The following is a 40929-nucleotide window of genomic DNA, read 5'->3' as shown; positions in this document are numbered from 1 at the left end:
GACCGCAAACCTACAAATGCACGGCGTTCAGATCATTGCTGCACCCTCGCCACGGGGCGCCAGTGCCGCGCGAGCGGCTTCGTCCAGGGGTCAAAGCAGCCCCCGCCTCAGCTTCCCCCTATCTCTCCTCCACAATCCGCAAATAGGCCGCCGTCACAAACAGCACGATTAACCCAAACAATATCCACCACGCCCCTTCCGGCATCTGCAAAATCGTCAGCAGCGTCGTCAGCGCGGTAGGGATCAGCGCCGTTGATTGTGCCGGTGCAGCCGCCGCGGCCGCCGAAGATCGAGGTGCCGCCGACGACGGCGGCGGCCACCCAAGGCAGCACCAGCGGGTCGGCGAGCGACGGCCTTGATCAGGCCGATGTAGTGCAGTGCCGACGAGCACGCTCGAGATAACGTAGAGCGCGGTGATCACCTGCCAGCAGCGTACGCCGGACAGGCGCGTTGCCCGTTCGTTGTCGCCGACCGCCCCAGCACCACCGCCGCGACGCTGGCCGTCGCGTCCAATTCCTCAGGCGGCGCCTGGACGCCGGCTTTGTTTCCGTGAATCTCGCGATGCCGCATTGCACAATCGTCTCGCCTGCGCAAAATGCGGCATGATCCGCAAATCCCTCACTGTCCTGGTGATCGATGAGAACCACATCCGCGCTTCGATAATCGAAGCGGGATTGCGGGAGGCCGGGCATCAGCAGGTCACGGTCATCCATGACGTCGCCGGCATAGCGCGGCGGATAGCCGAGATCGAACCCGACGTGATCGTCATCGATCTCGAAAATCCCAATCGCGACATGCTCGAAAACATGTTCCAGCTGTCGCGCTTGGTGAAGCGGCCGATCGCCATGTTCGTCGACCGCTCGGATCAGGCTTCGATCGAAGCAGCGGTGGAAGCCGGAGTGTCGGCCTATGTCGTCGACGGCCTGCGTCAGGAGCGGGTCAAGCCGATCCTCGACATGGCAATCAGCCGCTTCAATGCGTTTTCGCGCATGGCGCGCGAACTGGAAGAAGCCCGCAGCGAATTGGAAAGCCGCAAGGTGATCGATCGCGCAAAGGGCATCCTGATGAAGTCGCGCGGCCTGTCGGAGGACGCGGCGTATACGCTGCTGCGCAAGACCGCCATGAACCAGAACCGCAAGATCGCCGAGATCGCCCAGAGCCTGGTAACGGCGGCAGGCCTGCTGGATCCCGAGGAGAGTTGAGAATGGCGGCCGAGCACCGGATCAATGCTGGCTTCATGCCGCTCTTCGACAGCGCTGTCCTTGTCGCGGCGAAGGAAATCGGCTTCGCCCTGCGTGAAGGCATCGACCTGACGCTCAACCGGGAAACATCCTGGGCCAACATCCGCGACCGCATCGCCATCGGCCATTTCGATCTGGCGCACATGCTGGGGCCGATGCCGATCGCCTGCAATCTGGGGCTGACGCCGCTCGCCTCCGATACCGTCGTGCCGTTTTCGCTCGGCCTCGGCGGCAATTGCGTGACGGTTTCGAACGCGGTCTGGGCCGGCATGGCCGCGCACGGCGCCCAACCCGATCTCGATCCGGCGCGGGCCGGCAAGGCGTTGGGAGCGCTGATTCGTGAGCGGGCGAATGGCGGCGGCGATCCGCTTCGCTTCGCCGTCGTCCATCCGCACTCCGGGCACAATTACGAATTGCGCTACTGGCTCGCCGCCTGTGGCATCGACCCGTCGCGTGAAATCGAGATCGTCATCGTGCCGCCCCCCTTCATGGCCGACGCACTCGCCGCCGGCAGGATCGACGGCTACTGCGTCGGCGAACCCTGGAACAGCGCCTCGGTCGTCGCGGGCACCGGCCATATCGCCACGGTCAAGGCGGCCATCTGGAAGACCAGCCCCGAGAAAGTCGTCGGCGTGCGCAAGGCATGGGCGGAAAGAGAGCCGGACGCGCTTTCAGCCCTGCTGCGTGCGCTTCATCACGCGGCGCGCTGGTGCCAGGATCCGGCAAACCGTGACGAACTCGCGGCCCTTATGGCGCAGCCGGCCTTCCTCGGGCTTGCGCCGGCGCTGCAGATGCCGATCCTCAGCGGGCATCTGGCGCTCGGCGGCGGCGCCGAACTGAGTGTCGGCGACTTCTTTCTGCCCTTCAACAAGGCGGCGAACTTCCCGTGGAAGAGCCATGCGCTGTGGTTCTACACGCAGATGGTGCGCTGGGGGCATGTCGCGCACACGCCGGAAAACCTCGCTATTGCCCGCGACTGCTACCGCCCCGATCTCTACCGCTCGGCGTTGAAGCCGCTTGGCGTAGCGCTTCCCGGTGCCAATGCCAAGGTCGAGGGCGCGCTGAAGGCCGCGACTCCGGTCGGTTCGGCGGGGGCAAGCCTGGTGCTCGGTCCCGATGGTTTCTTCGATGGCCAGATCTTCGATCCCGACGAGATCGACGCCTACATTGCCGGCCAGAAATTGGCGCGCGCCGAAGTCTGATCATTTCGGCGGCATTCTTGTGCGCTGCACAAAAAATGTGCGTGCAACTGCGCTAATGAACAATCTTTGGCTTGCTCGCCCAGCGGGCCGGCGCGCCGACGATTTTGGCATGTCGTTGATCTCGTTGATGTTTGTCATCCATTCCGAAACTGGCACGGTTCCTGCGTTGCAATAGGCAGACTCTTCTCGGGTCACGGAATAGGCGTCCAATGGCGGGCGCTACAGGCAACGCTGCCGCTCAGGTCAACACGCGATCCCGGATGGACGGACGCGCGCGGCCTGGCCGGCGGCTTTTTTGTTTTGGTCGAACACGCAATCGACGGCGCCGATCCCAAGCCGCGCCCAACCGGAGATGACGATGACGAAAAGCACCAATAGCCATTCCGCCCAAACGGCGATCAGCCGCCGCGATTTCCTGAGGATCAGCGCGGCCACCGCGGCAACGCTGGCCGCGGCGCGTGCGCTGCTGCCCTCCGGCGCCTATGCGGCGCCCGCCGCGCCGGAAGTCACCGGCGCCAAGCTCGGCTTCATAGCGCTGACCGATGCGGCGCCGCTGATGATTGCCAAGGAGAAAGGCCTGTTCGAGAAATTCGGCATGCCCGACGTCGAGGTGCTCAAGCAGGCCTCCTGGGGGGCGACGCGCGATAATCTGGTGCTCGGCGGCGAAGCCAACGGCATTGACGGCGCCCATATCCTGACGCCGATGCCTTATCTGATGCACACCGGCAAGGTGACTCAAAACAAGCAGCCGCTGCGGATGGCGATCGTGGCCCGGCTCAACTACGACTGCCAGGGCATTTCTGTCGCCCAGGAATATGCCGGCACCGGTGTCGGCCTCGACGCCTCCAAGCTGAAGGACGCCTTCGCTGCGAAAAAGGCCGCAGGCAAGGAGGTGAAGGCCGCCATGACCTTCCCGGGCGGCACGCACGATCTTTGGCTGCGCTACTGGCTGGCTGCCGGCGGCATCGATCCCGACAAGGACGTCTCGACCATCGTCGTGCCGCCGCCGCAGATGGTCGCCAACATGAAGGTCGGCAACATGGACGTGTTCTGTGTCGGCGAGCCGTGGAACGAGCAGCTCGTCCACCAGGGCGTCGGCTTCACCGCCGCCACCACCGGCGAACTGTGGAAGGGCCATCCGGAAAAGGCGCTCGGCCTGCGCGCCGCCTTCATCGACAAGTACCCGAACTCCACCAAGGCGATCCTGATGGCCGTCATGGAAGCCCAGCAATGGTGCGAAGCCAAGGAAAACAAGGACGAGATGGCCGCCATCATCGGCAAGCGGCAATGGATGAACGTGCCGACTGCCGACATCATCGGCCGCCTCAAGGGCGACATCAATTACGGCAATGGCCGCGTCGCCAACGGCACCGATCTCTACATGAAGTTCTGGCAGGGCGGCGTGTCCTATCCCTTCAAGAGCCACGACAGCTGGTTCCTCGCCGAAAACATCCGCTGGGGCAAGTTCGCGCCGACCACCGACATCAAGGCGCTGGTCGCCCAGGTCAATCGCGAGGATCTGTGGCGAGAAGCGGCCAAGGATCTTGGTGTCGCCGCGGCCGATATCCCGGCGTCTTCATCGCGCGGCGTCGAGACCTTCTTCGACGGCAAGGTCTTCGATCCGGAGAACCCGTCCGCCTATCTCGACAGCCTGAAGATCAAGGCATCGGCCTGAACGGTGCAAACGGCGCTCGCGCCGTTTGTCGCCACAAGCGCAACGGCGCCGCTTGTCGCCAAATGCCAAAGGAACGTTCGAGAAATGTCTATCCAAGCCATCGAGGACCGCAAGGTGAAGCCGTTCCCCGCGCCTGCCAAGCCCGCCGAAATCATCGCCTTCACCGCCAGGGCGCGGCGCCGCTTCGACCCGGCCGCGATCGCAGGCAAGCTGGCCAGCACGCTGGTGCCGCCGGTCATCGTCATCACCATTATGCTCGTCGTCTGGCAGGTCGCCTGTTCGTCGCCCACAGCCAGCCTGCCACCGCCAAGCCAAGTTTGGAACGAGGCCTATGACCTGATCGCCCATCCGTTCTTCAACAATGGCCCGCAGGACATTGGACTCGCCTGGCGGGTGCTGATCTCGCTGCAGCGCGTCGCCATCGGCTTTGGCCTTGCGGCTGTCGTCGGCGTCGCGCTCGGCGCGCTGGTTGGCCAGTCGATCTGGGCGATGCGCGGTCTCGATCCGGTGTTCCAGATCCTGCGCACGGTACCGCCGCTCGCCTGGCTGCCGCTGTCGCTGGCGGCGTTCCGCGATTCCAGCCCGTCGGCGATCTTCGTCATCTTCATCACCTCGATCTGGCCGGTGATCATCAACACCGCCGTCGGCGTCCGTAACATTCCAGAGGACTATCGCAACGTCTCCCGCATCCTCAGGCTCAACCAGCTCGAATTCTTCGTGAAGATCATGGTGCCGGCCGCGGCACCTTACATCTTCACCGGCCTGCGCATCGGCATCGGCCTGTCGTGGCTGGCCATCGTCGCCGCCGAAATGCTGACCGGCGGCGTCGGCATCGGCTTCTTCATCTGGGATGCCTGGAACTCGTCGCGGCTGCCCGACATCATTGTCGCGCTCGCCTATATCGGCGTCACCGGTTTCTGCCTCGACCGCCTGGTCGCGGCGGTCGGCGCCTTCGTCACCCGCGGCACAACGGCAAAGTGAGGAGAGGGACGATGACGGCCTATCTGAAACTCGACCATATCGACAAATCCTTCGCCCGCGGCAGCCAGGTCAGCGACGTGCTGAAGGACATCCGGCTGACCATCGACAAAGGCGAATTCGTCTCGATCATCGGCCATTCCGGCTGCGGCAAGTCGACCTTGCTCAACCTGATCGCCGGCCTGACCAAGGTCTCGGCCGGCGCGGTTCTGTTGGATGACAAGGAGGTCGATAGTCCCGGCCCGGAACGCGCCGTGGTGTTCCAGAACCACAGCCTGCTGCCATGGCTCACCGTCTACGAAAACATCAATTTGGCAGTCACGAAGGTCTTTGGCCGGAGCAAGAGCCGGGCCGAGCGGCATGAATGGATCATCCGCAATCTCGATCTCGTTCAGATGGCGCATGCCAAGGACAAACGTCCGGCCGAGATTTCGGGCGGCATGAAGCAGCGCGTCGGCATCGCCCGGGCGCTGGCCATGGAGCCGAAGATCCTGCTGCTCGACGAGCCGTTCGGGGCGCTCGACGCGCTGACGCGCGCGCATCTGCAGGACGCGGTGATGGATATCCATTCGAGGCTCGGCTCGACGACGATCATGATCACCCATGATGTCGACGAGGCGGTGCTGTTGTCCGACCGCATCGTCATGATGACCAACGGCCCGGCGGCCACCATCGGCGAGGTTCTTGCCGTGCCGCTGGCCCGGCCGCGCCGGCGCATCGAGCTTTCCTCCGACCGCACCTTCCTGCGCTGCCGCGAGGCGGTGCTGAAATTCCTCTACGAACGCCACCGCTTCGTCGAAGCCGCGGAGTAAGGCCATAACGGGAAAACTCGTCATCATCATTGGCAATCTGCATCGGCAATGGGCAATCTACCGCATTGCACAAATATTATGCTGCTGTGCAAGGCATTTTGACTAATCTTTGATCCGCTGCCGAGCTTGGTCAAAAGTCGCGCGGCTGCGGTTCATATTGATTTCATTCGATAATTAAGAGCGCTGTCGAATTGGCACGCTTCCTGCTTTCCAAAATGTAGGGTCCGCAAGGGCCAAGTGAAACGGCGTCCAATGGCGGGCGCCACAGGCAAAGCTGCCGCTCAGGTCCACACGCGCTCCCGGAACCCCGGACGCGAAGACCTGGCCGGCGGCTTTTTTGTTTTGACGCAATCGACGGCGCTGGTCCCAAGCGGCGCCCAACCGGAGACGACGATGACGAAACGGATTGGAACTGGCGCTTCCCTCGCGGACTTCACGCGCCGCGATTTTCTGGCCGTCAGCGCGCTGACGGCGGCGCTGTTCACCGCCGCGCTCCTCCTCTTTCCCGCCGGCGCCAAGACTGACGGCAAGGGTCTCGAAGTGACCGCGCAAAGGTCGGTTTCAACCAGTTCGCCGATGCTGCGCCGCTGACAGTCGCGAACGAACAGACAAGGGCGGTGCCTCCCACGCCGCAAACCGGAGCCAGAAAATGACCGCAAATCTCCCAGCCGCGCCCAGCCAGGACAGCGCTCCCCGGCAGGCGCTTGCCATGTCCACCATCGCCTTCACCGTCTGCTTCGCGGTGTGGACGATCTTTTCAATCATCGGCGTGCGCATAAAGCAGGAGCTGGGGCTGAACGAGACGGAGTTCGGCCTGCTCGTCGGCACGCCGATCCTCACCGGCTCGCTCGTCCGTATGGTGCTCGGTGTCTGGACCGACCGTTTTGGCGGACGGCTGGTATACACCGCGACCATGCTTGCGGCGGCGGTCGCGACCTTTCTGCTCGCTTTTGCGCACACCTACGGGCAGATGCTGGTCGCCGCACTAGGCGTTGGGCTCGCCGGCGGTTCCTTCGCCGTCGGTGTCGCCTATGTCTCGCGCTTCTTCCCGGCCGGCAAGCAGGGTACGGCGCTTGGCATTTTCGGTGTCGGCAATGTCGGCGCCGCGGTCACCAAGTTCCTGGCACCGTTCGTGCTTCTCTCCTGGGGCTGGCAGTCGGTCGCGCTGATCTGGGCGGCAGCACTCGTCGTCATGGCCGCCGTCTTCTGGTTCACGACCGGCGACGATCCAGTCATCCGCGAGCGCCGCGCCGGCAAGGCAGCGCCCGCGAGAAGCTTCTTGCAGGAATTCGCGCCGCTCAAGAACCTGCAGGTCTGGCGCTTCGCCTTCTATTATTTCTTCGCCTTCGGTGCATTCGTGGCGCTCTCGCTGTGGCTGCCCCGCTACCTGATCGGCGTCTACGGCTTCGGGCTTGCGACCGCCGGCATGATCGGGGCGGCCTATTCAATTCCGGCAAGTATTTTCCGCGCCTATGGCGGCGTGCTTTCCGACCGGATCGGCGCCCGGACCGTGCTCTACTGCACCTTCGCTGTCAGTGCCGTCGCGACTCTCGTTCTGTCTCTCCCCTCGGCAGACTACGTCGTGCGCGGTATCAGCGGGCCGATCGCCTTCCATTTCGAGATCGGCCCGCTGGCCTTCATAGCCGTTGCCTGTGTGCTCGGCTTCTTCATGAGCCTCGGCAAGGCCGCCGTCTACAAGCACATCCCGGCTTACTATCCGCAGAGTGTCGGCGCGGTCGGCGGCGTTGTCGGCATGATTGGCGGGCTCGGCGGCTTTATCCTGCCAATCGCCTTCGGCGTGCTCAACGACCTCACCGGCGTCTGGTCGAGCTGCTTCATGCTGCTCTTCGTCATCGTCGCCACCTGCTTTGCCTGGATGCATTCTTCCATCCGGCGGATGGAGCGCACGGCGTCTGACGAAGCTTCAGGCCTTTCCTACGCGGCTGAGTGAGACCGGAGTGGATCAGGACATGACCGAGAAACTCGTTATCATTGGCAACGGCATGGCCCCCGGGCGCATGCTGGAGCACCTCCTGGAAAAGGCGCCTGGGCGCTACCAGGTCACCATCTTCAACGCCGAGCCGCGCGTGAACTACGACCGCATCATGCTCTCGCCGGTTCTGTCGGGCGAAAAGGCCTATGAGGAGATCATCATCCATGGCGACGGCTGGTACATCAAGCACGGCATCACCCTCTACAAGGGCCACAAGATCGTCGCCATCGACCGGCAGGCAAAGACCGTCACCTCCGATCATGGCGTGACCGAGCCCTACGACAAGCTCGTCATCGCCACCGGCTCGGTGCCGTTTATCATTCCGGTGCCAGGCCATGATCTGCCCGGCGTGCTCACGTATCGCGATCTCGATGACGTCCGGGCGATGATGCTTGCCGCCCAGTCGCGGGCCAAGGCGGTGGTCATCGGCGGCGGCCTGCTCGGCCTGGAAGCGGCTGCGGGTCTGAACGCGCAAAGGATGGACGTCACCGTGCTGCACGTCATGCCGACGCTGATGGAGCGTCAGCTCGATCCGGCCGCCGGATATCTCCTGCAGCGCGCCGTCGAGCAGCGCGGCATCAAGGTCATCACCAAGGCCAACACCCAGGCGATCACCGGCAACGGCAAGGTGGAGCGGGTGGAGCTTGCCGACGGCACAGTCATTCCCGCAACGCTCGTCGTCATGGCGGTGGGCATCAGGCCGAATGCGGCGCTGGCGAAGGAAGCCGGCATTGCGGTCAATCGCGGCATCGTCGTCGACGCCGGCATGCGCAGCAACGATCCCGATATCTACGCAATCGGCGAATGCGCCGAGGTCAACGGCCAGGTCTACGGGCTGGTCGCGCCGCTTTACGAGATGGCGCGCGTCGCCGCCAGCCATCTGGCCGGCAATGAGGCGGCGGCTTTCGTCCACATGGACACGCCGACCAAGCTCAAGGTCACCGGCATCGAGCTGTTCTCGCTCGGCGACTTCGCCGAGGGCGATGACCGCCAGGAGATCGTGCTGCGCGATGCCGCGGCCGGCGTCTACAAGCGCCTGGTACTCAAGGACGACCGCATCATCGGCACCGTGCTCTATGGCGAGACGGCGGACGGCGCCTGGTTCAACGACCTCAAGAAGAAGCAGACCGACATATCCGAGATGCGCGATACGCTCATCTTCGGCCAGTCCTACCAGGGAGGCGCCCCACTGGACCCTATGGCGGCCGTTGCAGCCTTGCCGGATGATGCGGAAATCTGCGGTTGCAACGGCGTATGCAAGGGAAAGATCACCGGCGCGATCACGGCCAGGGGCTTGACCTCGCTCGACGACGTGCGCGCCCACACCAAGGCGTCGGCGTCCTGCGGCTCCTGCACCGGGCTGGTCGAAAAGCTGATGGTGCTGACCATCGGCGACAAATACAACCCCGCGGCGGTCCAGCCGATGTGCAGCTGCACCGCGCTTGGCCATGACGAGGTCCGTCGGCTGATCAAGGCCAAGGGCTTGAAGACCATTCCCGCCGTCATGCAGGAACTGGAGTGGAAGACCTCCTGCGGCTGCGCCAAATGCCGGCCGGCGCTCAACTATTATCTCGTCTGCGACTGGCCCGACGAATACGCCGACGATTACCAGTCGCGCTTCATCAACGAGCGCGTCCACGCCAACATCCAAAAGGACGGCACCTATTCGGTAGTGCCGCGCATGTGGGGTGGCGTCACCAACGCCGCCGAATTGCGCGCGATCGCCGACGTCGTCGACAAGTTCGAGATCCCGATGGTCAAGGTCACCGGCGGCCAGCGCATCGACATGCTCGGCATCCGCAAGGAAGACCTGCCGGCGGTATGGGCCGATCTCGGCCAGGCTGGCTTCGTCTCCGGCCACGCCTACGCCAAGGGACTGCGCACGGTGAAGACCTGCGTCGGCTCGGACTGGTGCCGCTTCGGCACGCAGGATTCGACCGGCTTGGGCATCCGTATCGAAAAATTCATGTGGGGCTCGTGGACCCCGGCCAAGGTCAAGATGGCGGTGTCGGGCTGCCCGCGAAACTGTGCCGAGGCGACCTGCAAGGATGTCGGCGTGATCTGCGTCGATAGCGGCTACGAGATCCATTTCGCCGGCGCCGCCGGTCTCGACATCAAGGGCACCGAAGTGCTCGGCCTGGTCAAGACCGAGGACGAGGCGCTGGAGCATATCGTGGCGTTGACGCAGATGTATCGCGAGCAGGGCCGCTATCTCGAGCGTATCTACAAATGGGCCAAGCGCGTCGGCATAGCTGAGATCAAGCGTCAGATCATGGACGATGGCGAGAAGCGCAAAGCCTATTTCGACCGCTTCGTCTTTTCGCAGAAATTCGCCCAGGTCGACCCATGGTCGGAACGTGCTTCCGGCAAGGACAAGCATGAATTCCGGCCGATGGCTTCGGTCGGCTTTGCCCAGGCGGCGGAGTAGGCGCGTGTTCCCGAAAAGTGGAATGCGTTTTCGGACAAGAACACGCGCAAAAGAGGAATAGCCACATGAACTGGGTATCGATAGGCACGCTCTCGGACATTCCGCGTCGCGGCGCGCGCTGCGTCGCCACGCCCGAAGGCAAGATCGCCGTCTTCCGCACGGCCGACGATCAAGTCTTCGCCATCGACGACCATTGCCCGCACAAAGGTGGGCCGCTCAGCCAGGGCATCGTCCATGGCACGGCGGTGACCTGTCCCTTGCACAATTGGGTGATCTCGCTGGAGACAGGCAAGGCGCTCGGCGCGGACGAGGGCGCGGTGCGCACCATTGCGGTGCGGATCGACGGCGAGCGGCTGTTCATTGCGCTGGAAGCGCTGGCCAGCCGCGCGGCGTGAACCATGCAGATTGATGAAGCGCGCGAGGTGAGGACCACCTGCCCCTATTGCGGGGTGGGTTGCGGCGTGCTGGCGAAGGTCGCCGCGGACGGTGAACTAACCGTTCGTGGCGACCCGGACCACCCGGCGAATTTCGGCCGGCTCTGCTCCAAAGGCTCGGCGCTGGCTGAGACCATCGACCTCGACGGCAGGTTGCTATACCCGGAGATCCGCGGTCGCCGCACCGACTGGGACGAAGCGCTCGACCTTGTCGCTTCGACCTTCTCGCAAACCATTGCCGAACACGGCCCCGGTTCGGTCGCCTTTTATGTTTCCGGCCAGTTGCTGACCGAGGACTATTACGTCGCCAACAAGCTGATGAAAGGCTTTATCGGCTCGGCCAATATCGACACCAATTCGCGCCTGTGCATGGCCTCGTCGGTCGCCGGCCACCGCCGCGCCTTTGGCTCGGACACCGTTCCGGGAAATTACGAGGATCTGGAACTTGCCGACCTGATCGTGCTGGTCGGCTCCAATCTCGCCTGGTGCCATCCGGTACTCTACCAGCGCATTGCCGCTGCCCGGGAAAAGCGGCCCGAGATGAAGGTGGTGCTGATCGACCCTCGCCGCACGATGACCTCAGACATCGCCGACATGCATCTGGCGATCGCGCCCGATGGCGACGTCGCTTTGTTCACCGGGCTGCTCGCCTATCTCGGCCAGCACAACGCGCTGGACCGCACCTATATCACGGCGCACACGACCGGCTTCGGGCAAGCGCTTTTCGCCGCCTCGGCGCTCGATCTTGCCGGCATCGCGGCTGCCACGGGTCTCAGTGAGGACGAACTGGCCCGCTTCTACAGCCTGTTTGCCGCGACGGCGAAGACGGTGACCGTCTACAGCCAGGGCGTGAACCAGTCGTCTTCGGGCACCGACAAGGTCAACGCCATCATCAACTGCCATCTAGCCACCGGCCGCATAGGCAAGCCCGGCGCCGGGCCGTTCTCGGTGACCGGCCAGCCCAACGCCATGGGCGGCCGTGAGGTCGGCGGCATGGCCAACATGCTGGCCGCCCACATGGAGATCGAAAACCCCGAGCACCGCGAACGCGTGCAGCGCTTCTGGAATGCCCCAACCGTCGCCGAAAAACCCGGCCTGAAAGCGGTCGAGATGTTCCAAGCGGTGGCCGACGGACGCATCAAGGCGCTGTGGATCATGGCCACCAACCCGGTCGATTCGATGCCGGACGCCGATGCCGTCGAGGCGGCGATCAGGGCCTGCCCGTTTGTTGTGGTCTCGGACGTGCTGGGCGAGACCGACACGGTCCGCCACGCCCATGTCCGGCTGCCGGCCACCGCATGGGGCGAAAAGGATGGCACCGTCACCAATTCGGAGCGCCGCATCTCGCGCCAGCGGGCTTTTTTGGCCAGGCCCGGCGAGGCAAGGCCAGATTGGTGGATCATCGCTGAAGTCGCCAAGCGGATGGGCTTCGGCGAGGCTTTTTCGCATGTGTCGCCGGCCGACATCTTCGCCGAGCACGCGGCGCTGTCGGGCTTCGAGAATGATGGCGTTCGCGATTTTGATATAGGCGCGTACGCCGGGATTGATGCACGGACGTATGAGGAGTTGGCGCCATTCCAATGGCCAGCGCCGAGCCAAGGCACCCCCCTCTGGCCTGCCGGCCATCTCCCCCTCAAGGGGAGAGATTGGATGTCGCCACCGGTTTCGCCAATCGTTGCCATTGCTGAAAAGGCGGTGCCGGCAAAGCCGCCAATCTCCCCCCTTGAGGGGGAGATGGCCGGCAGGCCAGAGGGGGGTGTTCAGGCTGGACATAGCTCAGCCAGCACCCGCTTCTTCGCCAACGGCAATTTCTACACGCCCGACGGCAAGGCGCGCTTCATTGCCATCCGCCCAGCCGCACAAACCCGCACCAACCCGGACTACCCGCTCGTCCTCAACACCGGGCGCGTCCGCGACCATTGGCACACCATGACGCGGACCGGCAAGAGCCCGCGCCTGTCGCAGCACATGGCCGAACCGTTCGTCGAAATCCACCCGGCGGATGCGCAGCACTATGGTATCGGCGATGCCGACATCGTGCGCGTCTCGACTGGCCATGGCGAGGTGCTGGTCCGCGCGCTGGTGACGGTGCGCCAACGCCAAGGCTCTGTATTCGTTCCGATGCACTGGACCGATCAGATCTCCGCCCGCGCGCGTGTCGATGCACTGGTCCCGCCGACGACCGATGCGATTTCAGGTCAGCCGGCCTCGAAGAACGTTGCCGCCCGCCTCGAACGCTTCGCTGCCGCAGCCTTCGGTTTCGCGGTGCTTGCCGAACGGCCCGCCTCGATCGACGCCGATTATTGGAGCCTCGCCCGCTGCCCCGCCGGCTGGCGCCTCGAAATTGCGCTGCAGGACAGCCGCGACTGGACCGGGTTTGCCGCCTCGCTGTTCGGCCTCGAAGGCGAGACGCTCGCCTATCACGACATCGCCGGCGGGCACCATCGCTTCGCCCGTTTCGCGGGCAGTCGGCTGGTCGGCTCGCTCTATCTGGCGCCTACCCCGGTGGCGGTGTCGCGCGGCTGGGCGGTCGAACAACTTGGTGCTGACCATGCCGATCGGCAGGCGCGGTTGGCGATTGTCGCCGGGCGGCCGGGCGGCAACAGCGTCGACCGCGGTGCCATCGTCTGCGCCTGTTTCGGGGTCGGTGCCAACCAGATCGCGGAAGCGGTACGCGGCGGCTGTACCAGCGTCGCGGCAATCGGCGCCGTCCTTCACGCCGGCACCAATTGCGGCTCTTGCCGCGCCGAGATCAAGACCATTATCGACGGGCGGCGTCTGCAAGCTGCGGAGTGATGCGCGGAGGAACTTTGCCGCGCCGCTGCATGAGCTTACTAGCAATTTACAAACCATGGGCTACCAACGTTCTGACTTCGATTCGCTCGGAACGGGAGCCCCATGAGCAAAGCCCTGACCTCATTCGCGCTTGCCGCCGTGCTGACGGCCTTGCTGATGGCGCTCAGCCTGGCGGTGGCCAGGCATGGCTATCCCTATGGCGCGATCGGCGCCAAGCGCTTGAGCGACGTCGCCGATGCGGGGACGTTCATTCCGCTCGCGGCGATCTATTTTTTCAGCGCACTGCTGATGATGGTTCTGCCGATCAGGCTCGCTGGCATCGTCCTGACACATGCCGCCGATGCGATCTTCTGGACGGTCATCGTGTTGTTTGCGCTCATCGTTGGATGTCTCGCCGCGAGATTTGCTTTCGGTCAGCGCGATGTGCTCTCCGCACTGCTGAACTGGCGCTTCCTGTTTGTCGCAGCCGTCGTCGGGTGCCATCCGTTCATCAACGAGCTGCGCCGCAACATCTTGTTGAGAAGCCTGTTCTTCGTCGTCTTCGCCGCAGCGACACTGGCCTGCCTGTTTTGGTCCTTCACCGTCTGAGCATGTGCGACCGTCGGCAGGCGGCTTAATTCTTGTCGACCGGCTTCGAACGCATTCGCGAAACGGTCTCACGCTCGGCCCGCTTCGAACGCATCGGCGGCAGGCCGCGGTCGATCAGGTCCATGTCTTCCAGCACCATGTCGCCCATCCGCTTGAAGGCGATGTCAAGCGCGCCGGCCCGGTGGGCGGAGCGCAGGAACCCCGGCAATGTACGGACCGGGTGATCCTGGGCCAGAGGCTCCTCAGGAAAAACATCGCTGGCGGCGACGATATGGCCGCTGCGGACGGCGTCCATCAGTGCCGGGAAATCGACCACGCCGGCTCGGCTGAGCAGGATGAAAGCGGCTCCCTTGCGCATCCTGGCAAACGCCTCGGCACCAAGGAAACCCTGGTTTTCGCTGGTCACCGAAGCGACGACGAAGATGAAATCGCTGTTCGACAGAACGTCGTCGAGAGAGGCCGGCTCGACGCCGTTTTCGATAAGGATCGACGGCGGCAGCCACGGGTCGAAGACTTTTGTCCGCGTGCGAAAGCCTGACAGCAGCCGGTTGAGCGCACGGCCAAGATCGCCGAAGCCGATAATGCCGACATCCGCGCCGGAAAGAAGCCGCGCCGTCCGGTTGCCGTCGCCGCCCCACAGCTCCTTGCCGTGACGGAAAGCGAGATCGGCGTCGACGATGCCGCGGGCGAGGTTGAGCGCCATGGCAAGGCCGAGCTCGGCCACCGGCTCGGCAAACACCAGCCCGGTGGTGACGACATGGATGCCGCGCGAAAACAGCGCCTCGTACGGCATGTTGTCGATAAGGTTGCTCTCGACATTGAAGACGCAGCGCAGCGCCTTCATTTTCTCCAGCGTCTCCGGCGTGATCGGCGGCTGGCCGACGATGTAGCGGGTTTCGGCAAGCACATCAGCCGGCAAGGCTGCGACATCTTCGGGCGATGTTTCGACGATGCGGTATTTCGATCGAAATTTCGCCAGCGCAGCCGGCGTGAAGATCAGGTCGAGTGTGCGCGGTTCGGGTGCGCTGATCACCAGCGGCAAGGCGCTGTCGGACATGATACTTTACCTCCCGTGCGATCCGCGTCGCATCACACCAGAATCGTCTTTTCCCGCCCCCGACACCTATCACATGCCTGTCGAGAAGGAGAAGTTTGCCTTCTTCGGCCTTGCGGTGCGTCGGTCGGTGGTCCAGATAGACGGCGATCGAAGGACGACAAGGAAGACAGCAACATGATCCCGTTTCGAAAGAACCTCATCGATGGCGAGTGGGTAGGCGATGCCGGCTCCCGCAACATCAACCCGTCCAATCTCGACGACGTGGTCGGCGAATATGCATCGGGGGGCGCGGAGCACGCCCGGCAGGCCATCGCGGCGGCGAAAGCGGCATTTCCGGCATGGTCCCGATCGGGCCTGCTGGCACGCCATGCGGTGCTGAGGAAGACGTCGGACGAGATCACCGCGCGGAAAGATGAAATCGGCCAGGCGTTGGCGCGCGAGGAAGGCAAGACGCTGGTCGAGGGCATCGGCGAGACTGTGCGGGCCGCCCAGATATTCGACTTCTTCGCCGGCGAGACGCTGCGCCTGTCGGGCGAGCTGGTGCCGAGCGCGCGGCCCGGCGTCGGCGTCGAGATCACCCGCGAAGCGGTCGGTGTCGTCGGCATCATCACGCCATGGAATTTCCCGATCGCCATCCCGGCTTGGAAAATCGCTCCGGCGCTGGCCTACGGCAACACCATCGTCTTCAAGCCGGCGGAACTCGTTCCGGAGAGCGCCTGGACTATTGTCGACATCCTGCACCGCGCCGGCCTGCCCAAGGGCGTGCTCAACCTGGTCATGGGCAAAGGTTCGGTGGTCGGCCAGGCGATGCTCGATAGCCCCGACCTCAACGCCATCACCTTCACCGGCTCGGTCGGCACCGGCAAGCGCGTCGCCGCCGCCAGCGTCGAGCACATGCGCAAGTTCCAGCTCGAAATGGGCGGCAAGAACCCGCTTGTCGTGCTCGACGATGCCGACCTTGCCGTCGCCGTCGAATGCGCAATCAACGGTGCCTACTTCTCGACCGGCCAGCGCTGCACGGCGTCGTCCCGCCTAGTGGTGACGGACGGCATCCACGACCGCTTCGTCGAGGCGCTCAAGGACCGCATGGCCAAGTTGGTCGTCGGCGACGCTCTCGATGCCAAGACGCAGATCGGGCCGGTTGTCGACCAGAGCCAGCTCAAACAGGACGAGGACTATATCGCCATCGGACGTCAGGAAGGTGCCGATCTCGCCTTCGGCGGCGAGCGGCTCGATCGCGAAACCCGCGGCTTCTATTTGCAGCCTGCGCTGTTCACCGAAACCACCAACGCCATGCGCATCTCGCGCGAGGAGATTTTCGGCCCGGTCGCCAACGTCATCCGCGTCAAGGATTATGACGAGGCGCTGGCGGTGGCCAACGACACGCCGTTCGGGCTGACGTCCGGCATCTGCACCTCGAGCCTCAAGCATGCCACGCACTTCAAGCGCAATTCGGAAGCCGGCATGGTCATGGTCAACCTGCCGACGGCCGGCGTCGACTTCCACGTGCCTTTCGGCGGGCGCAAGGGATCGAGCTACGGCCCGCGCGAGCAGGGCCGCTATGCCGCAGAGTTCTACACCATGGTGAAGACCGCTTACACGTTTGCCGGCTAAGAAAAGGCGGCAGACCAGCCAGGCAGGCGAGCAAATCGATGACATCTGAGAATACGGACCTGACCTGGCTCAATCCGCCGCCGCACCACGCCTTCGGCAACAATACGGTGCATGTACGGACCGGCAAGGAGACCGACTTCTGGCGCGAGACGTTCTACGGCTTCTGGCGCGACAATGGCCATTTCCTCTATCGTGAGGTCGAGGGCGATTTCAGCGCCGAAGTCACGGTCAAGGGGCACTATGAGGTGCTTTACGATCAGGCCGGGCTTATGGTCCGCCTGAGCGAGACGCGCTGGATCAAGGCCGGCATCGAATACACCGACGGGCTGATGTATTTTTCCGTCGTCGTCACCAACGATGCCTCCGACTGGTCGCTGGCCAGCATTCCCGCCGACCCCGGCGGGGTCAGGATCCGCCTGACCCGCCATGCCGAGACGATCCGCGTCCAGTATCGCGACGCATCTGGCAAGCACTGGAAACCGGTGCGGCTTGCCTATTTCCCCCCGTCGAAAACGGTCGATGTCGGCATGATGTGCTGTTCGCCGCAGCGCGAGGGCTTCGAAGTGACATTCAGCGACTTTTCGATCGGCCCGCCGATCTCGCGGGAGCTTCACGACTGAGGCGCCGCGATCCGGTCGGGCGGTTTGCGTCCGGCCCCGCCTCAGTAGGTCGCCCGGCCGCCGGAGACGTCGAAGACGGCCGCCGTCGTGAACGAGCATTCCTCGGACGCGATCCAGCAAATCAGCGCCGCCACCTCCTCGACCTCGCCGAACCGCGCCATCGGTATTTTGGACAGCATGAAGTCGATGTGTTGCTGGCTCATCTGCTGGAAGATCGCGGTGCGCACGGCCGCCGGCGTGACGCAGTTCACCGTTACTTTGGTCTTGGCCAGTTCCTTGCCGAGCGATTTGGTCATGCCGATCACCGCCGCCTTCGAGGTGCTGTAGGCCGAGGCGTTCGGGTTACCTTCCTTGCCGGCAATCGAGGCGATGTTGATGATCCTGCCGTAATTGCGTTCGAGCATATGCGGGACCAGCGCCTTGTTGCAGAAGAAGACTCCGTTGATGTTGATGTCGGTGACCCGGCGCCAATCCTCCACCGAATACTCCCAGGTCGTCATGTTCGGCCCGGTGATGGCAGCACTGGTGACAAGGACATCGACCGCGCCAAGCGCTTCGATCGTCTCTCCGGCGGCGGCTTCGACCGCTATGGGGTCGGCGACGTCTAAGGTGACGCTGTGCAGGCCTGGAACAATGGCCTTGGCCTGCTCGATCTGGGCGGCATCGCGATCCCAGACCGAAACACGCCCGCCTTCGTCAGTGATCCTTTGCGCGACGGCCAGGCCGATGCCTGAGGCGCCGCCGGTGATAACAGCAGATCGTCCGGCAAATCGTCCCGCGAAACTCATCGGCATGTGGTCTTCCTCCCAATCGGCGGCGAATGTGAAGTCAACGGAGGACAAGTTCAAGCGCGGACTTGCAACCTCAGAACAGCTTATGATGGGCCAGCACCGGTCAATTGTACGGCACTGCCTTCTGGCCAAATCGTCTCGCCCGGTATGGAGAGAACGGCTGGAACGACGCGCCCGGTTGGCATCCGGGTGACAGGCGGCGCCGGATGGGTTATATTGCACTGCACAATGCGAGCGCCTGCAGGCGAGGCTCCCATCGATCCGACGAATCGGCCCACGAGCGGCCCATGAAATCGGCATTGAGCTGCAAGGACGGAAAACCGCTATCGAGATGAAGATTCCAAAATCTCTGTTGATCGATCCGGACAAGAACACGGTCTATGGCAGCTTTGCCGTTGCCGTCTCGATCTGGGCGTTCTCCTACTCGACCATTTTCGGCCAGGCCATGATCCTGGCTTATTATGCGGTCTGGCTACCGCTCATCCTGGTCGACTACCGCAAGATATTAAGGCACGCTTCCAGCGCCTGGCTTCCGCTGGCCTTTGCAACCTATGTCTGCTTCTCGGTGTTCTGGTCGGCGGCTCCCGGCACCACGGCAAGAACGGCCGTCCAATATTGCTCCCATATCGCCTGCGCCTACATTGCCGCGCGCACCGTCAGCGTCCGGACCTTGACCATAGGCGCCCTGATCGGGATTTTCGTCGTCCTGCTCTACTCGCTCAAGGTCGCAAGTTATTCCTACGACGTTCTCGACGGGACGTATAATTTCGTCGGCGCTTTCAGCTCCAAGAACCAGATCGGCTTTGTCGCATCGCTCGGCATTTATTTCTGCGTTGTCTACCTCGCCTTTCTCAGGCGCGGACGCATAAGCTTTTTGTTGATTGTACCGATCGTCCTTCTGTCGGGCTATCTGCTGGTCGTGTCGCATTCGGCCACTTCGATGGCGTCGACCCCGGCGGTTCTCGCTCTGGTCGCCCTGCTTTCCATCGGCAAGCTGCTTTCGCTCCGCCATCGCCGGGTGATTTTCATAATCGGTGCGGGCGGGCTGGTCGCCTGCACCGTGATTGCGCTGAATCTCGGGCTGATGGACGTTGTCCTTGGCCTTTTCGGCAAGGATTCGACGCTCACCGGACGAACCTACCTCTGGCAACAGGGCTGGAATGCCGCGCAGCAATCGCCCATCCTCGGCGTCGGCTACGCGGCTTATTGGGTGCAGGGCTTCTCCGAGGCCGAGCGGCTGTGGAACGAATTCTATATCGCCGCGCGAAGCGGCTTCCACTTCCACAACACCTACATCGAGACCTTGGTGGAACTCGGCTTCGTCGGCGCGACACTGCTTTCGCTGATCATCCTGCGCACGCTCTGGGGTCACGTCTCGGCGCTGATATTCAGGACATGGCAAGCCGACTCCGTGATTCTTGCCGGCGTCATGGTGCTTCTGTTCATCCGATCCTTCGTCGAGGTCGAGACCCTCAATCCCTACATCATGGGATCGTTCCTGCTGTACTACAGCTACTTCAAGCTGGTGAGGGTGCCGGCCGTCGCTCCTTCCCGGTGGAGCGCCGTGAACCATCTCGAGGAACCGGACGCCGTGCGAGGCTAGAGCGGGCGGATCCAGGCGGTTCGTTGCCCGAAGGCCGCCTTGTTTTCTGACCCATAACATCCCAAACGCAAAAACCCCGCAGACCGCTGCCTGCGGGGTTGGTGCTTTGCTCCGGTGGAAAGAAGCTACTGGATGGCCAGGGGCGCCGGTTTGACCTTGATCACGTCCCCTGGCAGCACCGGCGTGTCTTCATCGGCGGTGATTTCGCTGGTCTTGCTGTCGACCACCCGCACCAGGGAAAATGACAAGGCCGCTGGTTCGTTGTTGCCGTAGAATTGCGGCATGGGGCTGCCCGACAAGGCTTCGGACATCAAGGCCTTTTCCATATTCAGCTTCAGCATCACCTCGTTGAGATCGGCTTCCGTCTGTTGCCGGTCGGTCGCGAGGCTGGAGTTCTGGGTGTTCTCCAGATCGATGGCGTCCTGGGTGGCCTTGCTGATCGACTGCTTGGCCGTGAGAATCGCCGTTTCGTAATCCAGGATCTGGCCCTCAAGGTCGGCGATGGTTTGCTGCGAGTTCAAAACCCGCGTGTTGACGACCAGGCCCTTTTGCGCCAGCGAGCCGATGCCGTTGAGCTGCTCCTTCGCCAGATCGACCTGCTTCTGCTGGTTGACGATCTTTTTCTGCAGCGAATCGATCTCGCTCTGCAGCAGCGCCTTCAAATCGTCGAGCGCCTGCAAGCGCAGCTTGAGTTTCTTCTGGTCGGCCGCCAGGATCGCCGTCTCATCGGCAACGATGCTGGGCAGCTTCGGATCGTCGGCCACCTCTTTCGGCACCACGAATGTCGGCTTGTCCGCTAGTTCCGCTTCGATGCGGGCGCGCTTGACGGTCAGCCTGACCAATTGGTCTTGTAGTACGTCGAAATTGCCCTTGGCACTGATCAGGTCGCGGTCGTAGCGCTGTCCGCTCTCCGGGTTCCGCCGGGCTCCGCCGGCAATGCTCATCGCTTTCAGCACGGACAACCCAGGCACACAAGGATACTGGCCGGGCGATTGCACCTCGCCAGAGATGTAGAATGGCCGGTACTGCGCCATTTCGACGGAAGCCTCCGGCTTGTCGGCCAGAGCGAGCTTGCGCTGCAGCGCCTCACCGAGCGATGCCGCGATCTCCGAAGTCGTCTTGCCGGATGCGGGCATCTCGCCGACGAAGGGAACCGACAAGGTTCCAGCGGGGCCGACCGTGTATTCTCCATTGATGGCCGACCAGTCACGGAACGTGCCTTCGACGGTCTGCCATTCCGCCACGCGGATGGTCAGCTTGTCCTGTGCTCCTAGGCGATAGTCGTCGGCGAAGGCAAACTGTGGCAGGGCTAGCGACAGCGTCAGGCCGGTGGCCATTGTAAGGCAAGTCGTCAAAAGCCGTACTCGCCGCATGCGTCTGGAGAGAATGCCGGTGCAAAAGATATCGATTATATCTGCTTTCAACTGAGCGTTTCCGATCTGGTTTGCCCCGCCCGATGAGCTGCCGATGCCTGAGTTAGGGGCCTGAGTTCTGGGCCCGAATTCTGGACAGTCGCTCCTCGATGCACGGCCAGCAAGCGGCCGTCAGTAGCAGCCTCGCGACATCCAGACCGCAGGTACGGTCTTGATGATGATGCGGATGTCTTCGAACATCGACCAGTTCTCGACATAGTGCCTGTCGAATGCGACGCGGCTGTCATACGAAACATCGTTGCGTCCGCTGACCTGCCAGAGCCCGGTGAGGCCGGGGCGCGATTTCAGGTAATAGACGGCCGAATTGCCATAGATCTCCAGCTCATCGCGCACCACGGGACGAGGCCCGACCAGGCTCATATCCCCCTGCAGGATGTTGATGATCTGCGGCAACTCATCGAGGCTGAGCTTCCTCAGCACCGCTCCGACGCGCGTGATCCGCGGGTCGTTCTTCAACTTGCGGGTCGCTATCCATTCGGCGTTGGCCTCCGGATTCGCGGCGAGATAGGCAGCAAGCACCCGCTCGCCGTCTGGAACCATGGTGCGGAACTTGAGGCACGGAAAAATCCGTCCTCCGCGGCCGATCCGGCTGTGACCATAGAAAATCGGCCCGCCATCGGAAAACCTGACAAGCAGCGCTATCATCACGAACAGCGGGCTGAGAGCGACCAGGCCGATCAGCGAACCGGCAATATCGAAGCTGCGTTTGAGCAGGCCGCCAATCGGTGGCGGAAAATCGACGCCGGCCTGCGAAAAATCCGCGTCGGCCGGCTTGGCTACGTCCCTCATGCGTAAACTCCATACGTTGAACGGATGGTTTACCGCACGATACCAAAAAAATGTTGCAGCGCAACACACAATTTCCCAGACGGCTGTAATAGTCGCGTCATGAACTGACTAAATAATAAACTCGTCCTGCACAAAATTTCGCCTTTATGTCACAAAAGAGACAGATTATGGGCAATTTTGGAAAAGCTAGTCCAATTTTGGGGCTGATTTTAGGCGAATCGCTCTTTATACCCTGCAGTGGAGCTTCGCCGTCATTTAGAATTTCAAAGAAACGACTGATGTTATGACAAATTACTAGTCAATATTGTAAATCTTACTGGAGCTGGTCGATATCCGGCAATCAGTGGTGATGCCAATGTGTGCATTGCACCATGGCAGAGTCGATCCCGAGGATTCGTTCAAAATTATTCCGCAGCTGCCCTTGCCGCCTATTGCGCGGCTCAATAGAGTTGCAAATTGTTTCTGTCGGACTATGGACAGATTGGGCTAGGCCGGAAGCAACCGGCCAGAAGCGGGCAACCTAAATAAGCTCGCAGAGTTTAAGGGAGGTGCTCGGGGTGGGCTTGTCGACATTTTTTCCCGAGCCGGTTGATGGGCTATCGGGTATGTCACTGCCAAAGTTCATTATCGGAATGTGTTTTGCGCTGGCGATCGTGATCGTCTGGTCCTATTTGGGCGGCGCCTCGCTCGGTACGACGCTGTTTCGCGTCATCGGCTGTGCCATAGTCATCCAACTGGGTTATTTTCTGCTGGTCTTTGCCATGGTCGCCAGAAATGCCCCGACCCCGGCCGACAAAATTCGCGACGCTGAACGAAAGCTGAGTTCGAACGAAGCGGCCGAAGGCGAGAAACTCAGCGCCAGGAGAGGCCTTCACTGATTTCGGGCCTGGCCGCGGTCTGCGATGTCCATGTGACCTGTGGTTAAGCTCGCCGGTCCTCTGACGAATTGCTCGCCTCAACAACACCGGCAGTCGGCATTCCTGTTCTTTCAATTCCTTGACACTGCGGGCCTCGACGACACTGCGGGCCTCGACGCGCTCGCTCCGCCCCGCCGCCGTCCGGTCGGCGAGGATCAGCAACTGGTTTCTGCCAGTCGAGCGCTCTGATGGAGCGTGTAGGAACGGCTCTGCCAAGCGGCGCATTTCTGGAGCCATCCCGATTGAGGCTCGCCGCCTGCCCAACCGGGCCATGACACCCAGCAAAATGAAAAACTGGACGGCGCCGATGATTTTGGCGATGCTTGCTTCGCACTTGCAGCATATGCGTTTGGGCCGATGCATTTCAGAATGGGCGGTGGGGCATTGAGCGGACGGGGCGAGGAAATCCGCAACGACTTCTGCAATCGAGAGGCATGTCCATGACATCATTCCAGGTCTGCGTGATCATCGCCGCCCGCAATGCGGCGCGGACAATCCCGGCTGCCATTGCATCGGCATTACGCGAGCCTGAGGTTGCGGAAGTTGTCGTCGTCGACGACGCGTCTACCGACGATACCGCGAAAGTCGCCCACGCGGCCGGCGACGGCACGGGCCGCCTTTCCGTCATCCGCTTCGACGTCAATCGCGGCCCATCCTTTGCACGCAACGCCGCGATAGCCGGTTCCAGGTCGCCGTTCATCAGCATTCTGGACGCTGATGATTTCTTTTTCGAAGGCAGGTTTCACCGACTGTTCGCCAGCACCGATTGGGATTTCGCCGCAGACAACATCATGCTTGTCAGGGATGACGCGGCAACCGACGTTTCGAAAATCGTTGCTCCACCGTTCTCGCCCGAGCCGGAATTCCTCGATTTCGAGGGTTTCATCGACGCCAACATCTCCAGGCGCCGTGTGCAACGCGGGGAACTGGGCTTCCTCAAGCCAGTGATCAGCCGCGCCTTTCTCGATCGGCATGGGCTGCGCTACGACGAGAAGCTGCGCCTGGGTGAAGACTATGAACTCTATGCGCGCGCGGTTGCCCATGGCGCGCGCTTCAAGGTCATCAAATCCTGTGGCTACGGCGCGATCGTGCGCGCCGATTCGCTGAGCGGACGGCACAAGACCCAGGACCTGAAGCATCTGGCCGATGCCGACCTGGCACTGCTTGCGATCGACAGTTTGCCGGAGGCATCGAAGGCTGCGCTGAGAAGGCACGAGCGGCACATCCGCGACAAATACCGGTTGCGGAAGTTTTTAGACGTGAAGGCTGAGCGCGGGCTGGCGCCGGCCGCGGCCTACGCCTTGGCCGGCTCGTCCAACCTCACAGCCGTCGTCCGCGGCGTCGCCTCCGATAAGCTGGATGCGCTGTTTCGCCGCGCCGGCCTCGCCGCGAAGCGTCAGCATGTGCCGCCGCTGCGCTTCCTCATGGCCGGAACCAGCACGGCCAGCGAAAGCTAGGCCCGTCAACGTGCGACGGCGGTAGCTACTCCCTTACCCTTCGGTCGGCTCGGACCGTTTCAACGAGATTCATGAGTTTACGATCTAGGTGGTTGCCTATCCGCGCAGGGAATGGCAATCTATGTTGCGGTGCAGCAATTTTGGACGGCCAACCGAACTGGCCCGAGACATACCCTGTCGGAGGAGCTGGACGATGCAAGAAATGTCTTTTGAATGTGGACGGGCACTAAGGCCGTTCACCAGCTCGACGATGATGGGGCGCTGACTGCATGGCCTCGATCTTTCGCTTCCGATCGAGAGATCCGGCGCGCGACACGCAGACCGACACCTCGCGCCTCGATCGGTTGGCAAAGCTGCTGGACCAGATCTCGGCCGAAGTCGAGGCGGAGAAGAGCGGCCTTGAGAACCGCTACAGGACGACGGCTACCAATGCCGCCTTTCTGGTCGAGGCGATGGAGAACGGAGCGGTCTCCTCTCGCAGGTCTTCCGAAGTCGGCGAACTGACCAGGTCGATCCTGAATTGCGAGCGGCGCATCGCAGCGCTGTCGCGCCAGATGCAGATGATGAAGGATCTCCGTCATTCGCTGGATGAACTCTTCGAGGAGAAGCGGCAGAACGGTCCCGACATAAGGACCGATTTTGTGAAGCCCGCCGATTCCGGCACAGGCTGAGCGAACACTCCGGGTCGGCGCAATGGTTTTAGGCACAACACGGAGCTTGGGAGCGACAGAGGTCAAGATCAGGTTGTTTCGTCACGGTTCGAACGATCGCTTTGGGGGCGCACAGCACAAGGTGAGTTTGATATGAATACAGATCCTAAAAGCACGTCCGCCCCGGCAACCCGCGGCACCCCGTTCACGCGCCCGATCCCAGGCAAGCTGCAGCGGCTCCGTTCAGACGGCGCGTTTCTGCTGGTCGTTCTCGGCAGCATGGTTGCGGGCCTGGTCCCCGTGCGCGCCCAGGATCTCCCAACCGCGCCGTCCTTTGTCGATGATTTCACCAGCCTCAGTCGCGCGCGCTGGTACATTTCCGACGGCTGGACGAACGGCAAGCATCAGAACTGCACCTGGTCCAAAAGCCTGATCGGGCTTTCCGACGGCATGCTGACGCTCGGTTTCGAGAAGCGCAAGCTGAAGGATCGCGAATTCGCCTGCGCCGAGATCCAGACCAAGCAGCGCTTCGGCTACGGCACTTACGAGGCGCGGATGAAGACCGACACGGGCTCCGGCGTCAACGCGGCATTCTTCAGCTTCGTCGGCGATGCCGACAAGCAGCCGCATGATGAAATCGACTTCGAGGTGCTGACCAAGGACACGTCCAAGGTTCAGGTCAACGCCTACATAGCCGGCAAAGGCAAGAACGAGAAACTGGTCGACGTCGCTGGCGGCACCGACAAGGCCTTCAACGACTACGCCTTCGTCTGGGAAAAGGACCGGCTGCGCTGGTACGTCAACGGCAAGCTTGTCCACGAGATCACCGATCCGGCGAAGCTGCCCACCCATTCGCAAAGGATTTATTTCAGCCTGTGGGGCAGCGATACGATGAAGGGCTGGATGGGGCCGTTCTCCGATCCCGGCCGCAAGCTCACCACGCAGGTGGATCGCGTTGCATTCACCGCACTTGGCCAGCCCTGCCAATTCCCCGAATCGCTGGCATGCAACACAAACTAGAAGCGCATCTGAACCGGCCGGGCCGAAGGTGGTCGGAAAACCGAAGCTCGAACAGGCCCGAAGCCTTGAACAGGAATGAAACCGAATGAATTTGACTGTCTTTGGAATCGGCTATGTCGGTCTTGTACAGGCGGCGGTGCTTGCCGAAGTCGGCCATCAGGTGGTCTGTGTCGACATCGATGCAAAAAAGGTCGAACGGCTCAACCAGGGCCATGTCCCGATCTTCGAGCCCGGGCTCGAAAATATGGTCAAGGAGAACCATGCCGCCGGCCGCATCAAGTTCACCACCGACGCCGCCGCGGCGATCAAGCATGGCCAGATTCAGATGATCGCCGTCGGCACGCCGCCGGGCGAGGATGGTTCGGCAGACCTCAAATATGTGCTGGCCGTCGCCGAGGCCATCGGCCGTGAGATGGACGAGCCCAAGATCGTCGTCGGCAAGTCGACCGTGCCCGTCGGCACCTGCGAAAGGATAAAGGCCAGGATCGCCGCAACGCTGAAGGCGCGCGGGCGCGAGGATCTGGCTTTCGACGTCGCCTCCAATCCGGAATTCCTCAAGGAAGGGTCCGCTGTGAGCGACTGCATGAAGCCCGACCGCATCATCGTCGGCACCAGCAACGAGGACACCGAGGCGGTGATGCGCGAGCTCTACGCGCCTTTCAACCGCAACCACGAAAAGATGATCGTGATGGACGTGCGCAGTGCCGAGTTCACCAAATATGCGGCCAATTGCATGCTGGCGACCAAGATCAGCTTCATGAACGAAATGGCCAACCTAGCCGAGCAACTGGGTGCCGACATCGAGGAGGTCCGCAAGGGCATCGGCAGCGACCCGCGGATCGGCTACCACTTCATCTATCCGGGCCTCGGCTATGGCGGCTCATGCTTCCCGAAGGATGTGCGTGCCCTGATCAAGACCGCCGAGGCCGTCAAGTTCGACGCCAAGCTGCTGCGTGCCGTCGAGGAGCGCAACAACCAGCAGAAGTCGGTCCTGTTCGAGAAGGTGGACCGCTATTTCAAGGGCAATCTCAAAGGCAAGACATTTGCGCTGTGGGGCTTGGCCTTCAAACCCAATACCGACGACATGCGCGAGGCCCCGGCCCGCACGCTGATGGAAGCGCTCTGGGCCGCTGGTGCCAATGTGCAGGCCTATGATCCGGAGGCGATGCAGGAATGCCAGGCGATCTACGGGCTGCGCGACGACCTGCAACTGTGCGGCACCAAGGAGGCCGCGCTGCGAGGCGCCGATGCGCTCTTGATCGTGACCGAGTGGAAAAGCTTCAGCGCGCCGTCTTTCGATGCGCTGAAGAACGCGCTGACCACGCCCGTCATCTTCGACGGACGCAATCTCTACGACCCCAAGGTCATCGCCCGCCACGGCATCGAATACCACAGCATCGGCAGAATGGCGGCGTGACGCTAGGGCGGTCCAGCAAGGAGCCAGGTCCATGAAAGTTCTGTTTGCGGGCGGCAACGGCTACACGCCGCAGTTCAGCGGTGGCGTTCAGTCGAGCACGCATCATCTGGTCGAGCAGCTGCGCGAGCACGGTCATGACGCCTCGGTTCTGGCGGCGCTGTTCGGTGACGGCATGTTCGGCTTCAAGGCGCGCGCCAAGATGAAGCTGCTTCGCCAGCGAGCGGTCATCGACAGCTATCCCGGCTATCCGGTCGTGCGGGCATGGTTTCCCTGGGAGGCGGCGCGCTTCGCGGTCGAACGGCTCGATCCCGATGTCGCCGTCGTGCAGTGCCACAAATCGGTGCCGATCGGAAAGGCGCTGCAGGCGCTCGGCGTGCCGCTGGTGGTCTATCTGCGGAACGTCGAATTCCACGAACTGGCCGGCGACCTGCGCGAATTGCATTCGGCGCTTTATATCGCCAACTCCGAATTCACTGCGCGCACCTATAAGGAAAGGTTCGGCATCGATTCGACCGTGATCCCGCCGACCATCAATCCCGGGCTCTACAGCACGCCGACCACCGGTGAATTCGTCACGCTGATCAATCCTTACAATGAAAAAGGGTTCGAACTCGCCGTGCGCATCGCCGGCCAATGCCCAGAAATTCCGTTCCTGTTCGTCGAAAGCTGGAAGCTCGACGACGACCATCGGGCGCAGATCGAACAGATCATCGCCCCGCTGCGCAACGTCAGGCTGGAAAGCCGCACCAGCGACATGAAGACCGTCTATGGCCGCACCAAGATTCTGCTGGCGCCCAGCAAATGGGAAGAAGCCTGGGGGCGGGTGGCATCCGAGGCCCATTGCAGCGGCATTCCAGTCGTCGGGTCCCGTCGCGGCGGCCTGCCGGAAGCGATTGGCGCCGGCGGCGTGGTGCTCGACTATGATGCACCGCTCGACGACTGGGTCGCCGCGGTCAGGCGACTATGGAGCGACAAGGCCGAGTACGATCGGCTGTCGGCGGCGGCGCAGCTGTTTTCGGAGCGGCCCCAAATGAACCCCGACAGCCAGTTCGCGACTTTTCTCGGCGTTCTCGACCGCGCCAGGCAAGGCGCGCTGGAGCGTGCCGCCTGATGCATTTCGTCCAAAGCCATGCACGTTGCCCAAAAGCCGGCTCTCGCGCCTGACCGGGGTGGGAGCTGCCTTGGGACAAAGACACGCACAACACCAGACGCTTGAGGCGCCTCGCACGGTGGCGACGGGCGTCAGCCCTCATCCGCGCGAGCAGATCGCCGACCGGCCTCGAAAGATCGTCCATCCGATGAAGATTTGTTTCGTAGTTGATAAGTTCCCCTCTTTGTCGGAGACCTTCGTCCTCGACCAGATAGAAGGGTGCCTCGAGCGCGGCATGCAAGTCGGCGTCGTCTGCAACGAGACGTCCTTCGGCAAGGACAGCAACATCGACGATCGCCGCTGGCAGGCTCTCCCTGGCAAGGTCGTCTGCTGGTGGGGCGGGCTGGGGCGCTTTCGCCCGACGCTCAGGAGATGGTCGGGCAGGTTCTGGGATAAGCTCTCGACCGCTGTCGACATCGCTTTTGCGCGCAAATTGCAGAACGCCGATGTGATCGTCGCGCATTTCGGCAATAACGGCATGCGCGTCGCCCGCGCCATGAAACGAGGCCGGATTTCCGCTCCGCTGGTGACCATATTCCACGGCCGCGATGTCGGCGAACCGCTGCATGACAACACGCTCACGCGCTACAAGGTTGTCTTCGACAAGGGCGTTCTCCAGCTCCCAGTGAACGCGTTTTTCCGCGACGCCCTGATCGGCGTCGGCGCACCCCCCGCGCAAGTCATGGTTCACCATATGGGCGTGCGGCCCGGTGAGATCGGCTACCATTGGCGTTCCTGGGACCGGGACACGCTGTCCTTCATCTCGGTCTGCCGGCTGACCGAAAAGAAGGGCATCGAATTCGCCCTTCGGGCGCTCGCCAGCCTGCCGCGGCGCGACTGGGTCTATTCGGTGATTGGCGGCGGCGAATTGCTGGAAGAGTTGAAGAAGCTCGCCGCAAATCTCGGCATTGCCGACCGGGTGACTTTCCTCGGGCCGCGTCCGCACGCCGAGGTCAAGCAGTGCCTGCGCGATGCCCACGTATTCCTGCTGCCCAGCGTTGCCGCGCGAGACGGCGATCTCGAGGGTATTCCGGTGGCGCTGATGGAGGCTATGGCCGCCGGGCTGATCGTCGTCAGCACCTATCACTCGGGCATTCCCGAACTGATCGAGGATCAGGAGACAGGCTTCCTCGCACCGGAGCGAGACGTTGCGGCGTTGGCCCGCAAGCTTGTCTGGGTGGCCGAGAACCCGGACAAATGCGAGCGCATCGCACGTGCGGCGCGCCGCAAGATCGAGCAGGATTTCAACGCGGACGTACTCAACGAACGTTTTGCGCAGATCGTTGCCCAGCTGGCCGAAGCCAGGCAGCCGGCATGAACGCCAACCCGCCCCCCCAGTTCGGTCGCGTCGCCCTGCGCGGCGGCGTGGTGACGATCGGCGCGCAAGGCTTCAAGATGGCGATCCAGTTTCTCTCCGTCATCGTGCTTGCGCGTCTGCTCGTGCCCGAGGATTTCGGCTTGGTGGCTTCCGTCGGGCCGATCGTGGCCTTTGTCGGGCTGCTTCAAAATCTTGGCCTGCAACAGGCTGTGGTCCAGCGCAAGGATATCAGCACCGAGCAGCTCAACCAGGTATTCTGGATCAGTGCGCTGGTGGGGATGGGCAGTGCCGTGGTGGTTGCATGCCTGGCGCCCGCCATCGCTGCCTTCTATGGCGATCAACGCATGGTGGGGATCACCATCGGCTCTGCCTTGCCGCTGCTGCTTGGCAGCCTCGCCGCGGTGCCGCTGGCGCTGATGAACCGTCACTTGCGCTTTGGCCAGCTCGCGCTGAACGACGTGATAACCGCTGCTGCCGGACTTGCGACTACCGCAATCGCCGCCTATGCGGGGCTGGGCTACTGGTCGCTGGTCATCGGCCCTGCGGTATCGGCTGTTGTCGCGCTGGCCGCGGCATGGCAGGTGGCGCGCTGGACGCCGTCGCGGCCGGACCTGAAGGTCGATACCGACATATTGTCCTTCGGCGCCAATCTGACCGGCTTCAATCTGGCCAACTTCTTCTCGCGCAATCTCGACAACATCCTGATCGGAAAATATTCGGGCGCGATCGAGCTCGGCTATTATGACCGCGCCTACAAGCTCCTGCTGTTTCCGCTGCAGAACATCAACCAGCCGCTGACACGCGTGATGGTGCCGCTGCTGAGCCGCATCCATGAGGACAAGGCGCGGTTTCGCGACATCTATGTGCGAACCAATTGGATGCTGGCGGCCATCACTATGCCCGGCATCGCGGCGCTGACGCTGACGTCGGACCAGGTCGTCGGGCTTCTCTTCGGCGAGCGCTGGACAGCGGTGGCGCCGATCTTCGCCTGGCTGGGCATCGCCAGCCTGATCCAGTCCGTCTCGAGCACCACCGGCTGGATCTTCATCTGCCAGGGCAAGACCAAGACCATGTTCCACTGGGGCATCTACTCGTCGCTGACGACGGTCGCCGCCTTCATCATCGGCCTGCACTGGGGCGCCGTCGGTGTCGCGGCGGCCTATGCGATCAGCGGCTATGTGCTGCGCGTCCCGGTGCTTGCCGTTCTTGTCCACCGGGTCGGCCCGGTGACCGCAGCCGACTTCCTGGTCATGCAGGGACTTTTCATCGCGTCGTCGCTGCTTGCCTGGTCCGTGTACCGGGAGTTGCCGGCATCGCTGACCGGCCAGTCAGACCTGCTCGCGGTGGTCCTGGCGGTTGCCCTCAATTATTCGATCGGCCTGGTCCTCATGCTTGCCCTTGGCCAGTCGCGCAGCGCCCTGTTCACCACGCTTTCCAGCGCCATGCGCAACGCCCGCTAGGCCGGCAATCACCGGCCTCAAAAGCTCACCTGCCGACATCGCCGACGCATGCTCCTCAAGCACTGCCTGAAGGCTCGTCCTGCGATAGAGGTCGAGATTGGCGGTAAGTCTGCCGAGCTTCTCGCTCGCTTCCTCGGGCGTCACCGTGTCGATGTCGAGCAGCAGGTCGGCGACGCCGATCCGCTTGGCGAGTTCCTTGGTCTTGAATTCATAGGCGATCGGCAGCACCGGCGTGCCGACGCAGAGCGACATGATCATCATGTGCATGCGCGTTGCGACAACGAAGTCGAAGCCTTTCACCAGTGCCATCAGTTGCTCCGGCGTGTGGAACGAAGCGTCCACGCTGACATGCTTGGCGATCTCCGGATCGAGTTCGGCAACGATAGCCCGCGCCGTCTTGGAATCATCATGGGCGTATTCCGGCACGCCCTGGCAGGTGGAGACGAAGGTGACCTCCTTGGCGTGGTCCCTGACCAGGATGGTCGCGATCGCGCGGATCGAGTCGATGTAGCGGCGCATGCCGCCCTCGCCGTCGCTGACATAGTTCCAGTGACGGACGGAAATGGCGACGCGGCCGGTGACGGTCGCCGACTGGCCGAAGGCCAGAATTTTTCCGATCCTGTCGGTGTCGGCCAGGGCAAAGACGGCGTCGGCCACGACGTGGCATTTGCCGGGGTCTTTCACCATGTCCACAATGTGGCCTCGCGAACGTTCGTCGCGCAGCAGGATGAGCGGGCTCCGATCGAAGATTCGGCTCAACTCCTGGCGATTGTAACTTTTGTTGAACGGGCCGAGCGATTGCGTGAAGAAGACGGGGTCCTTGCCCAGAATCGCGTCGATCCGGAATTGATTGAGTCGCCGTTCCAGATTGTAAGTCTCGACAAGATAGGTTCCGCCTGTCGTGACCACGAGGTCGGCGTCTTTGTAGATCTCGAGACCACGGCGATTGCTTGAGCTGAACAAACGCCCGAGAACGCCGCGGATGCCGAACCGCCGCAGGGCATTGAGGACGAGCCGATTGTAGATCGGCTTGAACAGGTTCTTCAGCCCGCTGCCGTATTTGTAGCGGAACAGCGATTCCGACAGCAGCTTGTGGAATTCGAGATCAGGATACTCTTTCTTCGTGTAGAGCCTCGCCGCCACCTCCGGCTGGCTGTCGAAGACGTAGAACTGGATATCGTCTTGCACGATCGTCTTGAAAACATGGCGGATCGCCAGGAGAATCGCTGCATCCCCGGTATTCAGGCAGACGGTGTTTTCAACCGCGATCTTCATGGAATGACCTCATTTCGTGAGTAGTCCCGTGCTTCCATCGACGGGTGCGAAGGGGCGGATTGCAGGCGGGTTGGCCGAAAATGCTGCACGCCAAGGATGGTCCTCGCGTCGTGATTATTGGCGCGCAGCCCGATGGCAGGCCAACGCGCGGTCCATGTGGCCCAAGCAGAGCGAGATTAACCCATCGATTTTGCAGTGCAACAAAAAAACGGGGATATTTGCTACGCTGCAACCAAAAATGTTGCGATGCAGCAAGAGCTGTACTAGCATTGTCGCGGGCGGGCCAACAGCGGTCGAGTTTTCATGCTGCATGTCTTGTACTTGGTACACGACGTCTCCGACCCGGCAGTGCGCCGGCGGATCATAATGCTCAAGGCAGGCGGCGCCCAGGTTACGCTGGCGGGCTTTCGTCGTACGGCAAGCGCAGTTGCTGATGTCGAGGGCTTGCAGCCGATCGATCTCGGCCCGACTCGTGATGGCCGATTCGCCCAACGTCTGGCCGCGATCATGAAGGCAGTCGTCGCGACCGGCTCGAAGCTGGGCTCAATGCCACGGCCCGACCTCATTGTCGCGCGCAATCTGGAAATGCTGGCGCTTGCCCGCCGCGCCAGGTCGGCTTTCCAGGCAACGGTGCCGATCGTCTACGAGTGCCTGGATATCCATCGCCTGCTGCTTCGCGACGATCCGCTGGGATGGGCGATGCGCGGCGCAGAACGCTTCCTGGCCAGGGATGTGAAGCTTCTGGTGACCAGCTCTCCGGCCTTCATCGCCAACTATTTCAAGCCGTTCGGACAGATTGCCGCCCCGGTCGAACTGCTCGAAAACAAGTATTTCGAGCCAGCCGCGGCCTCGCTGGATGACCGCGCGGCGCCGGAGAACCCCGTAGCGCCGCCTTGGCGGATCGGCTGGTTCGGGGCGCTCCGCTGCCGCCGTTCCCTGGAGCTTCTGGCCGAATTTTCGCGCCGCCTCGACGGCCGCTTTGAAATCGTCCTCAGGGGGCGCCCGGCGCTGTCCGAATTTCCCGATTTCCACGGTTTCGTCGAATCGGAACCCTGGCTCTCGTTTGGCGGGCCCTACCGCAATCCCGAGGACATGGCGGCGATCTACCGCGAGGTCCACTTTTCCTGGGCCATCGACTTTTTTGAGCAGGGCCTGAACTCCGAATGGCTGCTGCCCAACCGGCTCTATGAGGGCTGCCGCTTCGGAGCCGTGCCGATTTCGATGGGAGCCACCGAAACCGGCCGGTTCCTCGACCGGCAAGGCATAGGGGTTCTTTTGCCAGAAGCCGCGCCCGAGGCGCTCGAAGCCGCCGTCGGCACGATGGAGCAGCATCGGTTCGAGACATTGAGGGCGCGTGTTCTCGCCCGCAATCCGCGCACCTGGAGCTACGACCGCGCCGATTGCCGGGCGCTCGTCGAAAAGCTCCGCGGGCTGACTGCGGCTCCCGGTCCATATGCTGCCGAAGCATTGGCATAGAAGGACTGCCGATGACGCAAACCGACATTCCATCCTGCATGATCGTGGTTCCGTGCCTGAACGAAGCGGCCCATATCGGCGCGTTGCTTCGAGAGCTCCGCCCTGCGGCCGAGAGGCTGGGCGCCGTGATCATCGTTGCCGATGGCGGCAGCACGGACGGCACCAGGACGATCGTCGCGGACATCGCCGCAAAAGATCAGCGGGTGATCCTGCTGCACAATGAAAAGCGCTTGCAGAGCGCGGCAATCAATCTCGCCGTCGCCAGGTTCGGGGAAGGCGTCGACTATCTCATTCGCATCGACGCGCATGGCGGCTATCCAGCGGATTATTGCGACCGGCTGGTCGAAGAAGCGCAAGCCACCGGTGCGGATTCGGTCGTCGTCTCGATGCTGACCAGCGGCAGCGGCATGGTTCAGAAAGCAGCGGCAGCGGCGCAGAACTCCAGGCTCGGCACCGGCGGCTCCAAGCACCGGCATCTTTCGGCGGGGGAATGGGTCGATCATGGCCACCACGCACTGATATGGATATCCGCCTTCACCGCGGTCGGCGGCTATGACGAAACCTTCAGCCACAATGAGGATGCCGAACTCGACTATCGGCTCCGGCAGGCCGGCTACCGCATCTGGATGACCGGCAAGACGCAAATGGTCTACTACCCGCGCTCCTCGCTGAAGGGCCTCTATTTTCAATATCTCGGCTATGGCCGTGGCCGGGCGAAGAACGTTCTCAAGCACCGCATGATCCCGAATATCCGGCAGATGGTGCCGCTTCTGGTGTTCCCCGTGGTTCTTCTCGCCGCCTTTTCCTTCGTCCACTGGCTGGCGGCCGTGCCGCTTTTGCTATGGGCGTCGGTCTGCCTCGGCTACGGCTTTTGGACCGCCGTCAGCCAGCGCAAAGCCGACATTGCGCTTGCCGGGGTCTCGGCAATGGTCATGCATTTCGGCTGGTCGGTCGGTTTCTGGCTGCAACTGCTCGCACCGCGACCGCAGCGCGGGGTAGCGTGATGGACCCGGTCAGGAAAAATCGAAGCATCGATATCTGCGTCTGCACATTCCGCCGGCCGGAGCTTGCCGACACGCTTCGCTCCATAGCGGCCATGGACATGCCCGCGGGGTTCGACGTCGGTATCGTCATCGCCGACAACGACGATACGCCGACGGCCGAAACGCTGGTCGCCAAGCTGGCGGGGGAGTTGAAGCTGCCGGTGACCTACCGGCACGCCCCGGCCCGCAACATCTCGATCGCGCGCAACGCTTGCCTCGATACCAGTGCGGCGGATTTCGTCGCCTTTATCGACGACGACGAGACGGCCACCGCTGGCTGGCTTGCCGAACTGGTGGCGACGGCGGAAGCAACAGGTGCTGCGACGGTGCTTGGGCCGGTGCAAGCCCGTTACCTGCCGGATGCGCCCGCCTGGATGCGCAAAGGCGATTTCCACTCGACCTTGCCGGTCTGGGTGAGCGGCGAAATCCGCACCGGCTACACCTGCAACGTCCTGCTCAGGATTGGCGCTGAGAGCCTGCGCGGCCGGCGCTTCAGCCTGGCACGTGGCCAGACCGGCGGCGAAGATACGGAATTCTTCGACCAGATGGTCAAGGCCGGCGGCCGCATCGCCTTTTCGCCGGAGGCTTGGGTCGACGAAGCGGTGCCACCTGCCAGGGCGGCATTCGACTGGCTCGGCCGCCGCCGGTTCCGCGTTGGGCAGACGCACGGTCATCTTCTGGGGCGCAACGCACACGGCCTTGCCCGGCTCAAGCAGGTCGGCATTGCCGCGGCAAAGGCCGCCTACAGTTTCCTGTCGGCAATTCCGGTCGCCATCGACCCCGTACGCCGGAACCGCAGCCTGCTTCGCGGCATTATGCATGTCGGCGTCGTCAGCGGCCTCGTCGGGGTTCGTGAAATCCGCCAATACGGCCTGTCTTCGCCGCAGCAAGGGGGCAAGCGTGCAGCCTGACGTGAGCTTCGTGATTGCCGCCTACAATGCCGAGGCGACCATCGATCGGGCGATTGCCAGCGCCGTCGCCCAGCGCAATATCAGCGTCGAGGTCATCGTCGTCGACGACAAGTCGCGCGACCGGACGCTCGACCTGGCGAGATCCTACCCCGAAGACATCGTACGCGTTGTCGCGCTTGAGCAAAACCGTGGCCCCGGCGGCGCCAGGAATGCCGGCCTTGAGCTTGCCCGCGGCAGGTGGGTCGCGGTCCTAGATTCGGACGACGCGGTCTATCCCGGGCGAATCTGCACCATGATCGAACGCGCGGAGAAAGCGGGCGCCGAGATCGCGGTCGATAATCTGCAGGTCGTTCGCGAGGATGGCGTTGCCGAAGAGACGATGTTCCCGGCCGACTATCTGGAAGGCCTCGGTGAAATCTCGCTGGCGGATTTCATCGGCGGCAACGTCCTCTTCGAATCGAGGTTCAATCTCGGCTACCTCAAGCCGATCTTCCAGCGCCGGTTCCTGAACGAGAACGGGCTGCGTTACGATGAAAGCCTGATCATTGGCGAAGACTATATCCTCCTGGCCAGTGCTCTGGCCAAGGGGGGCAAATGCGTGGTCGAGCCGACGACGGGCTATATCTACCACATTCGCACCGGCTCCATCTCCCGGGTGCTCGAACTTCATCACGTCGAGGCGATGCGCAGGGCCGATGCCACCTTCGCCGCGACCCATTCCATGGATGCTGCGGCCGAGGCGGCGTTCGCCAGGCGCGCTCGCAGCCTGCGCCGGGCGGCATCATTCCTGTCGCTGGTCCAGCACATCAAGGCGCGGTCCCCGCTCAAGGCGATATGGACGGCGCTCAGCGATCCGGCGGCGGTTCGGCATATGAGCATGCCGATCGCCGTCCGGCTGCGAAGGGTAGCGGCACAGTTTGCCGTGGTGGCGGGGAGGTGAAGGGCTGCAGGTGAATGAAGACAGTTTCGCCGCCTGCGACAGGGTTGAAATCGATCTCCTCAGAAGGAACATGCAATGAAAAAAGTCAGGAAGGCAGTCATACCGGTGGCGGGGCTCGGAACGCGGTTCCTGCCGGCGACCAAGTCCATGCCGAAGGAAATGCTGCCGGTGGTCGACAGGCCTGTCGTGCAATATGCGGTTGACGAGGCGTTCGAGGCCGGCATCGAGCACATCGTCTTCGTCACCGGCCGCAACAAGGCGGTGATCGAGGACTATTTCGACCTGCATCCTGAACTGATCGGAACCCTGGAGCAGAGCGGCAAGAAGGCGCAACTCGAATCGCTTGAAAGCCTGCTTCCCGTCGCCGGCGCGACGAGCTTCATCCGCCAGCAGTCGCCGCAAGGCCTCGGCCATGCCGTCTGGTGCGCGCGCGAAGTCATCGGTGACGAGCCCTTCGCATTGCTTTTGCCGGACATGGTGTCCTTCGGCGGGCGCGGGTGTCTCGCCGAGGTCGCCGATCTTTATGCGCAGACTGGCGCAAACGTTATCGCCGTCGAGCGTTGCGATCCGACCGAGACCAGCAAATACGGCATTGTCGGGCGCGGCGCTGATGTCGGCACGGGCTTCGAGGTGACGGCCATGGTCGAAAAGCCGGCTCCTGCCAACGCGCCGTCGAACTTCTACATCAACGGCCGCTACATCCTGCAGCCCGAGATATTCTCGTTGCTTGCCAGCCAGCAGCGCGGCGCCGGAAACGAGATCCAGCTGACCGACGCAATGGTGCGTCTCGCACAGACCCAGGCCTTCTTCGCCCAGCCTTTCGACGGCCGCATGTTCGACTGCGGTTCGAAGGAGGGCTTCATCCAGGCCAATGTCGCTTTCGCGCTGGCGCGGGAGGACATGAAGGGCCCGATCTTCGAGATGCTGCAGGAATTCGTCCGGTCGCATCAGCGTCGGGAAGAAGCCGCATAATGTCCATTTTTTCGAGGCATTGTGGGTGCGGCTGATGACGCAGGACAGGCCGTTGCGCCGCGCGCGACGCGCACTGTCCGGCGCAAGGTTTGCACCCTATGTCCCGACCTTCGAGGCGGTAGCGCCTGCAAACTAGAATTGGACCGAAGATGAACTATGCCAATTTTCCTGTCGACAAGAGGACGCCATTGCCGGCTTCAAATGCGGCAAACGCCGAAGACTTCATCGACATCGAGCGCCTGCTTGGCATGGCCGCGCGGCAGGCGAAAGTGGTTGCCGCCTGCGCCGTCATCGGTCTCTTTCTCGGCGTGCTCTACTTGCAGACAACGCCTCCTACCTATGTGGCGACGAGCAGCGTGCTGATCGACGAAGGATTGAACAAGGTCGTCGACGACATTTCGGCGGCGTCGGTCAGCATGCAGACCGACTCCGCCGTTCTGAGCCAGATCGAAATACTACAGTCGGCCAGGCTGGCTGGGGTGGTCGTCGACAAGCTGAAGCTCGATCAGAACGACGCTTTCATGAACCCTCCGACATCGGCCCTGTCGAAGGTTGCTGGCTTTGTTCGCGGTATCGTCCAGTCTGTCCGCCCCAAGCGCGCCGCGAGCACAACCGATGTCGCTCAGCTTGATGCTGCGACGCGTGACGCGATCACCGCATCGTCGTCGCCCCGCGACTACGCAATCTTCAAACTGCAGACCCAACTCGATGCCGAGCGGATCGGCCGAAGCTTTGTCATCAGCATCTCCTTCCAGGCGACGGATCCAGCACTTGCGACCGCCATCACCAAGGCCTATGCCGACGCCTATCTCGCCGATCAGCTCGATGCCAGCTTCGACGCGACCGAGCGGGCGGCGGTCTGGCTGCAAGGCCGGCTGACCGAGCTTCGTGAGAGCTCCCAGGCGGCTGCACTAGCGGTCGAAAAGTTCAGGGCCGAACACGGATTGGCCGTCAATGACGGCCAGCTGATCAGCGACAAGCAATTGTCCGATCTCAACACCCAGCTGATCGTCGCGCAGGCCGATACCGCACGTGCCGGCGCCCGCTATCAGCAGTACAAGTCGATCGTCGAAAGCGGCTCGGACAATGCATTCAAGGACGCCGCGATATCGAACGACCAGCCGAGCAGCTCGGTCATCACGACGCTGAAGAACCGCTATCTCACCGTCGCCAAGCGGCAGCAGGACGTCGAAGCCAATTTCGGCCCGCAACATCCGCAGGCCGTCGCGCTCGCCAAGGAGAAGGCCGACATATCGGCGCAGATTTTCGGCGAGCTGAAGCAACTGACCGAAAGCTACCGCAACGAATACGAGGTCGCTCTGGCGCGCGAAACCGCGCTCCGCGCAAATGTCGCCTTGGCGGCTGGCAAGAGCTCCATCGACAACCAGTCGCAGGTCAAGCTGCGTGAGCTGGACCAAAAGGCGACGGCGCTGTCGACGCTCTACCAGACGTTCCTGAACCGCTATGAGGAGGCCGCCCAGCAGCAATCCTTCCCGGTCGGCAAGATCCGGGTCATCTCGGACGCGACGATGCCGCAGTCGGCCGCAACCCCGCGCACAGCCATCGTGCTGGGGCTTTCGCTGGCGCTTGGCATGATGCTGGGGGCAGGGGTTGGTGGCCTGAATGAATTCAGGGAACGCTTCTTCAGGACCGGCGAGGATGTCCGCGACCGTGTGGGCCTCAAATTCCTCGGCTACCTGCCGGTCATCGGCAAGGCTGGCAAGGATGACCAGCGCAATGGCGGTCAGCCTGACGTCAAAGTCGTTGAATCCAAGACCGCCAAGTCCTCCAAATCCCAGCCCTCCAAAACATTGTCGGCAGCCGAAAAACGTGCGCGGATGCGGGTAACCGTCGATGCCCCGGCATCGATGTTCTCCGAGACGCTGCGCAACGCAAAGATCGCCTTCGACGTCGTCATGGAGGGCCAGGGCAGCCGGGTCATCGGCGTGGTCTCGGTGCTTCCCGGCGAAGGCAAGTCGACGGTGGCGGCCAATCTTGCCGGGTTGCTTGCCGTCAACGGATCGAAAACGCTGCTGATCGACGGCGACCTGCGCAATCCCGGCCTCAGCCGCAGCCTCGGTATGGAGGCCGAGCAGGGCCTGATGGAAGCTGTGGTGAGCGGGCAGACATGGCAGTCGGTCGGCAAGATCGACCGGCAGACCAAGCTGGCTATCATCCCGGCCGTCCTGCGTGGCCAGTTTTCGCATACCAGCGAGCTTCTGTCTTCAGCCGGCATGCGGCGTTTCATCGATAACGCCAAGGAAACCTTCGAATACATCATCGTCGATCTGCCGCCGCTCGGGCCTGTCGTCGACGCCAAGGCCTTCGCTCCGCTTGTCGACGGCTTCGTGCTGGTCACCGAGTGGGGACGCACGCCGCGTGCGATGGTGCAATCCATGCTCAGCTCGGAGCCCTACATCGCCAAGAAGATCATTGGCGCGGTGCTGAACAAGGTCGAACTGAAGAAGCTGGCCAAATATGGCGCGATCGGCGGCTCGGAAAAATTCTTCGACAAATATTCGAGCTACTATCTGGAAAAATCGGAAGCGCGCACCAAGGCAGCCGCCTGAGCGACGACGTCGCGCTCAGGAAAATATCAACCTGGCGCGGTTGTCGACGATCCTGAGGGCGGTCAGCTGGCCGGTTTGGAAGGCGCCGGTGTCTATGCCAAGCCGGCGTCCCTCGAGCTTCGGAGTGTCGACCGGCGTATGTCCGTGCACGACATAGCGGTCGAGAAGATGCGCTGCTTCGAAGAAGTCCGAGCGGATGTTGAGCAGGTCGTCCTCGTCTTGTGCGGCTAGGTCGATGCCCGGCCTGATGCCGGCATGAACGAATACGAATTTCGCCGAACAGACCATGACCGGCAGCG

34 protein-coding genes and 2 pseudogenes (1 of these 36 running past the window's edge) are annotated in these 40929 nt (G+C 62.6%); 28 read left to right on the top strand and 8 right to left on the bottom strand.

Annotation, left to right across the window (positions count from 1 at the left end):
• Window positions 1-118: 118 nt before the first annotated feature.
• Window positions 119-475 (bottom strand): annotated as a pseudogene (locus NKK47_RS18575) (ABC transporter permease subunit); the annotation flags it as partial.
• A gap of 127 nt (window positions 476-602) precedes the next feature.
• Between NKK47_RS18575 and NKK47_RS18570 the strand changes: the two are divergent.
• Window positions 603-1202 (top strand): ANTAR domain-containing response regulator, encoded by a 600-nt coding sequence (locus NKK47_RS18570; protein ID WP_352568364.1) that lies wholly within the window; start codon window positions 603-605, stop codon window positions 1200-1202.
• A 2-nt stretch (window positions 1203-1204) separates the two neighbouring features.
• Window positions 1205-2443 (top strand): CmpA/NrtA family ABC transporter substrate-binding protein, encoded by a 1239-nt coding sequence (locus NKK47_RS18565; RefSeq protein ID WP_352577826.1) that lies wholly within the window; start codon window positions 1205-1207, stop codon window positions 2441-2443.
• 243 nt (window positions 2444-2686) lie between these two features.
• On the opposite strand, the gene NKK47_RS18560 is transcribed toward NKK47_RS18565, so the two are convergent.
• Window positions 2687-2815, bottom strand: a complete 129-nt coding sequence (locus NKK47_RS18560) for a hypothetical protein (RefSeq protein ID WP_352448433.1) — start codon at window positions 2813-2815, stop codon at window positions 2687-2689.
• On the opposite strand from NKK47_RS18560, the gene NKK47_RS18555 reads away from it, so the two are divergent.
• From NKK47_RS18555 to NKK47_RS18515, 9 genes are all read left to right on the top strand, one after another.
• Window positions 2802-4118, top strand: a complete 1317-nt coding sequence (locus NKK47_RS18555) for a CmpA/NrtA family ABC transporter substrate-binding protein (protein WP_352577825.1) — start codon at window positions 2802-2804, stop codon at window positions 4116-4118. The two genes, NKK47_RS18560 and NKK47_RS18555, sit on opposite strands and share 14 nt — an antisense overlap.
• 84 nt (window positions 4119-4202) lie before the next feature.
• Window positions 4203-5099 carry a nitrate ABC transporter permease gene (gene ntrB, locus NKK47_RS18550; RefSeq protein WP_352577824.1) on the top strand — a complete coding sequence of 299 codons (897 nt, stop codon included), beginning with the start codon at window positions 4203-4205 and terminating at the stop codon, window positions 5097-5099.
• Window positions 5100-5110: 11 nt separating this feature from the next.
• Window positions 5111-5908: an ABC transporter ATP-binding protein gene (locus NKK47_RS18545; RefSeq protein WP_352577823.1), complete on the top strand. Its 798-nt coding sequence runs from the start codon at window positions 5111-5113 to the stop codon at window positions 5906-5908.
• A 252-nt stretch (window positions 5909-6160) separates the two neighbouring features.
• The gene (locus NKK47_RS18540; RefSeq protein WP_352568359.1) at window positions 6161-6499 is read left to right on the top strand and encodes a hypothetical protein; all 339 of its coding nucleotides are present in this window, start codon (window positions 6161-6163) and stop codon (window positions 6497-6499) included.
• Between the two features lie 58 nt (window positions 6500-6557).
• Window positions 6558-7859, top strand: a complete 1302-nt coding sequence (locus NKK47_RS18535; RefSeq protein ID WP_352568357.1) for an MFS transporter — start codon at window positions 6558-6560, stop codon at window positions 7857-7859.
• Between the two features lie 19 nt (window positions 7860-7878).
• Complete coding sequence (nirB, locus tag NKK47_RS18530; protein ID WP_352577822.1) at window positions 7879-10329, top strand: nitrite reductase large subunit NirB; 2451 nt, start codon at window positions 7879-7881, stop codon at window positions 10327-10329.
• Between the two features lie 65 nt (window positions 10330-10394).
• Window positions 10395-10724, top strand: a complete 330-nt coding sequence (gene nirD, locus NKK47_RS18525; RefSeq protein ID WP_023676297.1) for a nitrite reductase small subunit NirD — start codon at window positions 10395-10397, stop codon at window positions 10722-10724.
• Between the two features lie 3 nt (window positions 10725-10727).
• The gene (locus NKK47_RS18520) at window positions 10728-13559 is read left to right on the top strand and encodes a nitrate reductase (protein WP_352577821.1); all 2832 of its coding nucleotides are present in this window, start codon (window positions 10728-10730) and stop codon (window positions 13557-13559) included.
• Window positions 13560-13661: 102 nt separating this feature from the next.
• Window positions 13662-14147 carry a hypothetical protein gene (locus tag NKK47_RS18515; RefSeq protein WP_352577820.1) on the top strand — a complete coding sequence of 162 codons (486 nt, stop codon included), beginning with the start codon at window positions 13662-13664 and terminating at the stop codon, window positions 14145-14147.
• Window positions 14148-14172: 25 nt separating this feature from the next.
• On the opposite strand, the gene NKK47_RS18510 is transcribed toward NKK47_RS18515, so the two are convergent.
• Window positions 14173-15204 (bottom strand): hydroxyacid dehydrogenase, encoded by a 1032-nt coding sequence (locus tag NKK47_RS18510; RefSeq protein ID WP_352568353.1) that lies wholly within the window; start codon window positions 15202-15204, stop codon window positions 14173-14175.
• 177 nt (window positions 15205-15381) lie between these two features.
• Between NKK47_RS18510 and NKK47_RS18505 the strand changes: the two genes are divergently transcribed.
• Together NKK47_RS18505 and NKK47_RS18500 are read left to right on the top strand one after the other, a co-directional pair.
• Entirely contained in the window at window positions 15382-16818 is a 1437-nt protein-coding gene (locus tag NKK47_RS18505; RefSeq protein WP_352577830.1) for an aldehyde dehydrogenase family protein, read from the top strand.
• Between the two features lie 38 nt (window positions 16819-16856).
• Complete coding sequence (locus NKK47_RS18500) at window positions 16857-17438, top strand: DUF1349 domain-containing protein (RefSeq protein WP_352568352.1); 582 nt, start codon at window positions 16857-16859, stop codon at window positions 17436-17438.
• A 41-nt stretch (window positions 17439-17479) separates the two neighbouring features.
• Here NKK47_RS18500 and NKK47_RS18495 read toward each other — a convergent pair whose 3' ends face one another.
• Window positions 17480-18232 (bottom strand): SDR family NAD(P)-dependent oxidoreductase, encoded by a 753-nt coding sequence (locus NKK47_RS18495; protein ID WP_023676304.1) that lies wholly within the window; start codon window positions 18230-18232, stop codon window positions 17480-17482.
• A 328-nt stretch (window positions 18233-18560) separates the two neighbouring features.
• Here NKK47_RS18495 and NKK47_RS18490 point away from each other — a divergent pair, with 328 nt between their 5' ends.
• Window positions 18561-19832 carry an O-antigen ligase family protein gene (locus tag NKK47_RS18490; RefSeq protein ID WP_352577819.1) on the top strand — a complete coding sequence of 424 codons (1272 nt, stop codon included), beginning with the start codon at window positions 18561-18563 and terminating at the stop codon, window positions 19830-19832.
• A gap of 125 nt (window positions 19833-19957) precedes the next feature.
• On the opposite strand, the gene NKK47_RS18485 is transcribed toward NKK47_RS18490, so the two are convergent.
• Both NKK47_RS18485 and NKK47_RS18480 read right to left on the bottom strand, forming a co-directional pair.
• The gene (locus tag NKK47_RS18485) at window positions 19958-21169 is read right to left on the bottom strand and encodes a polysaccharide biosynthesis/export family protein (RefSeq protein ID WP_352577829.1); all 1212 of its coding nucleotides are present in this window, start codon (window positions 21167-21169) and stop codon (window positions 19958-19960) included.
• Between the two features lie 207 nt (window positions 21170-21376).
• Entirely contained in the window at window positions 21377-22054 is a 678-nt protein-coding gene (locus tag NKK47_RS18480) for a sugar transferase (RefSeq protein ID WP_023717993.1), read from the bottom strand.
• A 557-nt stretch (window positions 22055-22611) separates the two neighbouring features.
• On the opposite strand from NKK47_RS18480, the gene NKK47_RS18475 reads away from it, so the two are divergent.
• The 8 genes from NKK47_RS18475 (at window position 22612) to NKK47_RS18440 (ending at window position 31443) form a co-directional block, all read left to right on the top strand.
• Window positions 22612-22932: an exopolysaccharide production repressor protein gene (locus tag NKK47_RS18475; RefSeq protein WP_352454700.1), complete on the top strand. Its 321-nt coding sequence runs from the start codon at window positions 22612-22614 to the stop codon at window positions 22930-22932.
• Window positions 22933-23405: 473 nt separating this feature from the next.
• A complete protein-coding gene (locus tag NKK47_RS18470; protein WP_023676309.1) occupies window positions 23406-24428 on the top strand; it encodes a glycosyltransferase family 2 protein in 1023 nt (340 codons plus the stop codon).
• 269 nt (window positions 24429-24697) lie between these two features.
• Entirely contained in the window at window positions 24698-25099 is a 402-nt protein-coding gene (locus tag NKK47_RS18465) for a hypothetical protein (protein WP_352577818.1), read from the top strand.
• A gap of 132 nt (window positions 25100-25231) precedes the next feature.
• Window positions 25232-26098: an endo-1,3-1,4-beta-glycanase ExoK gene (gene exoK / locus NKK47_RS18460; RefSeq protein WP_502905011.1), complete on the top strand. Its 867-nt coding sequence runs from the start codon at window positions 25232-25234 to the stop codon at window positions 26096-26098.
• Window positions 26099-26183: 85 nt separating this feature from the next.
• Entirely contained in the window at window positions 26184-27515 is a 1332-nt protein-coding gene (locus tag NKK47_RS18455) for a UDP-glucose dehydrogenase family protein (protein WP_352448451.1), read from the top strand.
• A gap of 31 nt (window positions 27516-27546) precedes the next feature.
• Window positions 27547-28626, top strand: a complete 1080-nt coding sequence (locus NKK47_RS18450; protein ID WP_352568351.1) for a glycosyltransferase — start codon at window positions 27547-27549, stop codon at window positions 28624-28626.
• A 70-nt stretch (window positions 28627-28696) separates the two neighbouring features.
• Window positions 28697-29983, top strand: a complete 1287-nt coding sequence (locus NKK47_RS18445) for a glycosyltransferase (protein ID WP_352577817.1) — start codon at window positions 28697-28699, stop codon at window positions 29981-29983.
• Window positions 29980-31443 carry a lipopolysaccharide biosynthesis protein gene (locus tag NKK47_RS18440; RefSeq protein WP_352577816.1) on the top strand — a complete coding sequence of 488 codons (1464 nt, stop codon included), beginning with the start codon at window positions 29980-29982 and terminating at the stop codon, window positions 31441-31443. Before NKK47_RS18445 ends, NKK47_RS18440 begins: the two co-directional genes overlap by 4 nt.
• A gap of 222 nt (window positions 31444-31665) precedes the next feature.
• Here the strand turns inward: NKK47_RS18440 and NKK47_RS18435 are convergent.
• Window positions 31666-32718, bottom strand: a pseudogene (locus NKK47_RS18435) (polysaccharide pyruvyl transferase family protein); the annotation flags it as partial.
• Between the two features lie 303 nt (window positions 32719-33021).
• On the opposite strand from NKK47_RS18435, the gene NKK47_RS18430 reads away from it, so the two are divergent.
• The 6 genes from NKK47_RS18430 to NKK47_RS18405 all read left to right on the top strand — a co-directional run bounded on the left by NKK47_RS18430 (window position 33022) and on the right by NKK47_RS18405 (window position 40630).
• Window positions 33022-34194 (top strand): glycosyltransferase family protein, encoded by a 1173-nt coding sequence (locus NKK47_RS18430; protein WP_352577815.1) that lies wholly within the window; start codon window positions 33022-33024, stop codon window positions 34192-34194.
• 11 nt (window positions 34195-34205) lie between these two features.
• The gene (locus NKK47_RS18425; protein ID WP_352577814.1) at window positions 34206-35198 is read left to right on the top strand and encodes a glycosyltransferase family 2 protein; all 993 of its coding nucleotides are present in this window, start codon (window positions 34206-34208) and stop codon (window positions 35196-35198) included.
• Complete coding sequence (locus NKK47_RS18420; protein ID WP_352577813.1) at window positions 35198-36148, top strand: glycosyltransferase family 2 protein; 951 nt, start codon at window positions 35198-35200, stop codon at window positions 36146-36148. Before NKK47_RS18425 ends, NKK47_RS18420 begins: the two co-directional genes overlap by 1 nt.
• On the top strand, window positions 36138-37088 hold the full coding sequence (locus NKK47_RS18415) for a glycosyltransferase family 2 protein (protein WP_352577812.1): 951 nt from the start codon (window positions 36138-36140) through the stop codon (window positions 37086-37088). Before NKK47_RS18420 ends, NKK47_RS18415 begins: the two co-directional genes overlap by 11 nt.
• A 75-nt stretch (window positions 37089-37163) precedes the next feature.
• Window positions 37164-38060 carry a UTP--glucose-1-phosphate uridylyltransferase gene (locus tag NKK47_RS18410; RefSeq protein WP_023676320.1) on the top strand — a complete coding sequence of 299 codons (897 nt, stop codon included), beginning with the start codon at window positions 37164-37166 and terminating at the stop codon, window positions 38058-38060.
• A 149-nt stretch (window positions 38061-38209) separates the two neighbouring features.
• Window positions 38210-40630 carry a polysaccharide biosynthesis tyrosine autokinase gene (locus tag NKK47_RS18405; RefSeq protein WP_352577811.1) on the top strand — a complete coding sequence of 807 codons (2421 nt, stop codon included), beginning with the start codon at window positions 38210-38212 and terminating at the stop codon, window positions 40628-40630.
• Between the two features lie 15 nt (window positions 40631-40645).
• On the opposite strand, the gene NKK47_RS18400 is transcribed toward NKK47_RS18405, so the two are convergent.
• On the bottom strand, window positions 40646-40929 hold the end of the coding sequence (locus NKK47_RS18400) for a metallophosphoesterase family protein (protein ID WP_352577810.1). Its footprint extends 418 nt past the window's final position; only the last 284 of its 702 coding nucleotides appear in the window; its start codon lies off the right edge, out of view — the gene reads right to left on this strand; the stop codon is at window positions 40646-40648.

It is taken from the genome of Mesorhizobium sp. M0019 (assembly GCF_040323975.1).
Lineage (GTDB): Bacteria > Pseudomonadota > Alphaproteobacteria > Rhizobiales > Rhizobiaceae > Mesorhizobium.
This window is presented reverse-complemented; position numbering and strand designations above follow the sequence as displayed.

Excerpts from the sequence above, each read along its gene's own strand:
- NKK47_RS18455 (WP_352448451.1), top strand. The coding sequence starts at position 26,184 with ATGAATTTGACTGTCTTTGGAATCGGCTATGTCGGTCTTGTACAGGCG.
- NKK47_RS18515 (WP_352577820.1), top strand. The coding sequence starts at position 13,662 with ATGAGCAAAGCCCTGACCTCATTCGCGCTTGCCGCCGTGCTGACGGCC.
- exoK (WP_502905011.1), top strand. The coding sequence starts at position 25,232 with ATGAATACAGATCCTAAAAGCACGTCCGCCCCGGCAACCCGCGGCACC.
- NKK47_RS18430 (WP_352577815.1), top strand. The coding sequence starts at position 33,022 with ATGCTGCATGTCTTGTACTTGGTACACGACGTCTCCGACCCGGCAGTG.
- NKK47_RS18440 (WP_352577816.1), top strand. The coding sequence starts at position 29,980 with ATGAACGCCAACCCGCCCCCCCAGTTCGGTCGCGTCGCCCTGCGCGGC.
- NKK47_RS18480 (WP_023717993.1), bottom strand. The coding sequence starts at position 22,054 with ATGAGGGACGTAGCCAAGCCGGCCGACGCGGATTTTTCGCAGGCCGGC.
- NKK47_RS18465 (WP_352577818.1), top strand. The coding sequence starts at position 24,698 with ATGGCCTCGATCTTTCGCTTCCGATCGAGAGATCCGGCGCGCGACACG.
- NKK47_RS18500 (WP_352568352.1), top strand. The coding sequence starts at position 16,857 with ATGACATCTGAGAATACGGACCTGACCTGGCTCAATCCGCCGCCGCAC.
- NKK47_RS18425 (WP_352577814.1), top strand. The coding sequence starts at position 34,206 with ATGACGCAAACCGACATTCCATCCTGCATGATCGTGGTTCCGTGCCTG.
- NKK47_RS18495 (WP_023676304.1), bottom strand. The coding sequence starts at position 18,232 with ATGCCGATGAGTTTCGCGGGACGATTTGCCGGACGATCTGCTGTTATC.
- NKK47_RS18540 (WP_352568359.1), top strand. The coding sequence starts at position 6,161 with ATGGCGGGCGCCACAGGCAAAGCTGCCGCTCAGGTCCACACGCGCTCC.
- nirB (WP_352577822.1), top strand. The coding sequence starts at position 7,879 with ATGACCGAGAAACTCGTTATCATTGGCAACGGCATGGCCCCCGGGCGC.
- NKK47_RS18420 (WP_352577813.1), top strand. The coding sequence starts at position 35,198 with ATGGACCCGGTCAGGAAAAATCGAAGCATCGATATCTGCGTCTGCACA.
- NKK47_RS18565 (WP_352577826.1), top strand. The coding sequence starts at position 1,205 with ATGGCGGCCGAGCACCGGATCAATGCTGGCTTCATGCCGCTCTTCGAC.
- NKK47_RS18545 (WP_352577823.1), top strand. The coding sequence starts at position 5,111 with ATGACGGCCTATCTGAAACTCGACCATATCGACAAATCCTTCGCCCGC.
- NKK47_RS18450 (WP_352568351.1), top strand. The coding sequence starts at position 27,547 with ATGAAAGTTCTGTTTGCGGGCGGCAACGGCTACACGCCGCAGTTCAGC.
- NKK47_RS18410 (WP_023676320.1), top strand. The coding sequence starts at position 37,164 with ATGAAAAAAGTCAGGAAGGCAGTCATACCGGTGGCGGGGCTCGGAACG.
- NKK47_RS18520 (WP_352577821.1), top strand. The coding sequence starts at position 10,728 with ATGCAGATTGATGAAGCGCGCGAGGTGAGGACCACCTGCCCCTATTGC.
- NKK47_RS18485 (WP_352577829.1), bottom strand. The coding sequence starts at position 21,169 with ATGGCCACCGGCCTGACGCTGTCGCTAGCCCTGCCACAGTTTGCCTTC.
- NKK47_RS18535 (WP_352568357.1), top strand. The coding sequence starts at position 6,558 with ATGACCGCAAATCTCCCAGCCGCGCCCAGCCAGGACAGCGCTCCCCGG.
- NKK47_RS18405 (WP_352577811.1), top strand. The coding sequence starts at position 38,210 with ATGAACTATGCCAATTTTCCTGTCGACAAGAGGACGCCATTGCCGGCT.
- NKK47_RS18490 (WP_352577819.1), top strand. The coding sequence starts at position 18,561 with ATGAAGATTCCAAAATCTCTGTTGATCGATCCGGACAAGAACACGGTC.
- NKK47_RS18470 (WP_023676309.1), top strand. The coding sequence starts at position 23,406 with ATGTCCATGACATCATTCCAGGTCTGCGTGATCATCGCCGCCCGCAAT.
- NKK47_RS18555 (WP_352577825.1), top strand. The coding sequence starts at position 2,802 with ATGACGAAAAGCACCAATAGCCATTCCGCCCAAACGGCGATCAGCCGC.
- NKK47_RS18510 (WP_352568353.1), bottom strand. The coding sequence starts at position 15,204 with ATGTCCGACAGCGCCTTGCCGCTGGTGATCAGCGCACCCGAACCGCGC.
- nirD (WP_023676297.1), top strand. The coding sequence starts at position 10,395 with ATGAACTGGGTATCGATAGGCACGCTCTCGGACATTCCGCGTCGCGGC.
- ntrB (WP_352577824.1), top strand. The coding sequence starts at position 4,203 with ATGTCTATCCAAGCCATCGAGGACCGCAAGGTGAAGCCGTTCCCCGCG.
- NKK47_RS18570 (WP_352568364.1), top strand. The coding sequence starts at position 603 with ATGATCCGCAAATCCCTCACTGTCCTGGTGATCGATGAGAACCACATC.